A 57671-nucleotide genomic window follows, 5' to 3' on the forward strand; every position below is an offset into this window, starting at 1 on the left:
CCCGCCCTCCTATGTCGGAGGGCGGGCGCCGTCGTCGGTCCCGCCTGGCCGGGCCCTCTCGATGAGGGCCCGGCCGAGGGCCCGCGCTCAGCGGGCGCGGCTCACTTGGCGGCGCTGGGGTGCGTCATATCCATGGGCACCACCCAGGCGTCGAACTCCTCGGCGGTGACGAAGCCGAGCTCGAGGGCGGACTCGCGCAACGACAGGCCCTTGCGGTGCGCGTTCTTGGCGATCTTGGAGGCCTTGTCGTAGCCGATGTGGCGGTTGAGGGCCGTGACCTGCATGAGGTTCGTGGCGAGGTTCGCCTCGATCTTGGGCAGGTTGGGCTCGATGCCGTAGGCGCAGTTGGTGTCGAAGGAGACGCAGGCGTCGCCGAGCAGGCGGATGGACTCCAGGACATTCCAGGCCATGACGGGCTTGAAAACATTGAGCTGGAAATTGCCCTGGGATCCAGCGAAGCCGACGGCGGCATCGTTGCCGAAGACCTGCACGGCGACCATGGTCATGGCCTCGCACTGGGTGGGGTTGACCTTGCCGGGCATGATCGAGCTTCCGGGCTCGTTCTCGGGGATGAGCAGCTCACCGATGCCGTTGCGCGGGCCGGAGGCGTACCAGCGCACGTCGTTGGCGATCTTCATGAGGGCATCGGCGAGCACGCGAAGCGCCCCGGAGACCAGGACGAGGGCGTCGTGCGCGCCCAGGGCCGCGAAGAGGTTGGCGGCCTGGGTGAACTCGATGCCGGTCTCCTCGCTGATCTTCGCGGCGCAGAGCCGGCCGAAGTCGGGGTGGGCGTTGAGACCGGTGCCGACGGCGGTGCCGCCGATGGCGAGCTCGCGAGCGCGGGAGTCGGCGTAACGGATGCCGTCGAGTGCGAAGTCGATCTGGTCGACCCACCCGGAGATGACCTGGCCCAGGGTGATGGGGGTGGCGTCCTGGAGGTGGGTGCGGCCCACCATGACAACGTCCTTGTATTCCTCGGACTTCTTGGCCAGGGTGTCGCGCAGCTGGGCGACGCGCGGGTACATGGCCGCCAGCTCGCTGACCACGGCGATGTGCATGGCCGTGGGGAAGGTGTCGTTGGAGGACTGTCCGCGGTTGACGTGGTCATTGGGGTGAACGGGGGTTTTGGAGCCCATCTGCCCACCGGCCAGCTCGATGGCGCGGTTGGAGATGACCTCGTTGGAGTTCATGTTGGACTGGGTGCCCGAGCCGGTCTGGAAGACGACGAGCGGGAAGTGGTCGTCGAGCTTGCCGGCGATGACCTCATCCCCGGCGGCGGCGATGAGGTCGGCGATGTCCTGGGGGAGCTCGCCGAGCTCGGCATTGGCCAGGGCGGCTGACTTCTTGAGCACGCCGAGGGCGCGGACCATGGGCCGGCCCCATACGAAGGTGTTGCGGCCGATGTCGAAGTTGTGCAGGGAGCGCTCGGTCTGGGCGCCCCAGTAGCGGTCGGAGGCGACCTCGATGGTCCCCATGGAGTCGGACTCTGTGCGCGTCGTCGCGCCGGACTTCTCAGTTGTCATGGTCCCAAGGCTAGCGAAAAGCGGGCCCACGCACCCGCGGACTCACGTCCCGCAGCACCGGGAGATCGCCGGCTCCCACTCGGAGCCCCAGGGACCGCACCGGAGAAATACCCGGCCAGCGCCCATAGGGCACCTGGCCGCGCGGCGGCTGCCTCAGGCCACGATATGAGGCCCGGCCCGAGGTGGGCCGCACCGACTGGTGCCGCTCCCACCGAATAGCGCCTTCGCCACCGAGTGGTGCTGTGTGCACCCACTGGTGCGTCCTGCCCGCACCTGTGGGTGCACACGGCACCGGTCAGCACCGCCCCGTGCGGAATGCACCGCCGATAGCCCGTGGGTGCCGGCGGCGTACGTGCCGGGCATGCGGGAGGCCCCGGCACCTGCTGGTGCCGGGGCCTCCGGTCTCGTAGCGGGGACAGGATTCGAACCTGCGACCTCCGGGTCGGGTGACGTGCGCAGGGTGTCGTAGTCCGGATGAGACGATCTGATCGAATATCTCGTGCAGCGGCTCGAAGTCCTGCCGCTCGGATGACACCTGGCTCGCCTGGTCATCGGTTGCGCTGTGCACCTCGCGCCAGTCGAGCTGCCGACCGGCAGCGCGACCGATCATCAACACCGGGAGGAAGAACTGGGCTCCCTCTACATTCTTGCGAATGTCGACCGTGCGCAACTCCCTCACCCAATCGTAGACGTCCTGGAATAGGTAACTGCGGCGCGCTGACGTGGGCGGCGTCGTAGGCGCGCACCATGATCAAGGTGTCGGTGTAGAGCGGCTTCTGCCGTATTCGGTCAGGTTCTCCACGTCCTCACGATTCGGCTTCCAACCCTCATGGCGCAGCGCAGGGCGGAGCCAGGCGACGGCGTGGGCTGCCCACGGCCCCGACACGGGTCCCACTATCCACATGTGTGTGTGTCGCCGTCGGCCCCCGCGATGGCCGGTGGCCTCCACAGGTGAGCAGGGGGGCGAACCGCTCCGTCTGGCGGTCTCTTCGATAGGATGGCCGGGTCTTCTCCGGTACCTCCTCCCGGAACAACGTGTCCTTGACCGGGGAGGGAGGGACTAGGGAGGAGGTGAGGGCCGTGGCCAAGCTGCAAGGCAGACACGTCGAAACCCGCGAGGACAAGGGAACGGCCCGGCAGGTGAGCGACATAGTTAACAGCATCGCTCGCCTGGTCCGGGCCGTCGGTGTCCTTGTGGAGGCCCTCGGTCGTTGGTTCGACTGAGCCATCGGCCTCGGGGACCCATCCGGGAAGCGACCGGGTGGGTCCCCATCATTATCGGCCCGCGGGCATCACAGCTCAATAGCAGGGCAGTGATATGCACCACTGGCAAGTGCACCCCGGGTGCTCTCAGCGCCGTCGCCGTCATCATCGGCGCCTGGCACTCCTAGGCCCCTGGGCGGCGGCCCCCGGAGCCCCCGGCATGTCATCGGCGGCACCCCCGGAACCGGCCAGACCGGACCGTTCACCGGTCGCCGCCTCACGGCTTCATCGGACCCCGATCGTCCAGGGCCCGCCAGTCCGGCAACGCGCCCACGCGCAGTCCCGGTCATCGGCGTACTCGCTGAGGACCAGCAGCACGATCCGCTCCACCGGCCGCAACCCGCGCACCTCGTGCACGGCCCAATGAGGCCCAATGAGATGCTCGGAAACTCATCGGCGCAAACCCCGATTCATGTCGTACCCAACAGAGATAATCGGCTGGTGGAGGCGGGGAAGAGCCCGGCAATGCCCCTCCCCGCCACAGCCGGCGCCCCTTCCGGTGGCGCGCCGGCCAGCAGGAGCAGACACACCACGCCCAACGCCCGCGGAGAGCCCGCCGCGCCCCACGAAAGGACAACCGCCATGCACACCAAGCCCCTCGTTCCGGTCATCGCGGCCATCACCGCACTTCTCGCCGCCGGATGCGGCGCCAGCGAGCCAACCTCGACCAGCACACCCCTGCCCGCTGCCGACCAGACCGCTGCCAGCAACGCTCCATCCACCACTGCCTCCAATGACATCGACAACCAGGGCCAAATGGCCACCGCGCCATCGGCGAGCGCTGGGGCGGAGTCAGTTTGTGGGTTGGCGCCGGGCGATCTGTCGGTGCCCACGGGCGCTTTGGGTGCCGGGACGACCACTGCGGGCAGGGGGTTGAAGGTCCCGTTCTTGGACGGGGTCGGGCCGAGCACGGCCTCCCCGCTGGGGGTGTCCTCGTGCTACGCGCACTCCCCCAGGGGGGCGGTGCTGAGCGCGGGCGGCTTCATGGTGTGGTTCTCCTCCAAGCAGCAACTGCTGGACGTGATTCACGACCGCATGGAGGCCGGCCCCGACAGGAACCGCCTGGCCACTCAGGCCTCCCAGACGTGGGGAGGTGAGATCGGCGCGCCTCTGCAGATCAAGGGCTACAAGGCGACTCTGCGCTCGCCCGACGAGGTCGTGGTCACCCTGGCTGTCGTCCAGGCGGGCGACTCCCGCCTGGTGTCCTGGCCGCTGACCATGGTCTGGTCCGAGGGCGACTGGAGGGTGCGGGTGCCCAACAACGAGGCCTGGGGCGAGGAAGCCATCGCCTCCCTGGAGGCCGCAGGCATGAGCCCATGGGCGTAAACCAGCAGCCCCACGACCCCGCGCGACGAGGCGCACCCCCTCACAGCAACCGCACTCCCCGCAGCCATCACCGCTCACCCCCACCAGAGGGCGACAGAACCGACGGCGGCGCCAGCGGAGTCGGAGCCCCCGGCCACGACAACATCACCTGACCAGGGGGCGCCACCTCCGCCGGTGAACCCACCGACAACGCCACGAGCGGTCGCAGGAGGGCCTCAATGTGTGTGACCTCCGGAAGAGTCTCCGCCCACCCTCGACGTACTGGGTAGAGGGAACCCGTTCTCCACGAGCCCAACGCATCAACATCGCGTAGCTCACCCCGGGCAGCAGCGCCGCTGCCTAACGACCAGTGAGCATGTCACTCACCTCAGGTCCGTTAGTGAGACGTTCATCTGGTGCATATGAGACATGAACTCACAACCACTTGACTCCGCGATGAGCTTCGACGCTGCTGTCGGCGCCGCGGTCAACCAGTACCTGCTCACCAACAACCTGACCCGCGCCCAGGTCGGCCCGTTCCTCGGCGTCGCCGGGTCGAATATCAGCCAGCGACTCCGAGGCCGGATCAGCTGGCCTGCAGAGGATGTCTTCAAGCTCGCCCAGGCCTTTGGCGTCACCGTCGACGACCTGATGCCCTCACAGATGGCAACCGATGAGGGTGTCACGTGGGTGCCGGCGGCGTACGTGCCGGGCATGCGGGAGGCCCCGGCACCTGCTGGTGCCGGGGCCTCCGGTCTCGTAGCGGGGACAGGATTCGAACCTGCGACCTCCGGGTTATGAGCCCGGCGAGCTACCGAACTGCTCCACCCCGCGTCGGCGAGTGAAATTCTAGCCCGGGCCCGCGCCCGTCTTCAAGCCGCCAGAGCGTGCCCTTCCTCACCAGGAGCGCGGCCGAGCCGGAGGCCGGACCTCCGGCAGCACCGGACCGCAAGCGGCGCGCGGGGTTGGCCGGCCGGCCAACCCCGCGGCCCCTACTTGCTGTTCAGCTTCCCCTGGGCGTCGACGGCCCGGGAGATCGCCGCGTCGAGGCGCTTCTGCGCGTCGCCGTAGGCCGTCCAGTCGCCGGCCTTGAGCGCCTTGTCCGCATCGCTCATCGCCGTCTGCGCGTCAGCGAGGGCGCTCTGCAGATCCGTCGCCGGGTCGCCGGTCGAGCCGCTCGTGGAGGCGCTGGGGGCGGGAGAGGCGGGCGCCGTCGTCGCCGGGGCGCTCGGAACGGCCGTCGGCGCGGAGCCGGCCGCCGCTGAAGGATCCACGGCCGGAGCGCCCGCATCCGTCCCACCGGAGTCGATGGGCGCCGTCGAGGTGCCGTTGGCGGCGGCGGCATCGCCGTTGACCTCCTCCTGGCCCGTCTTGGCCCCGGAATCGCCGCCGAAGACCTGATCGAGCGCGCCGGACAGGTTGTCCGCGAAGCCCACCTTGTCCCCGAAGGAGACCAGCACCTTGCGCAGCAGCGGGTACTGCGTGCCCGAGGACGACTGGACGTACACCGGCTGGACGTACAGCAGGCCTCCTCCCACTGGGAGGGTCAAGAGGTTCCCCTTGATCACCTGGGAGCCCTGCTGGGACAGCAGGTTGAGCACCGTCGAGGCCTCGTTGTAGGAGTTGAAGTTGCCCTGGACCTGACCGGGACCCGGGATATTCGAGGATCTGGGCAGCTCGAGGACGCGTATCTTGCCGTAATTCGGATTGCGCACCCCCGCCTGGCCGGAGGAGGTCTCGGAGTCCACCGCCATGAAGGCCGTGAGCACCGTGCGCCCGGGGAAGATGAAGACGCTGGACAGGGAGAAGCTCGCCGCGTCCTGGTCCGGCATCTTCAGGCTCAAGTAGTAAGGGTCCTGCGGGGACTCGCCCTGCCTGTTCGGGTCGGCGTCCCGGGTCGGGTCGTCGGGGACCTGCCAGAAGTCGCCGCCGGAGTAGAAGCTGGCCGGGTCCTGCACGTGGTACTTCGCCATGATGGAGCGCTGCACCTTGAACAGGTCCTCCGGGTAGCGCATATGCGCCATGAGGTCGGCGCTCATCCGGCTCATCGGCGTGATCGTTCCGGGGAACACCTTGGACCAGGCCTTGAGGATCGGGTCGTCCTGGTCCCATTCGAACAGGTGCACCGAGCCGTCGTAGGCGTCGACGACCGCCTTGACGGAGTTGCGCACGTAGTTCGACTCCTCGGGCGCTCTCACCAGGTCGTTCGAGCCGGTGGCCGCCGTGAGGGAGGCGTGCTGGGAGTACGGGTAGTTGTTCGTCGTCGTGTAGCCGTCGAGGATCCACAGGACGCGCTTGGGGGTGGAGGGGTCGTCGTCATCATCCACGACGGCCGGATAGGGGTTGCCGTCCAGCGTGAGCCAGGGGGCGACCTTCGCGACGCGCTCGGCGGGGTCGCGATCGTAGAGGATCTGGGAGCCGTCCCGGACCTCCTTGGAGAACAGGAGGTTCATCTCCTGGAATTTCACCGCGTACAGCAACCGGTTCCAGTAGTTCGACACGTTCGGGCCGCCGTTGCCGGCGAAGGTCGAGTTCACCTGGCCGTTGGGGGCGGTGTCGTCGGGGTAGTCGAGCTCGCTGGGGCTGCCGCCGTCGTCCCCGCCGACGATCGAGTACTTGGGCGAGGACTGGCCGAAGTAGATGCGCGGCTCGTAGGCGCCCAGATCCCCCTGGGAGGGGATGCCGCCCTCCCAGAACGCCGGGCTGCCGTCGGAGGCCACCGTGTTGCCGTAGGCGGTGACGACGCCGTAGCCATGGGTGTACACGGTGTGGTCATTGATCCAGGTCCGCTGATCCCGCCCGACGCCGTTGAGGTTGAGCTCGCGCACCGCGATGACCGTGTCCCGGCTGCGGCCGTTGATCTGGTAGCGGTCCACGTTCAGGCGGGGCTGGAAAGAGTAGTACTGCTTGTTCTGCTGGACCTGGCGGAAGGTCGGCGAGATCTGGCCCGGGTCGAGCAGGCGGATCGACGCCGTCGACTCCGCGTCCTCCAGCAGCTGGCCCGGCTCCGCCGTGGTCTTGGCGTCATAGGCGGACAGGCTGGCGTCCCCCAGCCCGTAGGCGGCCAGCGTGGCGTTGATATTGCGGCCGATGTACTCCGACTCCTCGCGCTGCGCGTTGGGCTCGACGACGAAGCGCTGGATGACCACGGGGTAGCCGGTCCCGATGACCAGGGCCGAGGCGACCATGACGACGACGCCGATGATGGGAAGCCGCCACGAGCTGGAGCGGATCGAGGCGATGAACAGCACCGCGATGACGACGGCGATGGCGGCCAGGATCGCCTGGGCGGGCAGGACCGCGTTGACGTCGGTGTAGGCGGCGCCGTCGAACCTGGAGTTCGAGGAGTGCAGCGAGGTGTAGCGGGTCAACCAGTAGCGCGCGCCCAGCAGGAGGCTGAAGGCCGCCATGAAACCGGTGAGGTGGATGCGCGCGGCGCGGGTGACGTGCTGGGCGCGCGCCACCGCGATCCCACCGTAGAGGTAGTGGACGGCCACGCTCGCCAGGCCCGCGAAGATGACCACGCGGATGAGGAAGCCGACCACTGTGGTGAGCACCGGCAGGATGAAGACGTAGAAGGAGATGTCCATGCCGAACTGCGGGTCGGTCGCCCCGAAGGGCTCGGCGTTGAGGGCCAGGAGGAACTGCTGCCACTTGGGCGCGAGCTCCCCGGCCGCGCCGGCCAGCGCCAGGGCCGCGGGGATGAGCCAGGCCAGACGCCGGCGGAAGGGCTCGACGAGCGTGCGGTAGGCCTCCAGATTGCGAGTGGCCTCGTCGGTGGGGACCTCGATCTCGCGGGCGCGGTAGGCCGCGGTCATCGCGCCGCCGATGGCCAGGAACATGATGGCGAACCCGACGACGAACAGCGCCCCGGCGCTGGCCCAATGGGTCCAGAAGATCCGCTGGTAGCCCACCTGGTTGAACCAGAGGACCTCCGTCCACCAGTGCGAGAGGACGCCGATGAGCGCCGCCGCTCCGGCCAGGATGCCGATCGTCAGGGAGAGCGGTCCCGGGCGCCGGGAGGGGCCTGCGCCGCTGGAGGGCCGGTGGGCGCGGCCGCCGTCGTGCCCACCACTGCCATGAGAGCCGCCGGAGCCGCGGCCTCCACTGCGGGAGTCCCCGCCTCCGCCGTCCGCCGGGCCGGGGTCATGGGCCTTGAGGGCATCGCCGAGGTGACGCAGGAAAGCGGCGTCCCCCTCGAAGAACATCCCCGAGCGGACGCGGTCCTCCTTGCTGGGCTCGTCAGCGGAGCCCGCCGAGCCCCCGGATTTCCTCGGCCCCTTCACCCCCTCCGGTTCCTCGGCGCCCTCAGACGGGGTCCGGGGCGCATCCTCGGGCCGGTCGGGATCTGGCTGCTCGATGGGATCGTCGTCGGACCTGTTGTTCACGATCACGCTCCGTCGCTGGTGCCGCGCGACCCTCGCGCGGGCTGGGTCGGCGCCGAGGCGCCCGGTCCCCATGGTCCCATAGGCGCGAGACGGCGATCAAAGCGGGACGCGCCGGTCGGCGCCGGGATCGGCCGGAGGAATGGTTGCGAGGGTGCGAGGATAGGCGCATGACGCAGTCGACCGCCCCTGGGGAGAACCCGTCCGTCACCGGGACCGCGCGCCGCCTCGCGCTCGGCTCGCCGCGCCACGTCGCCCTGGCCGACGCCGTCATGGAGCTCGAGGAGCACATGGCGAAGCGGGGCTGGGACGCTCCCGTGGCGGTCTTCGCATTGGTGCGCACCTCGACGGCCCTCCAGGCCGATCCCTCCCTGGCCGACCTCCTGGACCCCGGCGCCGTGGAGGCGGCCGGGGAAAACCCGGAGTCGCTCATGATCGTTGAGCAGGAGGACCTGCCGCCCTCGTCCACGCTGGAGGACCTGCTCACCCAGCTCGCCTGGCCGATGAGCGTCGACGGTGTGGCCGTGTCCGCTGAGCGCATCATCCTGCCGGCGGAGGCGGAGGCGGAGGCCGCCGCGATCGAGGACGAGGCCGAGCAGCTGGCCTACCTGGAGAGCCGGACGGATCGCGAGGAGGTGCGCGTCGTGGTCGGGGCGCTGCGCTCCAATGAGGCGTGGTGCGCGGTGCGCGCCCGCTCCCAGGACTCCCCCGCCATGGTCGCCCAGGGCCCCGACCTGGTGCCAGGGCTGGCGGAGGCCCTGCGGGCCACCTTCATCTGAGCCTCGTCCGGGCGCCGGGCGCCGGGGCTCAGTCCTCCCCGCCGGGGGCGCCGGGACCATCCGAGTCGGGGCTCTCGTCCCGCTTCCCGCGCCCGCCCTGATCGGCCCTGTCCGCCTCTCGGGCGGCGTCGGTGTAGCCCAGGGTGCCGTCGAGCAGCGAGGCGAGATCGGCGTCCATGTCCTTGTCCGCCTGCCGCATCGTCAGGAAGTCCTCGGGGTGGGCGAGCTCGGAGGCGGTGGGCATGACATCGGGGTGCTGCCAGAAGGCGTCGCGCTCGGCATCGCCGGCCTGCGAGCCGATGCGCCGCCACAGCTCGGCTGCCTCACGGGCGAGCCGGGGGCGGAACTCCAGGCCGATGAGCTGGGCGAAGACCTGCTCAGCGGGGCCGCCGGCGGCGCGACGGCGCCGCATCATCTCGGCCAGCGCCATGCCTCGCGGCAGATGCGGGGCGATCGCCCGCTCGGTGACCACCTGCACCCAACCCTCGATGAGGGCCAGGAGGGTCTCGAGGCGGCCGAGGGCCTCGAGCTGCTCGGGACTGGACTGCGGGGAGAACATCCCCCCGGCCAGGGCCGCCTGGATCGCCTCGGGGTCATGCAGATCCACCTGCGCCACGGCTGCCTCGACGGCGTCTGTGTCGATGGCGATGCCGCGGGCGTAGGCCTCAACGGCGCTCATGACCTGCCCGCGCAGCCAGGGGACATGCGCGTAGAGGCGCGCGGTGGCGGCCTCCCGCACGGCGAAGAACATCCGCACCTCCTCCTCGTCCTCCTCCAGCTCGGCGGCGAAGGCGCTGATATTGGCGGGTAGGAGGGCGGTGCCGGGCTCACGGGTCAGCGGCAGGCCGACCTCGGTGGAGGCGACGGCCTCCTGCGCGAGCCGCCCGATGGCGTGGCCGAGCTGCATGCCGAAGGCGGCGCCGGCCATGGTGCGCATGATCGCCTCCAGGGCGCCGACCTGTTTGGCGGCCTCATCCACCGCCTCGCCCATGTCCCGCATCTGGTGGGTGAGGGCCTCGAAGAGGGCGCGAGTGGCGGCCTGGGCGACGGGCGCGCAGACGTCCTTCCACACGGGCATGGTCTGAGTGACCCAGGCCTCTCGGCTCCAGGCCTCGCGCCCGCCGGGGGCCGGCATGAGCTCGGTAGCGGTGTCCAGCCAGAGATCGGCGACGGTCAGGGCCCGGCGGATGGCCTGGGCCTGCGCGGCCGTGACGGTGGGGTCGCCTGCCCCCTCACGCGCCTGCTGGAGGGCGAGGTCACGGCCCATGGTCCAGTTGACGGGCTGGGATGAGGAGGCGGCGAACATCTGGGACAGCTGCGCGCGCATCGCCATCGCCTGCCCGGGGCTCATGCGCGCGAGCTCTTCCATCCCGCCCATCGAGGCGAGCTGCTCGGGGGCGATGCCGGAGGATCGCAGGGCGGCGACGGCGTCGCGCGCGGTCTGCGGCCCGAGGATCGCGGAGAGGAGCTCCTCAAGGGTCTCGAAGGGGTCCTCGCTCATGGGGTTCCTCCCTGGCGGTGGTGACTGGCTGGCGTCGAGGCGGTGCCGTAAGACGGGCGCCGAGGGAGCGCCCGCCGGGCACAGGATGATCGTGCCATGGGCGCCTGCGCGCCGGGTGCGCGCTTCGCCGGCAGCGCGATGACGCGAGGGGCGGGTGGGCGCGGCGCTGCCCCGTGGGTCATGATGGGGCCCGTGACCGAGCATCCTGTCCCGGCGCTCCCAGCCCCCGGCGCGCCCGCCAACGCACCGACCGCCGTAGCCCCGGACGCGGGGGCCGCCCCTGAGGCCGCCGCCGGGGGCCGCCCGCGCATCGCCCACCCGTGGCGCTGGCTCCTGGCCTGGGTGGCTTTGGGGATCCTGGCCTTCATCGCGGCGGCGACGATCCCCGTCCCGAAGGTCATCGAGAGCCCGGGACGGACCTGGAACGTGCTCGGCACCGTTCAGTCCGAGGGCCAGTCCACCGACCTCATCAGCGTCTCGGGCGCCGAGACCTATCACGCGCAGGGAGCGCTGCGGATGACCACGGTGGCGGTCTCCGGCTGCCCGGGTTACCCGGTGACCGCGCTGGACGTCATCCACGCCTGGTTCGACTCCGATGAGGTCGTGCTCGACCGCGACCAGGTCTGCCCCGAAAGCGTCACCGCCGAGCAGCAGCACAAGGTGGAGCAGGCCCAGATGACGAGCTCGCAGGACGCGGCGGTGACCGCCGCGCTCATGGAGACCGGGTTGGCGGACTCCATGGTCCTCACCGTGCGGGGGACCACGCAGGAGCGGGGCGACGGCGTGTTCAAGGCCGGGGATGTCATCCGCACGATCACGCCCGCGGGCGGGCAGACGACGACCCTGACCACCTACGCCCAGCTCCAGGAGCTCATGACCACCATCGTGCCGGGCGCCCAGGTCCAGGTCGTGGTGAGCCGCGACGGGCGGGACATCACCCTGGCGATGACGACCCTCGCCCCGGGCCGGGACTCGGGCCGTGAGGGCTCGCTCCTGGGCGTCATGCTCGATGTGCGCGCGAAGTCGGATGTCAACGCGACCTTCTCCCTGTCGGACGTGGGCGGGCCGAGCGCCGGCTCGATGTTCGCCCTCGGCATCGTCGACAAGATCACCCCGGGGGATCTCACCGGCGGCAAGGACATCGCCGGCACGGGGACGATCTCCTCCGATGGCACGATCGGGCCGATCGGCGGCATCGCTCAGAAGATGGCGGGCGCTTCCAACGCCGGGTCGCGCTATTTCCTCGCCCCCGCGAGCAACTGCGGGGACGTCCTGGGCCATGAGCCCGAGGGCATGGAGGTCTACGCGGTGTCCAATCTGCATGAGGCGGTGCGGGCCGTCGAGGGCATCGCCGCCGACGACGCCTCGTCCCTCACCACCTGCCAAGCGGTCGCCTCCCGCTAACCCCCCTCGGATCGAGACCGGTCGAAAAACGCGCCGAGACCGGGCCCCGTCCACAGGCACCCGACGCGCGCTCCCGCGCGCCGGGCTGTGGTTCACGAGTGGGTCAGGGGCTCTCCGAAGACCCGGTGCTCAGCGGGGTCCCAGGCGACCGCGGCGTCGAAAACTGTTCTCGGCCTGCAGAGGCGGGCGGTTTTCCACAGATCCGCCCGCGCCCCTGGCACGACGCCGTCTGAGGTGCCAGGCTGATCCCGGCCGCCCCGCTACCGGCTCACCGGTCCCCCGTTCCCATGTTCCCACGGCGGCCGTGAGGAGAGCGTCATATGCGCCTGCGCGGAGCATCCCCCGTCCTGTGGCGGGGCCCAGGAGAGTGCCAGATCGGGGCCGAGGCGGGCAACGCCGTCGTCCTCAAGGGGATTAGCGCGGCGGAGCAGCGGCTCATCGACCGCCTCGACGAGGGCGTCGACCGGGTCTCGCTGTCCCGCTCAGCGCGCCTGGTCGACCTGCCCCTGCGCCGCGCCCGCGAGCTCGTGGGCAGGCTGCGCGAGGCCGGGATGCTGCGCGAGGAGCCGCTCCCGGGCGAGGGGCGCGAGGCCGACGACCTCCTGTACTGGGAGCGCCTGCGCTCCCCCGGCGGCGCCTCGGCGCGCGCCCACCGCCTGGGCGAGGCCCGCTTGGCGGTCCTGGGGCGCCTCGACGGCGGGGCGCCGAGGATGATCGCCCGTGAAGCCATCGCCTTCCTCGCCGAGGCCGGGGTGGGCACGGTCCTGGCCGAGGATCAGGCCTTCGACGCCGCTGTCGCTCAGTCCTTCCCGACGACGGCGCGACGGGCTCCGCTGCGCACGACTCCCGACCTCATGCTCACCGTGGAGCCGCATCTCATCGATCCGGTCCGGGCGCGGAGCCTGGCACGGGCCGACGCCCCGCATCTGCCGGTGGTGGTGCGGGAGGTGAGCGTGCGAGTCGGCCCGCTCCTGGAGCCGGGCCGGGCCCTGTGCGCGGCCTGCCTCGATCTGCATGAGCGGGACGCCGACCCGCGTTGGCCGGCGGTGGCCACGCAGGAGCGCGGTCTGCCCGCGCCGCGCATCGAACGGCTTCTGGCGCATCAGGCGTCGGGGCTCGTGGCGAGGACGGTCCTGGAGGTTCTGGCCGATGGGCCGGGGGCGTGGGCGGGCCGCAGCCTGGAGATCTCCGGGGCCGAGCCCCTGGGGCTGGAGCGGCGGTGGCAGCCGCATCCGGAGTGCGCCTGCGCGGCGCTGGAATCGCAATAGGCCGGGCGGTGCCCTAACCGGTCTGCTCGCGAACGATGGCGAGGACGGCCTCGGAGTAGGCCTCTATCTTGACCGGGCCCACGCCGCGGATGAGGGCGAGCTGCTGACGGGTGCCTGGTTTGACGACGGCGATGGACCGCAGCGTCGTATCCGTGAAGACCGTGTAGGCCGGCACGGAGCGCCCCTTGGCCTCCTCGGCCCGCCAGGCGCGCAGGGTCTCGAACAGGGCGATGGTGGCGGGATCGTTCTCCTGCTCGAAGAGGGCGGCGGCCTCCTTGGCGCGCTCGCGCGGCGAGGAGCCGCCGCCCCGACGTCGCGCCCCGCTTCCCGCGGTGTCGGCGTCGGTGGGCCAGATGCCATCGAGGAAGCGGGAGTGGCGGCGGGAGGCGCGGCCCCCGGGATGACGGGCGCGGGCGTAGGAGATGAGGAGGTGCTCGCGGGCGCGGGTGACACCCACGTAGAGCAGGCGCCGCTCCTCCTCCAGGGCGGCGGTCCCCTCGGCCAGGGAGATCGGCAGGAGCCCCTCGCAGGTGCCGATGAGGAGCACCGCTTCCCATTCCAGGCCCTTGGCGGCGTGGAGGGAGGACAGGGTGACGCCGTCGACCGTGGGGGCGTTCTGCGCCTCGGCGCGCTCGGTGAGCTCGGCGATGAGGGTGTCGAGGCTGGAGCCGGGGCGGGGGGCGAGCTCATCCGCGAGGGAGATGATGGCGTTGAGGGAGTCCCAGCGCTCGCGCTGGGCGCCGCGGGCGGCGGGGGGCTGCTCGGCCCAGCCCTCGCGGGCGAGAATCTCCCGGGCGTCGCGGGCGACGTCCCCGGTGAGGATGGCGGCCTCGGTGCGGGCGGCGCCGCGCAGCAGCACCATGGCGCGCTTGACCTCGTCGCGCTCGAAGAACCGCTCTCCGCCGCGCACGAGGTATCCGATGCCCGCGGAGGCCAGCGCCTGCTCAACGGCCTCGGACTGGGAGTTGGTGCGGTAGAGGACGGCGATCTCGGACAGGGGCACGCCGGTGGCGGTGAGCCGCCCCACCTGCTCGACGACGCCCGCGGCCTCGGCGGTGTCATCCGCGTAGGAGTCGAAGCGGACGGCGGGGCCGCTGGGGCGCTGGGCGACGAGCTCGACGGCTCCGGCGGGCAGGCGCAGTGCCCCTCCCCCGCGCCGTGAGCGGGCGAGCACCCGGTTGGCCAGGGAGACGACCTGCGGAGTGGAGCGGTAGTCGCGATTGAGGCGGATGACGCGGGCGCCGTCGTACCGGGAGGCGAAACCGGTGAGGAAGTCCGGGGTGGCGCCGGCGAAGGAGTAGATGGTCTGGGAGACATCCCCGACGACGCACAGCTGGCGGCGCCGTCCGAGCCACAGGTCCAGCAGGCGCTGCTGGATCGGGGAGACGTCCTGGTACTCGTCGACCACGAAGTGCTTGTACTGGCTTCTCACTCGGGCGGCGATGTCCTCGCGCTCGGCGAGGATGCCGGCGAGGATGAGCAGGACGTCCTCGAAGTCGATGACACCGCGCTCGCTCTTGGCCTCCTCGTAGAGGTGGAGGACGGAGGCGATGGTGCCGGCGTCGAGCCCGGCGGCGCTGCGCCCGCGCGCGGTGGCGGCCTGGGCGTAGTCCTCGGGGAGGGTGTTGGTGACCTTGGCCCATTCGATCTCCGCGGCGAGGTCTCGGATGAGGGCGCGGTCCGTTCCCAAACCGAGGCGGGAGGTGGCGACGGCGATGAGGGGGGCCTTGCCGGGCTGGAGGGGGAGGATCTGCCCGCCGATGGCGCTGGGCCAGAAGTAGCGGAGCTGGCTGAGGGCGGCGGAGTGGAAGGTGCGGGCCTGGGCTCCCTCGATGCCCAGCGCGCGCAGGCGGCCGCGCAGCTCGCCCGCGGCCTTCTTGGTGAAGGTGAGGGCGAGGAGCTGATGGGGGTGGTAGGCGCCGACGGCGACGCCGTGCGCGATGCGGTAGGTGATGGCGCGAGTCTTGCCGGTGCCGGCGCCGGCGAGCACGCATAGGGCGCCCTCCAGGTGCTCGGCGACAGCGCGCTGATCGGGGTCGAGGGCGTCGAGCAGCTGGGCGGGGCTCAGCGGCCGCCCGGCCCGGGTGGGGCCGAGGACGTCGGGGGTCGGGCTGGGCTTGCTCATCGGGGACAGCCTGCCACGACCCGCTGACGCATTCCGACGGCGCTTATCGCGATCCTCCCGCAGCTCACGGTCGCTGCGGCACAACCGCCTCGGGACGGCCCTCGGCATTGCGCGCGGGCGTCTCGGGGAGCTCCCCGCCGTACCAGTCCTCGATGAGCAGGCGGGCGATGGAGGTGGGGCCGGGAAGGATGACCTTCCCGGCGGCCACGGCCTGCGCCAGCTCCGCGCGGGACAGGGTGACGGCGTCGGTGACCTCCTCGTCGTCGGGGCGCGCGGGCCCCTCGCCGGGGGCGAGGCGGGCGCGGTAGCCGAGCATGAGGGAGCGGGGGAAGGGCCAGGGCTGGGTGGCGACGTGCTCGACCGCCTCGACCCGCAGCCCGATCTCCTCGGCGACCTCCCTGGCGACGGCGGCCTCGGCGGACTCCCCCGCCTCGACGAATCCGGCGACGGTGGAGTAGCGCAGGGGCGGCCAGGCGGCGCCGTGGACGAGGACGATGCGGTCGCGCTCATCGGTGACCGCCATGATGACGGCGGGGTCGGTGCGGGGGAAGGAGGTGGCCCCGCAGCCGCCGGGGCGCGGGCAGCGGCGGGCCCAGCCGGCCTCGCAGGGCTCGGTGCGGGCCCCGCAGGCGGCGCAGTGGGGGGCGGAGGCGTGCCAGGCAGACAGGGCGACGGCGGCGGTGGCGAGCCCGGCGTCGTGGGTGTCGAGGGCGGCGCCGACGGCGCGCAGCGCGGAGAGCGGGTTGGCCGCGAGGATCCGCTCGAGGTCGGCGCGGGGCCGCCGGGTTCCCTCGGCTTCCTGGGGATCGGTGGCAGTGGTGGCGGGGGCGCCGTCGGGAATGACGGCGGCGATCCAGCTGGCGCCCTCGGCATCCTGGCCCGGCCCTCCCGTTCTCCCCTCACTTGCAGCGCCACCGTGTGGGGAGCGGCCGAGGTAGATGAGGAGAAGCCCGCTCAGGTCCGCATCGGTGGCGCGCAGATCGGCCAGGCGCAGGTTCCCCGGCGCGGGCTCGAAGGGTGTGAGTCCGTCCAGGGGCAGGTCGGGGCGGATGGCGGGGGCCGCGAGCGCCACGCGCCCCCGGGCGTCGGCCAGGAGCAGCCGGGTGGCGGGATCGGCGGCGAGGCGCTCCAGGAGCCCCGGTTCGCTGCGGCGCGCGGTGTCCCGGTCGGTCTCATGAGGCGCGGTGGGACGGAGTGCGCTGGGTCTGGAGGACATGGGCCCACCATGCTCCCTTCCCCGCTCGTCTGCCCAACGGGTCCCAGCAGTTGGGGCGCCGCGCCGTCGATGGGTGCGGGTCTGGGCGGTCTTGGCCCCGGGGGATCCGACGACGGCGCAGAGGGCGATGCCTGCCCGCCAGCGCCTCGTGCCTCAGCGAGGGTTGGCGCATGGTATCGCGTCGGCCGGGAGCGTCCCCATCGGGCGATCCTCTAGGGTTCCTCCATGCGGACCTACCTCGATCATGCGGCGACAGCACCGACGCGCCCCGAGGTTTCCGAGCAGGTGGCGCGGGATATGGCTGAGATGGTCGGCGGCCTGGCGGGGGCGAATCCGGCGGCGCTGCACGGCTCGGGCCGTGAGGCGGCGGGGCGCCTGGCCGAGGCGCGGGGCCGGATCGCGGCGGCCCTGGGGGTGGACGCGCACGAGGTGATCCTGACCTCTGGTGGGACGGAGTCCGATGGGCTCGTCGTGGCGGGGCGGGCCTTGGCGGTCCCGGGTGGGGTGCTGGCGGTCTCGGCGGTGGAGCACCCGGCGGTGCTGGACTCGGCGAGGGCGGCGCAGGCGCGATTGGGGGCGCGCCTGCGGATTCTGGGGGTCGACAGCGCGGGGCTGGTGCGGCCGGAGACCGCGGCCGCGGTGGTGCGGGAGGCGCGCGAAGCACGGGAGGCCCCGGCGGATGGGGGCGCGGCCCGCCTCGAGGACGGGGGCGCGCCGGGGCCCGTGGCGCTGGTGAGCGTCATGGCGGCGAACAACGAGACGGGGGCCGTGCAGGATCTGGCGGGGATCGTCGCGGCGGTGCGGGAGGCGAGTGGCGCGCCGCGCCCGGGACGGGCGGGATACGTGCCGGTGCATTGCGATGCGGTGGCGGCTGTGGGAAGGGCTCCGCTGGATGTTCACGGCTGGGGTCTGGACGCGGTGAGCATCTCCGGGCACAAGCTGGGCGCGCCGGTGGGCGTGGGGGCGCTGGTGGCCCGGCGCGATCTGGAGCTGGTGGCGCCGATGGGCGGGGGGCGCCAGGAGCGGGGCCTGCGCTCAGGCACGCAGGACGTGGTGGGCGCCCGCGCGCTCGCATTGGCTCTTGAGCTGGCGGTGGCCGAGCGGGAGGCGGAGGCGGCGCGTCTGGAGGGGCTGCGGGCCCGTCTGCTGGCGGGGGCGCTGGCGATCCCGGGGGCGCATGCGACCCTGCCGGAAGCAGCGCCGCATCTGCCCGGGACGGCTCATCTGTGGTTCGAGGCGGTGAGCGCGGAGGCGCTGCTCATGGCCCTGGACATGGCGGGCATCGACGCCTCGGCGGGGTCCGCCTGCCATGCGGGGGTGAGCGGCCCGAGCCATGTGCTGCTGGCGATGGGCCTGGGCGAGGAGGCGGCGCGGGGGACGCTGCGCTGCACGATGGGCGCGGGCACGTCTCCCGACGACGTCGAGCGCCTCCTGGCGGCCCTGCCCCGGGCGGTGGGGACGGCGCGGCGGGCGCATCGGGCCGGAGGTCTTCCGCGCGACACCTGATGTAGCCACATTTGCAGCCATGACGGTTGTTCCGGTCTTCCCCTGACCTTCCGCGATACGAAGAACCGATGCCCCTGAGGCCGTAGTGACCCCCGGGGCATCGGTCAACCTCCCTGCTAGCGCAGGGTTCACACTTCAAGCGCCCCGCATACCGGGTCATCCTCGCTGACGCGAGGTCGTGAACGAGTGACGCCCTATGCTATTCTCAAGCCTATGAGGGAGTCAAGTACCCCTCATACATTATCGAGGAGGTGAAAGATGAACATCAGGCACCGCCAGCCCCAGCCGGAGCATAGGAGTCCGCACTCCCGCTCCGACTGGGTGAAGCTGGCACTGGCCATCATGGAGCTGATCAGCATGCTGAGCGACATTCTCCACTGAAGATGGCACGCTTCACTGGGTGTGGGAGCAGTAGGAGCTGCTCCCACACCCAGCGTAGCTGAACTCGAGGCGGTAACACCCTGTCTTCGCGACGGTTCGGCAACGACGACGCCGAGACCACCGAACGAACCCATTCGCGTCAGTGCTTCGTTCTAGTCTGTTCCCGTCTCCAAGGAAGGAGCCCCCATGCCCCTGTCACCTGCCGCCCAGCGCGTGTGGGCGAAGTCCGGGTATGACCCGGAGCGTCGGCGCTGGCTGCCCCTCTGGCTCCACTTCCTCGACTCCGCCGCCGTGGCGGGGCACTTGGCTCGCACGTGGATCGCCCCCACGATCTGCGATCTTCTGGAGAGGGAGTTCTCGGACTCGGCCTCGGGTCTGGCGCCCGCTGACGAGTTCCGTCTCCTCGTCTCGTGGCTGGCGGGCATCCACGACATCGGCAAGTGCACGCCAGCGTTCTCCATGCAGGTCCGGGGCCTCGATGACCGGATGAAGGAAGCCGGCCTCACCCACGCGACGATCGACCCTCGTGAGCGCCGCAAGGTTCCCCACGCGCTGGCGGGTCAGTACATCCTTGAGGGCTGGCTCACCGGCACGCTCGGGTGGACGGGCGCAAGCGCCCAGGCGCTGTCCTCGGTCGTCGGCGCCCACCACGGCATCCCGGCGAGCACGTCCATGCTCAACGACCTGGCCGGCCGGGGGCCGCTCCTGGGCGATGAGCGGTGGACCGCCGTGCAGCACGAGCTGCTCGACCTCGTCACGTCACGTACGGGCGCCGCGCCGTACCTGGAGCACTGGTCCTCACGCCGGTGGTCCCAGCCCTTCCTTGTCGAAATGTCCGGGCTCGTCATCGTCGCCGACTGGATCGCCTCCTGCGAGGACTACTTCCCCCTGCTCCACCTCGACGACGAGGGCCTGACCTGGCTGGAGCCCGAGGCCCACACAGAACGGGCCTCGCAAGGCATCCAGCGACTGGAGATCCCCGCACCCTGGCGTCCACGCGATGACGGGCACTGCCCCGACGATCTCCTCGCGTCGAGATTCTCTCTTCCGGAGGGCTGCCAGGCCACCGACGTGCAGGCGAAGGCGGTTGAGGCCGCCCGCACCATGGCCCTGCCCGGCATGCTCGTCATCCAGGAGTCCACCGGAGGCGGCAAGACGGAGGCCGCGCAGCTGGCCGCCGAGGTATTGGCGGCGAGAACGGGACGATCCGGGGTCCTGTTCGCCCTGCCCACCCAGGCGACGACGGACGCGATGTTCGCCCGGGAGCTGGACTGGCTGGAGCACATCGAGGAGTCCTACGCGGCCGCTGGCGCGCCGTCCACCTTCGCGGTGTCGCTCCAGCACGGCCGGGCTCGTCTCAACCGTGAGGCAGGCCGGTTGCGTCGCAGGGGCTGGGAGATCCACGACCGTCTTCTCAGCGGCCTGGGTGGGGACGACCCTCATGCTCCCGGACCCCGCCCGTCCGACGTCGGCCGCGACGAGCACGAGGCGACAACCCCGACGGCCCAGGAGCGCCGTCGTGCGGACCTGGCGATCCTGGCGTGGTTCAGCGGGCGCAAGAAGTCCATGCTCTCCGACTTCGTCGTCACGACCGTGGACCACCTGCTCTTCGGCGCCATGCGCGCTCCCCACCTTGCGCTGCGGCACCTGGGGTTGTCCCGCAAGGTCGTCATCGTTGACGAGGTGCACTCCTACTCCACGTACATGAACGTCTACCTGGACCGGGCGCTGACGTGGCTCGCTTCCTACGGAGTCCCGGTCATCCTCCTGTCAGCGACGCTGTCGCAGGCGCGCAGCGCCCAGATGGCCGACGCCTACCGCCGCGGCCTGGACCTCATGGCGGGCCGGAAGCCACCGAAGACACCCGCACCCGAGCCCGTCAGCACACCCTTCCCTTGCCTCGTCAGCGTGGACGCCACGGGAACCCGGGTGGAGGCGGTCTCCTCCTCAGGACGCTCCAGCAAGGTCCACGTGCGACGGCTGGGAAGGGAACCAGGCCTGGCGCAGCTGCTGGGTGAGGCGCTGGCCGACGGCGGCTGCGCGCTCGTGGTCCGCAACACCGTGCGCCGGGCTCAGGAGACCTACGAGGAGCTGCGTGAGGTCTTCGGGCAGGAGGTGAGCCTCACCCACGCCCGCTTCACCATCGCCGACCGTCAGGCCAAGGACGCCGACCTGCTGCATCGCTTCGGACCTCCCCGGTCTGGGCCGCAGCGTCCGCACCGGGCGATCGTCGTCGCCACTCAGGTGGTGGAGCAGTCCCTGGACGTCGACTTCGACCTGCTCGTCACCGACCTGGCCCCCATCGACCTCATCCTCCAGCGCATGGGCCGTCTCCACCGGCACGATCGGCCACGGCCCTCGCGCTTGACGGTGCCGACGTGCTATGTCGACTGGCTTCCCTCTCTCACCAGCTCCGATCCGGGCATCGAGCCTGGTGCGAAGGCGATCTACGGCGAGCAGGACATGCTCCTGAGCGCTGCTGCCCTCGGCCGGGTCGTGGAGGGGGCGGGCACGGTGCGCACGCCGCAGGACGTCCACCAGCTCATCGAGGCCGTGTACGGGGCCGGTGCGCAGGTCCCTCCGACCTGGGGCGAGGCCCTTGATCGGGCACGTGCGGCCGCCGACCAGGAGGCCTTAGACAAGCACAGGGCAGCCAAGGGCTACCTTCTGTCTGAGCCTGACCGGGCGGGAGCACGGACGGACCTCGTCGACTGGCTCCACACTCCGGCCAGCGACAGCGAGGAGACGGCACGCGCCCAGGTACGCGACGGTGAGGACTCCCTGGAGGTCATCCTCATCACCAGCCGACGGGTCGGAGGCCAGGAAGAACTGAGGACCCTGCCCTCTTCTACCGGAAAGCCGGGCGCCATCCTCCCGATAGACCGGGCTCCCGACCGCGACGTCGTACGCACGATGCTCATGTCCTCAGTCCGCCTTCCTGCTGGGCTGACGAAGGGCCGCCGGATGGACCAGGCCATCGACGAGCTCGAACAGATCGGGATTCGTGTCGCACGTGCCTGGCAGGATGACCGTGACCTGAGGGGGCAGCTGGTCCTGCCCCTGACGGACGGCCGCGCACAGCTGCTCGGCACGACCCTGGAGTACGACTCGTCCACTGGGCTCAAGGAGGTCCGCGAACCATGACAGTTACCTTCAATCTTCTGGACGAGCCCTGGATCAAGGTGACCCGCCTCGACGGCTCCTCCGACGAGGTATCGCTCCTCTCCGTCTTCCAGCAGGCTGAGGAGATTGCCGCCATCCACGGGGAGATCGCCACTCAGGACGTGGCGATCCTGCGTCTGCTCCTGGCGATCTGTCACCGCACCATGGGCGGCCCTGAGGACCTGGACACCTGGGAGGAGTACTGGGACGAGCCGGCGCGACTGGGCAGGGACGCCGTCGCCTACCTGGAACGGCACCGGGACCGCTTCGACCTGCGTCACCCGGACAGGCCGTTCTTCCAGGTTGCTGGGATCCACGCTGCATCCGGCAAGATCTCTGCGCTCACGTCCCTGATCGCTGACGTCCCCAACGGGGAACCCTTCTTCACCACCCGTATCGCCGAGGGACTTGAGCGGATGACCTGGGCGGAGGCGGCACGGTGGCTCATCCACGTTCACGCCTTCGACCCCTCCGGAATCCGATCTGGGGCGGTCGGTGACCCTGCGGTCAAAGGAGGGAAGGGATACCCGATCGGCCCGGGATGGGCGGGACAGATCGGAACGGTCTTCATCTCCGGTGACACCTTGGCGCGAACCCTGCTTCTCAACACGGTCGTGACCGAGGAGGTCCCTGACCTTGAGGGTGTCGATCCCGAGCAGGACATCGCTCCCTGGGAGCGGGATCCGGACGGCCCGGCAGGGTCATCCTCGGCACAACCAACCGGTCCGGTCTCCTGCTACACGTGGCAGGCCCGTCGCGTCCTCCTGCACGGGGACGAGGGCTCCATCATCGGGCTGTTCCTGGGCAACGGGGACAAAGCCACCCCCCAGAACCGGTACTCGGTTGAGCCGATGACCGCGTGGCGCTACTCCGAGCCCCAGACCAAGAAGCTCGGCGGGACGGTGTTCATGCCACGCAAGCTGCCGACCGACCGCGCCTTCTGGCGGGGGCTGTCGACCGTGGTCGCCCAACTGAGCCCATCGGTGAGAGTCAAGGGGGCCGGTGAGATCACCCGGTACCGGGCACCCGCCGTCGTCGTCTTCTACCAGCGGCTGATGCGCAACGGGGTGGCACCGCGAACCGGTCTCATCCCTCTGCACGCGGTCGGTATGGAGTACGGGGCGCAGGAAGCTGTTGTCTCCGAGCTCGTCAGCGACACCCTGTCGCTGCCGGCGGGCCTGCTGGATCCCGAGAACGTGCGCATGATCGCCATCGTCCATGACGTCATGGAGCAGACTGAGCAGGTGGTCGCTCACGTGCGCAACCTCGCTTCCAACCTGGACCGTGCCCGTGGAGGCAGTCCGGATACTGCGACAGCGGCACGCGAACGCGCCAGTGCAGCCTTCTATCGGGTCATTGACGCGGAGTTTCCCCGCTGGCTGGCCTCACTCGACGGCGCTGTCCCGGAGACCGCCCGCAACCAATGGCGCGAGTGGCTGCGGCGCGAGGCCTGGAGGCAGCAGGAGATCCTCACGGCGGCAGTCCCGAGCACTGCCTTCGCGGGCCGTGGTGAGGGCTCCAGCCGTATGGACGTCAGCCGTGCCCTGTTCTTCTTCAACCGCGCCCTCAGTACATCGCTACCTCACCCCGACCATGAGGACTCCCCCGTCAACGACGGAGAAAGGACACGAGCATGACCGCCTCACAGACCACCAGCCCCTCAGACGCAGCGAGGGCGGCGCCGACGTCCAACAGACAACCGCGGCGGCTCGGCGTCGCGGGGAGAACCGTCGACCAGCGTCTCGCAGGTCCCCACGGGCTTCAGAGCCGGCACCTTCAGCGCAACGAGTCCGCCGCTCGCGGCCAGCTCGCCGCCCTGCGCAAGGCCTCAAGTCAGGCCCCGGGTGAGAGTCCCGAGGTCTGGAGCCTCACCGAGGTGGTTGTCCCCGAGCACGCCGGGGACGCCCCTACCTGGGAGGAGATCGCTGTGCACACGGCGATGACGCTCTACGCCGTCCACCAGCAGTCGCGGACCGAGCCCATGTTCTCACCGGGCCGAGGACTGGGCCGTGCCGCCCGCGCCCTGGTCGGGATCGGGGAGGAGGAGAACCCCTCCACCAGAGCACGTTTCAACGCCCTGGTCACCTCCACGACTATCACCGAGCTGCAGCACCACCTCAGGGGCTTCATCTCCCAGCTGCGAGCACAGAGCATTCCGCTCGATCACGCCATGCTCGCCGACGACCTCGTCGCCTTCCAACGACCGGATGGCGCCACGACCGTCCGCCTGCGCTGGGCCCGTCAGTTCGCGTCCCCGCACACGTCTGAGGATCCCAGCCGGACCTCAGCCCCTTCCACCACCTCGTCCCCCACATCATCTACTCCGGAGAACTGACATGAGCACTTTCGTCGACATCCACGTCATCCAGTCCGTCCCGCCGAGCTGCGTCAACCGCGACGACTCCGGCTCACCCAAGTCCGCCGTCTACGGAGGGGTCAGGCGCTTGCGGGTCTCCAGCCAGTCCTGGAAGCGGGCGACTCGGCTGCACTTCATCGATCATCTCGACGCCTCCGACCTGGGCACTCGTACCAAGCGCGTCGTCAAGGTCCTTGCCGAGGCCATTACATCCCAGGCCCCGGATCTGGAAGATCGGGCCATTGCTCTGGCGGAGGATGTGTTCAAGGCCGCCAAGATCAAGCTCACAGCCCCGCGGGGCAACAAGCAGGGCGCTCCTCAGGAGTCCGGCTACCTCCTGTTCCTCTCCCGCAGCCAGGTGGATCGGCTCGCCGACCTCGCCATCGCCGCAGAGCGTGGTGGCACCAGCCTGGAAGCCAAGGAAGTCAAGAAGATCTTCAAGGAGGAGCACGCTGTCGACGTCTCGCTCTTCGGCAGGATGGTTGCCGACGACGCTGATCTCAACGTCGACGCCGCCTGCCAAGTGGCGCACGCGATCTCAACCCACGCTGCGGAGAACGAGTATGACTTCTTCACGGCTGTTGACGACGAGAAGAACCGCTCCGAGGAGGAGGACGCGGGCGCCGGCATGATGGGCACCGTAGAGTTCGCGTCGGCCACCATGTACCGCTACGCGACGGTCAACATCGACCTGCTGAAAATGAATCTCGGGGACGGACAGGCAGCCCTGCACGCACTGGAGGCCTTCGTCTCCGGCTTCTGCCTGTCGATGCCCACCGGTAAGCAGAACACCTTCGCCAATCGCACTCTTCCGGAGATGATCATGGTCACCGTGCGCGAGGATCAGCCGGTCTCCCTGGTGGGCGCCTTCGAGAGGGCCGTTCCCGCGAATGTGGGCGACGGGTACCTTGGTCGCTCCATCCAGGCCCTGGCCCAGTACGCGACCAGTATCGAGAGCGCGTACGGGATGAGGCCGGCTGCAAGTTTTGTCGTCTCCCTCATCGACTCCGACGCCGTGGCCTCGCTTGGCGAGCGGCTCGCCTTCACTGACCTGCCGGCGCGGGTCAGCCAGGTGCTGGCTTCCCGCGTCCTCGACGAGGAGAATGCCTGATGAGCGTCCTTCTCCTGCGACTCGCAGGGCCGATGCAGGCATGGGGGGTGACTTCACGATTCACGGTGAGAGATACTGAGCCCGCGCCGACGAAGAGCGGGGTCATCGGCATGCTGGCCGCCGCAGTCGGGCGACGCCGCACTGACCCCATCGAGGACCTGCTATCGCTCAGCTTCGGTGTGCGCAAGGACCAGCCCGGCAGCGTCATCCGGGACTTCCACACCGCCCGCACTCTGGACGGCAAGACCCCCATGCCGCTGTCCAACCGGTACTATATCGCCGACGCCGTCTTCCTGGCCGGCATCGAGGGGGACCACTCGCTTCTGGAGGGGCTCAACGAGGCACTCCGCCGCCCCGTCTTCCCCCTGTACCTGGGACGCAGATCGTGCCCGCCGACGCAACCGGTGTCGCTGGGACTGCGCCCGGCCCCGCTGCTCGCAGCGCTTCAGGACGAGCCCTGGCAGGCCTCACAGTGGTTTCAGACCCGGAGGCACGGTGCGTTCAAGGCGGAGGTTCTCATCGACCAGGATGCGGTTCCGGTCACGGAACGCCGCTCGGCCTACGCAAGCCGCGACGTTCCGCACTCCTTCGACCCTCGACGCCGCGACTACGGGTTCAGGCAGGTCGAGCGCCAGTGGGTGGAGGTCGGCAACGCCCACCCTGATTCTCACGACCCCATGGCCGAACTGGAGGAGGCGCAGGAATGTTCTTGACGAAGATCGAGCTGGATCCTGGGCGGAGACTCGCACGCAAGTATCTTGGATCACCGCAGGCGATGCATGCTGCCGTCATGAAGGCCGCAACCCCCTTGGAAAGCACTTCCATCAAAACTCGGGGACGTATTCTCTGGCGCGTGGACCGGGGGGCTTTCGGCGTCGCCCTTTATGTTGCCTCCCCCACGGAGCCGGCCATGGCTCAACTTATCGCGGAGGCAGCCCCAGCCGGAGCAGACGCTCTCACTCGTGACTACGAACCTTTCCTCTTCCACCTGACGGCAGGACAAGTCTGGGCGTTTCGCCTCGCGGCGAATCCATCGCATGCGGCACCGCAAGGACCTGGCCTCCGCGGCAAGGTCTATGGACATGTGACGGTGGCGCAGCAGCGCCAGTGGCTCCTCAACAGGGCCGCTAATCATGGCTTCGAGCCTCTTTCCGCAAGTGGCGACGATGGGGACGATTCAGTGACAGTGGTTCACAGAGAGCGTCCTGAGTTCTGGAGAAATGATCCTCACGCGAATCGTCGCGCACGCGTGACGATTAATCGAACTGTCTACGAAGGACTTCTGAGAGTGACCGACGCCGACAAGTTGCGGACGACACTGGTGTCCGGAATCGGACGCTCGAAGGCATATGGCTGCGGGCTCATGACGCTCGTCCGGCCTCACAGGAGCTGATCATGGCAAGGATGCTGCCCGTGCCCGTCACGGCGCTCCCTCGCGTTCAGGACCGGATGTCCTTCCTTTATTTGGAGCACTGCGTGGTCCATCGGGAGGATGGCGCCCTTACAGCTCGCAATGATCAGGGCACCATTCGAGTTCCAGCGGCTTCTCTGGTGGCTGTCCTTCTCGGCCCGGGAACTTCGGTGAGCCATCAGGCGATGAGTCTTCTGGGCGAGTGCGGGACCACAGCCGTGTGGGTTGGGGAGCGCGGCGTGCGGTACTACGCGCACGGGCGTTCCTTGGCCACCTCCACACGGCTCCTTGTTGAGCAGGCAGCACGCGTCTCCTCGCCCCAGAAACGCTTGCAAGTCGCACGGCAGATGTATTGCTGGCGTTTCGAGGGTGAGAACGTCAGTGGTTTGACGATGCAGCAACTGCGTGGGCGTGAGGGTGCTCGCGTTCGCGAGGTCTACAGGGACAACTCCCGCCGCACCGGTGTGCCGTGGACGAGGCGGGATTATCGACCTGACGATTTCGAAGCCTCCGATCCCATCAATCAGGCGCTGTCCGCCGCGCATGCCGCCCTGTACGGAGTGGTGCACGCGGTGATCGTGTCGCTCGGATGCTCGCCCGGGCTCGGCTTCATTCACACCGGGCATGAGCGTTCATTCGTCTACGACGTCGCCGACCTTTACAAGGCAGAGACGACAATACCGATCGCTTTCAACGTCATCGCGGAAAGAATGGAGGATATCACGGGCACAACCCGACGCAGGGTGCGGGACCGGATCTTCGAGCTGAAAGTGATTGAGCGCGCGGTCCGTGATATCCACACAATGCTCGGCACTGAGGAGACAGAGGACCTGGCCATCAACGTGGTCTCCTTGTGGGACTACCAGAAGAAGGCCGTCTCCGGCGGGGCGAACTACGCCGCGATCGGAGTAGAGGAGGCAGGTGGATGGTAGTTCTGGTTCTCACCGCCGCTCCCGCGCAGTTGCGCGGCTCGCTCACGCGCTGGTTGATGGAGGTCTCCCCCGGAGTGTTCGTCGGGCATCTCGCCGCCCGAGTGCGCGAGCAACTATGGGACCTGGTCAGGGCGTATATCGGTGACGGTCGCGCACTCCTCATTTGGTCCACGCGGTCGGAGCAACATTTCTCTGTGGCCTCGCTCGGCCACGATCGGGAACCTGCGGATTTCGAGGGCTGCCTAGTGATGCGGACCCCGTACCGAGCAATCGAAGGATCGCAGGTGACCCCCGGAGCCGCGAGGCCGGCGAAGGAGTCGTGGTCCATTGCCGCTCGTCGACGCCGCTACAGGAACTCGGCGGAACGGGCTCTAGGTGGGGAGTGAAGGCAAAAGGTTTCAGATAGATTACAATGCCGTTGGGGTCTCAAGGATTGCCAAGTGTGCACCCCGCGTATGCGGGGATGATCCGCGCCGCCTTCTTAATGCCTGGCGCCTTGATCAGTGCACCCCGCGTATGCGGGGATGATCCTTCACCGCGAAGTTATTCAGGCGGGTCTTGAGGGTGCACCCCGCGTATGCGGGGATGATCCGCATTCATTGACGCCGAGGGGCAGCCGTCAACGGTGCACCCCGCGTATGCGGGGATGATCCGCTGATTGATAAGCCTACCTAATTCAAGTTTCCGTGCACCCCGCGTATGCGGGGATGATCCGGAGATTGTCCGCGAGCCAGCCGAGCAAATGCTGTGCACCCCGCGTATGCGGGGATGATCCCCTTGGTGTCGACCGTCAGATTCGCTAGGGTCGGTGCACCCCGCGTATGCGGGGATGATCCGGAGCCCCCCATGGTCACCCACGCATGGATCGCGTGCACCCCGCGTATGCGGGGATGATCCGAACTGCTGGTCAACCAGGGTGACACGCTTCTCGTGCACCCCGCGTATGCGGGGATGATCCGGCCCACTCGCTATCATCGGCCGCACCCGAGACGTGCACCCCGCGTATGCGGGGATGATCCGGAGCCATTTCCTGAGGCTGCTGGGGTCGGCGGGTGCACCCCGCGTATGCGGGGATGATCCCCTCATGCGCTACCTCATCGAGCGCTGCCCCCCGTGCACCCCGCGTATGCGGGGATGATCCCTCGAAGTCGTGGTCATCTGCTCGGATGAGGGTGTGCACCCCGCGTATGCGGGGATGATCCGCGCTCCGTGCGGCTCTCACGGACACGCCCCTCGTGCACCCCGCGTATGCGGGGATGATCCGCGCGCGGGGACGTGTGCCGGGTCCGCTACAGGGTGCACCCCGCGTATGCGGGGATGATCCGGGTACCGAGGTGACCGTCACCGGCCGCCCCCGGTGCACCCCGCGTATGCGGGGATGATCCGGTTTTGCCGGAGCGGATGGCGCCGTCGAGGATGTGCACCCCGCGTATGCGGGGATGATCCGCAAAAAAACGCGAATTCACCGGCCTCTGGTACGTGCACCCCGCGTATGCGGGGATGATCCCGGCACCGTGGACATGGCAGCCTGGCGATCCATGTGCACCCCGCGTATGCGGGGATGATCCCTCGAAATCGGGGTCATCTGCTCGGATGAGGGTGTGCACCCCGCGTATGCGGGGATGATCCACAGGGGGCAGGCGTCCACGATGATCACGGGGGCGTGCACCCCGCGTATGCGGGGATGATCCCGTCCCCAGTTTCGCCCACAGGGCTTCGGAGGCGTGCACCCCGCGTATGCGGGGATGATCCGCGGACTGGCGGGCCACGTGGCGCAACTGGATCGTGCACCCCGCGTATGCGGGGATGATCCCTATCTCTGCCGCCTCGATGGCGACAGCTCAGCGTGCACCCCGCGTATGCGGGGATGATCCTCGCACATCACGCCCAACCCTCCTCATCTTCCAGTGCACCCCGCGTATGCGGGGATGATCCGGACGCGGCCGTCCCCGGCGGCGGCAACAGCCTGTGCACCCCGCGTATGCGGGGATGATCCGGTTGCGGAGGCTCAGGAGACACCAGGATCCCCGTGCACCCCGCGTATGCGGGGATGATCCGTCTTGGGTGCTCGATTGGCTCTGGTAGGCGATGTGCACCCCGCGTATGCGGGGATGATCCCCTTACCGATCGGCTCGGCCCCGTCGGCATCACGTGCACCCCGCGTATGCGGGGATGATCCTGGCGACGTCGCGCCTGGCTCGGGCGGCGGTGAGTGCACCCCGCGTATGCGGGGATGATCCTGCGGGCACGGGCCATGCTGCGGCCGTGTGCGCGTGCACCCCGCGTATGCGGGGATGATCCCCCATACAAGGTGATCCGCAATCCGCACGCCGCGTGCACCCCGCGTATGCGGGGATGATCCGCCGGAGTTCTGGACGAGCGACGACATCGCCGCGTGCACCCCGCGTATGCGGGGATGATCCCCAGGGGAGTCTGGTGTCGCCACTGCCACCCATAGTGCACCCCGCGTATGCGGGGATGATCCTGCGCGGGCAGCTTGCCGGGGGACGACGCCGTTGTGCACCCCGCGTATGCGGGGATGATCCGGAGGACTGACCCATGGCAGACGCCGCGACCACGTGCACCCCGCGTATGCGGGGATGATCCCCCGAGCGTGATCGGCTCGGTCGACGTGATGACGTGCACCCCGCGTATGCGGGGATGATCCTTACGGTAGGGGACGCCGTGCGTCGCAAACGACGTGCACCCCGCGTATGCGGGGATGATCCCGTCAGCACTCAGATCGTTGGGGGCGCCGGCGGGTGCACCCCGCGTATGCGGGGATGATCCGATTCCGGCGGATACGACCACGGAGAAGCGTGTGTGCACCCCGCGTATGCGGGGATGATCCGATCCCTGACGCGGGGCAGGTCTGCTCCCACCCGTGCACCCCGCGTATGCGGGGATGATCCTGGCCGACAACCCCGCCCTATCCCAAGAATACGGTGCACCCCGCGTATGCGGGGATGATCCTGGTCCCGGCGCCCATGGGACGGGCGCCCCGAACGTGCACCCCGCGTATGCGGGGATGATCCTTGTTGCGGACGCGCACCCCAGCCTGCACATCAGGTGCACCCCGCGTATGCGGGGATGATCCCATCACCGCAGAAGCCGCCGCGCTGGATGTGGAGTGCACCCCGCGTATGCGGGGATGATCCGAACTGCTGGTCAACCAGGGTGACACGCTTCTCGTGCACCCCGCGTATGCGGGGATGATCCCCAAGGGATCCGGGTGTCTCCCGAGCCGCCGTGGTGCACCCCGCGTATGCGGGGATGATCCCGGGATCTCGGGATACGCTGAGGGCGGCCAGTGGTGCACCCCGTGTATGCGGGGATGATCCCAAAGTCCCGCCGTCCGCTGCCGTCCTCGGTCCGTGCACCCCGTGTATGCGGGGATGATCCGGTCACCCCGTAGCGCTTCAGACTCTTCTCCAAGTGCACCCCGTGTATGCGGGGATGATCCGGAGAACTGCATCGCCTGCCAGATGACCGAGCGGCGCACCCCGTGTATGCGGGGATGATCCGTGGTCAGTTCTCCGTACGACGCCAGAAGCGTGGTGTACCCCGTGTATGCGGGGATGATCCCCTCGACCGCCAGATCGAGGCGCTCGGGGCCCTGCGCACCCCGCGTATGCGGGGATAATCCCGAGCCAGAGCACGAGCGACACCTTAGCGGCCCGGACGCCTGGACTCATATATGGATGCGTGGTGGTCAACTGACGGCAGCCATGTCAATGACCAGGTTGACCTCCAGCGCACGAACGATGCGCCGGAGCATGAGAACTGAAATAACCCGGCCGCCGTTCTCGACGGCGAAGATGACTGACTGCCAGGAGCCTATGCAGTCGACCAACTCGGCCTGGGTCAGTCCGGCGCGCAAGCCGTGTGGACGCACCCGGCGAGCTGGAGGCGGATCCCCTCTTCGGCCTGGGTAACGTCAGAACAGGCCCGTTCGTCGGGACACGGCAGCCAGAGCCCCGAACTCGACCAGCCCCTGAGCAGTATCACCCTCATAATCACTCCGCCTCCCCTCTAGCTTACTTTTCCCTCGCCCTGCCGCCTGGGCCGTCGGCTCGACCCCACCTGGGCTCGGCGGTGAAGCCGGGTCCAGCGACACCGGATCCGTCGGCGAGCTCGATGAGGCTGATGATGAGCAGTGCCGCCCCGATCAGGACCACGCCGCTCCCGATGATCGCGGCGAGACGGGATGCCCGGCCTCGGTGCGGATCACAGGACGGTGCCGGCCAACCGTCAGGCACCGACGGATGGGCGGTGACGGCAGGTAATGCTCACGTCGTGGACAGGCGGTAGCGCAGGGACCATAATGTGGAACCCGACCTGGCTGCGACCGAATGGGTCCCCGGGGGCAATGGCTCATATGGATCATTTGCCGAGGGCATCCGTTAGGACACCGATGGTCCGGATCAGGTGGGCGTTGGAGTTAAGTGCTGCGCCTACCTGCCTGACACTTCCTCCTCCCGGCGGCCCCGCGCGCTGATCTCTCAGCTTGGGCACGGCCGCCACCTCACTTCCCCGATCCCTTCCTCCTTCCGAGCTGGGACGGGACTGCTCCAGAGGAGCCGCCGTACGGTGGTACCACAACCTTACGCAGCAGCGCACCCCAACCAAACTACCCCGAGGAGCACCATGCGCGTCCTGGCCGCCCTGTCCGGCGGTGTCGACTCCGCCGTCGCCGCCGCACGCGCCATCGATGCCGGGCACGACGTCGTCGGCATCCACATGGCGCTGTCCCGCGACCGGGAGGCCACCCGCTCCGGCTCACGCGGCTGCTGCTCCATCGAGGATGCCTCCGACGCCCGCTGGGCCGCCGACATCCTCGGCATCCCCTTCTACACCTGGGACCTGTCCGACGAGTTCGAGGAGCGCGTCGTCACTGACTTCCTTGCCGAATACCGCGCCGGCCGCACTCCCAACCCCTGCGTGCGCTGCAACGAACGCATCAAATTCGACGCCCTCCTCGAGCGCGCCCTCGCCCTCGGCTTCGACGCCGTCGCCACCGGCCACTACGCGCGCCTGAGCGGCGGCGCCAGCGCCGGCCGCCCAGGCGACGCCGCCGGCCTGACCCTCTCGCGCGCCGCGGACACCGCCAAGGACCAGTCCTACGTCCTGGCCGTCTCCGGCCGCGAAGCCCTGGCCCACGCGCTCTTCCCCCTGGGCGACGCCCCCAGCAAGGCCGCCGTGCGCGCCGAGGCCGCCCAGCGGGGCCTGCCCGTGGCCGACAAGCCCGACTCCTACGACATCTGCTTCGTCGCCGACGGCGACACCCGCGGCTTCCTCACCCGCGCCCTGGGCTCCTCCCCGGGCCGAATGGTCACGCCCGACGGCGAGGTGCTGGGCGAGCATTCCGGCTATTTCGGCTTCACAGTCGGCCAGCGCAAGGGCCTGGGGCTCACCCGCCCCGCCCCCGACGGTCGGCCCCGCTACGTCCTGGAGACCCGCCCAGCCACCAATGAGGTCGTCGTCGGCCCCGCCGCGCTCCTCCAGCGCAGGAGCCTCGACGCCGATGGCCTCATCCTCCTGGCCGACCCCGAGCCGTTGGGGCCGAGCGAGGGCACGGGCGCTGATTCAGGTGCCGCCCCCGGGCCGCTCGGATGGGCCGACGCCCACGTGCAGGTGCGCGCCCACGGACGTCCCATTCGGGCACGCGTCACTGCGGACGCCGAGGCCGCATCCCTCCACGTCGAGCTCGGCGAGCCTCTGCGCGGGGTTGCCGCCGGGCAGTCCGTCGTCGTCTACGGCGGGCCCGACAGCCGGCGCGTCCTCGCCCACGCCACCGTCGCCTGAAGCGCCAGAGGTCCCGATCCAATATCCATCGGCAGCCCGGCGTTCCGCGCTTCGCCCCCGAGATACCGTCTCACCCCAGCATTGCGGCTTCGCCCTCCAGATACCGTCTCGCCCCGCCCCTGCGCCCTCATCCTCGCAGTTTGAGGGCGCAGGAGCGGGCCGAGACGGTATCCCCAGGGCGAGACGGTCACGCGAAGCCAAGAGGGCTAGAAGAAGAGCGGAATGGATGGAGAGGGCAGGATACTCGTACGAGTCCCTCCAGTCTCCAGGCCAGCGGTGCATGCGATGACGGCGACGGGGCTCATCCGCTGATTCCTCCTCCGAGTTCTCCGGTACGAGCACGCTCACCTCACGCAGGTCCTCCATGCGCATGCCGCGTCTTGAGCTGCTTGACATCCCGGAGGAACCTGGACGTCATATCGGCGCGCAGCATCGGGTTCAGATCCCGAGATCGGCGAAGACCTCATCAGGCCCGCCGAAGCGCACCCCGCCAGAATCGAGGATCCGCTCCGACTCCGCCGGGGCCTCGTGCGAATCCTCGTTGGGCGCCGGGCGGCCGAGCCTGAGAGGGATCACGTTGTCCCTGATAATTCCGCAGGTAGAAGGTGCGAGTGACCGATGACAGATCGAAGCCGGAGTCCTCCGCGATCCGGAAGGCTCGGCGCTTGGCCTCCTCATCCGCGCGGTCAGTCACCGATGAACCGCCCATCGCCGTCCCGCCCTCTCCGCACCAATCCCATGCCTGACGGAGTTCGTAAGACATGAGTGCGCCGTCGCCTTACGTGTGTGTCAAGCAGTGACTGACCACGCGGGGCGAGGAGCGCAAAGCGAGTCGGCTCGCTCGTCGGCCGGGCCTGACCCGCCTCCGCGGGCGCACCGGCTCGGCAAGCAGCCCCGCCGGTGCGCCCCGCAGCCGGGACCGGCTCAGCCCCTCAGACGCGCCAACTCGGCCACCATCTGCGGGACCACCTCGCCCACATCCCCGACGACGCCGAAGTCCGCCATCTCGAAGATCGGGGCCTCGGAGTCGTCGCAGACCGCCACGATGGCTTGCGCGCCCTGGATGCCGGAGGTGTGGTGCACGGCGCCGGAGACGCCCAGGCCGATGTACAGGCGCGGGGAGACGCTCACACCGGTCTGGCCCACCTGGGCGCTGCGCTCGATCCAGCCCTCATCGCAGGCCACGCGCGTGGCGCCGACGGCGGCGCCCAGCGGCTCGGCCAATGAGCGGACCAGGTCGAAATCGCCGTCGACCCCACGCCCACCGACCACGACGGTGCGGGCCTCGGTGAGCTCGGGCCCGGCCGCGGCGGCGGAGCGCTCCGACTCCACGAGCTCGACGGCCACGGACTCGGCCGCGGGGGCGACCTCGAGGACCTCGGGGGTGAGCTCGGCGATACCGTCGGCAACGGCCTCGTAGGCACCGGGCCTCACGGCGATCACGGGGGCGGGACCGCCAAGGGCGAGCTCGGAGGTGGTGGACCAGGAGCCGGATAGGACCAGCTTGGCACCGGTAAGGGCGTCGCCGCCCTCAGCCAGGCGCAGGTCGGCCAGGTCGCTGGAGGCGGCCGAGCCGAGCAGGACGGCGGCGCGCCCGGCGATCTCCTTGCCGCGGTAGTCACTGGTCACGAGCACGGCGGCGGCACCAGTGGCCTGCGCGCCGGCAGCCACGGCGTCTGCGGCGCATCCGGCCAGGGCGGGAACGGCGGCGGCCAGCAGCCGGGTCGCGCCCGCGGTGGCCAGGGCGGGACCGACGGCGCTGGCCGCGGCGGCGTCGCCGAGCACGAGGGCGATCGCCTGGGGGCCGAGCGACCTGGCCGCGGCGAGCAGCTCCAGAGCGGCACCTGTGGGATGGCCGGCGTCGTCGAGGTCGGCCAGGACGAGGATGGGGGTGTCAAGCGCGTGGGACATGCGGGATCTCCTTGGGTCTTATGGGCGGCGGGCGCGCACCAGACGTCTAACGGGCGGGCCTCGGATGAGCCCCAAACCAGTCTCAGACGAGCTTCAGACGAGTTTGGACTCGACGAGCCAGGCGGCGAGCTCTCGCCCGGCGTCCCCGGCGTCGGTGCGGATGACGCCGGCCTCGCGGGCCGGCCTCGCCTGGGCGGCCGCCACGCTGACAACCGGATCGCCCAGGCCCCCCAGCCCGAGATCGTCCAACGACAGCACGTCGACGGGCTTCTTCTTCGCCGCGCGCATGGCGGCGAAGTTCGGGTAGCGGGGCTCGTTGGCCTGGTCGGTCACGGAGACGAGGGCGGGCAACGGCGCACGCAGGGTCTCGCGCAGCGTGCCGGTGGTCCGCTGGATCGTCACGGCCCCGGCGGCGATCTCCAGCTCGGTGGCCAGGGTGAGCGCGGGCACGCCCATGGCCGCGGCGAGCGCCCCGGGGAGCATGGAGGTCATGCCGTCCAAGGAGGCCATGCCGGTGACGACGAGGTCGACGCCGCCGATGCGCCCGATGGCGGCCGCGAGCACTCGCGCGGTGGTGACGACGTCGGCCCCGGCGAGCTCGTCATCAGCGATGACGAGGCCGGAGTCGGCCCCCATCTGGAGGGCGCGGCGCACGCCGTCCTCGGAGTCCTCCGGGCCCATGGTCAGGGCGATCACCTCACCCCCGGCGTCCTCAGCGAGGGCGACGGCCGCCTCGACGGCGTTCTCATCGAGCTCGTTGATGACGTCCTCCTCACCGCGCACGAGGCGGCCCTCCTCGATGCGGCGCTCGGACTGCACGTCAGGAACGTGTTTGATGCAGACGACGATTTTCATGCGTCCAAGGTTGCCATAAAGCGGGGTGTGACCGCCCGCTCAGTCCAGTGATCCTTCTATCAGCTCTAGGCGCGACCCGGGCACTTGGTCCCGATCGGCGCGCACGCAACAATGGCGCCCATGTCCGAATCGGCCCAACTCGCCCCTGCGCCACTAGCGCCGGCACGCGCACTCGAGCGCACCCGCTTGGGCGCCACCCCCCGGGGAGATGGGACGGACTTCGTGGTCGTGGCCCCTCGCGCCTCAGCGGTGGACTTGTGCCTCGTCGAGGTCGACGACGCCGGGGTCGTCCTCTCCGAGCGCCGCATCGGCATGCACGGCCCGCAGCAGGGCGCCTGGGACGCGCATGTGCCCGACGTCGGCGCCGGGCAGCGCTACGGGTACCGGGTCCACGGGCTCTGGAACCCCTCCGAAGCGCTCCTGCACAACCCGCGCAAGATGCTCCTCGATCCCTACGCGCGCCTGATCAGCGGATCGACCACGCTCTCGCCGGAGATCTACGCCCACACGGTGGAGGACGACCTCTCCCCCGCCCTCATCCCCTTCGCCCCCTCTCAGTTGGACTCGCTGGGGAGCACGGCGCTGGGCGTGGTCACAGGCGAACCCCGTTTCCCCGTGGTCCCCGGCCCGCGCGTGCCCACCGAGCGCACGGTCATCTACGAGACCCATGTCAAGGGCATGACACTGGGGATGCCCGGCGTGCCCGAGCCCCTGCGCGGCACCTACGCCGGACTCGCCCACCCGGCGACCATCGAGTACTTGCGCGGCCTCGGGGTGACGACGATCGAGCTCCTGCCGATCCACGCGGCCTTCTCCGAGCCGTTCCTCCAGCAGCGGGGGCGGCGCAATTACTGGGGCTACTCGACGCTGTCGTTCTTCGCCCCCGAGCCGTCCTACGCGACGGCCGCCGCCCAGGCCGCCGGCCCCGAGGCGGTTCTCGATGAGTTGCGCGGCATGGTCTCGATCCTCCATGAGGCGGGCCTCGAGGTCATCATGGACGTGGTCTACAACCACACCTGCGAGGGCGGCATGGACGGGCCGTCGCTGTCCCTGCGGGGATTGGACAACCTGGAGTACTACCTGCACGCCCCGCACCGGCCGGCCGCCTACGGGGATGTCACCGGCACGGGCAACAGCATCGACTTCCGCTCCCCCCGGGCGGTCCAGCTGGTGCTGGACTCGCTGCGCTACTGGGCGACCGACGTCGGGGTCGACGGCTTCCGCTTCGACCTCGCGGTGACCCTGGGCCGCCACGGCGCCGAGTTCACCCCCCGCCACCCGCTCCTGGCGGCAATGGGCTCCGATCCCGTCCTCAAGCGGGTCAAGCTCATCTCCGAGCCCTGGGACGTGGGCCCGGGGGGCTGGCGCACCGGCGAGTTCCCGGAGCCCTTCAAGGACTGGAACGACCGCTACCGCGGCGCGGTGCGCTCCTTCTGGCTGGCCGATGCCTCGGAGCTGTCCAAGGGGCGCCACGGCTCGGACCTGAGGGACCTGGCCACGCGCCTGTCCGGCTCGGTGGACCTGTTCGGCCACGGGGAGTACCCGGGTGGCCGGGGCCCGCTGGCGAGCGTCAACTTCATCACCGCCCATGACGGTTTCACGCTGAGGGACCTGACCTGCTTCGACCACAAGCAGAACCTGGCCAACGGCGAGGACAACCGCGATGGCACGGATGACAACCGCTCCTGGAACCACGGCTGGGAGGGGCCCGTGGCCGAGGGAATGGATGGCGGGCCGATCGAGGTCCTGCGGCGCCGATCCGCGCGCAACCTGCTGGGCACGCTGCTCATCAGCGCGGGCACCCCGATGATCCTGGGCGGGGACGAGATGGGCCGCACCCAGGGCGGCAACAACAACTCCTACTGCCAGGACTCCGAAATCTCCTGGTACGACTGGGATCTGGAGATCTGGCAGCGCGATCTCATCTCCATCACGCGCTTCCTCGTCCGCCTGCGCGACACGCACCCGGTGCTGCGCCCGGATCGCTTCGCCGTCGGAGCGCCCGCCCTCATCGACGGCGAGCCGGACACGATCCCGGACCTGTCCTGGTTCAGGGCCGACGGCGAGCACATGAGCCACTGGGACTGGCACGACCCGGGCTGCCGGACCGTGCAGATGCTCCGCTCGGGCGCCCCTTGGGGCGACGACGACCTCCTCGTCGTCATCAACGGCACCCTGGAGGAGCAGGAGGTCGTCCTGCCGGAGGCCCACGGCCGCGACTGGCATCTCGTGTGGGACTCCACATGGGCGGTCCCCCGCCCGTGCACCTCGGCGTTCGCGCTGGCCCGCCGGGCACGGCGGGCCCCGGCGCCCGTGCCGGTCTCCACCGTCGGGAGCGCCCAGGGCCCTGTCTGCCGGCAGGACCGCCCCGGGGACACCACGACGATGGAAGTACTCTCCATGCGCATCTACCTCTCCGGCGAGCCTCTCGCCCAGGAGCCGGAGCGCTCCCGCTAGCCGGTCCCCCTCCAGAACCTCCCGCCGGAGCGGTGAGGAGCCGCTCGCGGTTTTCGCCGTCGTCACTCCCCTGTCCGACGGCGGCTGTCTCTCCGTGCACACCCACACCCCGCCGTCGCCCTCGCAGCGCCCGCTCCCCTGAGCTCGGGCGGGCCCGGCGGGCAGGGGCGCGACGTCCTGCGAGGCCCCTCGCCTAGGATGTGCGCCATGACGTCCTCCCCCGCATCCGACACCGCCTCGGCCGCCCAGGCCCCCTCTGCCGCCGAGGAGGCCCTGGCCGGCGCCGTCGACGACGCCTCGCTCGCCCGCTCCATCGCGCGCAGCCGCGAGATCGAGGCGGACATGCCCCTCAACCCCGGCCGCTACCGGATGCTCACCGGCGTGCGCCCCACCGGCAACATGCATCTGGGTCACTACTTCGGGACGATGCGGAGCTGGGCGCCGATTCAGGACATGGGCATCGACACCTGGATCCTCGTGGCCGACTACCAGGTCATCACCGACCGCGACGGCGTGGGCCCCATCCGCGAGCGCGTCCTGTCGCTCACGGCGGACGCGCTGAGCGTGGGGGTGGACCCGGAGCGCTCGACGATCTTCGCCCACTCGGCGGTGCCCGCCGCCAACCAGCTCATGCTCCCCTTCCTGTCCCTGGTCACCGAGTCCGAGCTGCACCGCAATCCCACGGTCAAGGCCGAGCTGGAGGCCACGGCCGGGCGCGCCATGAGCGGCCTGCTGCTGACCTACCCGGTCCACCAGGCGGCGGACATCCTGTTCTGCCAGGCGAATCTCGTGCCCGTGGGCAAGGATCAGCTGCCCCACCTGGAGCAGGCGCGCCTCATCGCCCAGCGCTTCGACAAGCGCTACGGCCGGGCGGAGAAGTCCCGCCCGGTGTTCCGCCGCCCCGAGGCGCTGCTCGGCGAGGCCCCGCTGCTGCTGGGACTGGACGGGGAGAAGATGAGCAAGTCGCGGGGCAACACGATCGAGCTGCGCATGAGCGCCGATGAGACCGCCAAGGCCCTGAGGAAGGCCAAGACGGACTCCGACCGCGTCATCACCTATGACCCCGCGGGCCGCCCGGAGGTGTCCAACCTGCTCATGCTCGCCTCCCTGTGCGGGGCGGGCGCCCCGGAGGAGATCGCCGAGCGCATCGGCGATGGCGGCGCGGGCGCCCTCAAGCGGCTCACCACCGAGGCGGTCAACGAGTACTTCGCGCCGATCCGCGCGCGCCGCCAGGAGCTGGTCGCCGACGAGGACCACCTCCTGGCGGTCCTGGCCTCGGGCAACGCACGGGCCAACGAGGTCGCGGACGAGACCCTGCGGGCGGTGCGCGCCGCCATGCGCATGGACTACTGACGCGGCTGGGGAGGCCCGGAGCCCGCCTGCCCGCGATCGTCGAGGGGCGCGCCCGGAGCTCCTCCGTTCGGGGTGCCGGATGCGCGCCGGGCCCGTAGTCTTGTCCTGTGATCCGACACACCACCGCCCCGCGTCCTGCCCGCCCCCTCGTCGGCCGGATCCCGGTCACCGAGGTCTTCCCCGTGGTCGAGGATGGCCACTGGCCCGCCAAGGCGGTGCCCGGTGAGGTCATTCCCATCCGAGCGACCGTCTTCCGGGAGGGGCATGACCGCTTCGCGGCGACCGCCGTGCTCATCCGTCCCGACGGCACCGACGGGCCCAGCGCCCGGATGCGGCTCATCGCCCCCGGCCTGGACCGCTACGAGGCCCGCCTGGCCCCGGACGCCCCGGGCGACTGGTCCTTCCGCGTCGAGGGATGGTCGGATCCCTACGCCACCTGGGCGCATGACGCCGGGGTCAAGGTGCCTGCGGGCGTCGACGTCGAGCTCATGCTCGAGGAGGGCGCGCGCCTCATGGAGCGCGCCCAGACGGTGCCCGGTCGGGGCCAGGCCGACGCCGCCGTGCTGGGAGCCGCCGCGGCCGTCCTGCGCGATACCTCCCGCTCGGCCGTCGAGCGCCTGGAGGCGGGGCTGGCCGACGCCGTCGTCGGCGTCCTCGACCGCCTGCCGCTGCGGGACCTCGTCTCCCCCTCACGCGCCTACCCCCTGCAGGTGGACCGCGCCCGCGCCCTGGCCGGCTCCTGGTACGAGATCTTCCCCAGGTCGCTGGGCGCCTACTGCGACGAGCACGGCCACTGGCACTCCGGCACGCTGCGCACCGCCGCCGAGAACCTGGACCGCATCGCGGCGATGGGCTTCGACGTCCTCTACCTCACCCCCATCTCCCCGATCGGCACCACCAACCGCAAGGGCCGCAACAACACCCTCAATGCGCGGCCGGGCGACCCGGGCTCGCCCTATGGCATCGGCTCGGCCGACGGCGGGCATGACGCCATCCACCCGGACCTGGGCACCTTCGAGGACTTCGATGCCTTCGTGGCCCGCTCCCGCGAGCTCGGCATGGAGGTGGCCCTGGACCTTGCTCTCCAGTGCTCCCCGGACCACCCGTGGGTGGCCGAGCACCCCGAGTGGTTCACGGTCCTGGCCGACGGCTCCATCGCCTACGCGGAGAACCCGCCCAAGAAGTACCAGGACATCTACCCCCTCAACTTCGACAATGACCCCGAGGGCATTTACGACGCCATCAAGGGGGTCGTCGACACCTGGATCGCCCACGGCGTGACGATCTTCCGCGTGGACAACCCCCACACCAAGCCCCTGGACTTCTGGCAGCGCCTCATCAGCGAGGTGCGCGAGACCCACCCCGAGGTTCTCTTCCTCGCCGAGGCCTTCACCCGCCCGGCGATGATGCGCACCCTGGGCAAGATCGGCTTCCACCAGTCCTACACGTACTTCGCGTGGCGCAACACCCGCGAGGAGCTGACCGACTACCTCGTGGAGCTGTCCCAGGAGACCGCGCACGTGCTGCGCCCGGCCTTCTGGCCCACGACGCACGACATCCTCACCCCGTTCATGACCCACGGGGGCGTGCCCGCCTTCAAGCTGCGCGCCGTGCTCGCCGCCACTCTGTCCCCCACCTGGGGCATCTACTCGGGCTACGAGCTGGCCGAATCCGTTCCGCGCCCCGGCTACGAGGAACAGATCGACAACGAGAAGTACGAGTACAAACCGCGCGACTTCGCCGCAGCCCGCGGCAACGGCATCGAGGATCTCCTCACCCGGCTCAACGCGATCCGCGCCTCCCACCCCGCGCTCGGCCAGTTGCGGGACATCTGGTTCCACGACACCGGCAACGACCAGATCATCGCCTACTCCAAGCGGGCGCGCCTCGCACAGGCCCCGGCGGAGCCCGAGGGCGCGCAGGGCGAGGATGACGTCGTGCTCACCGTGGTCAACCTCGACCCGCACAACGCGCAGGTCGGCCAGTTGAGCCTCAACCTGGTCCAGCTGGGGCTGCCCGAGGACGCCGACGGCTCGCGGCCCTGCCTGGCGGTCACCGATGAGCTCACCGGGCAGGACTACGAGTGGTCCGACTCGAACTACATCCGCCTCGACCCGCACTCGGGCCAGGTCGCGCACGTCATGCGGGTGCGAGCCCTGTGAGCGCTCCCAGCCCCCTGCCCCCCGAGGCACTGCCCGTCGGCGCGAGCACGCGCCCCCTGGCGACCATGGAGCCCCCGGCGAGCACCGGCCCGACCCCGATGACGGCACCCGTGCCCGCCCCTGGGGCCGCGCCGATGACAGTGGTCCCGCCCGTTCCGGGCGTGCCGGTGCTGCCCGAGCAGCCGCGCCCCGGCCTGGACGCCGACCCCGACTGGTTCCGCACAGCAGTGTTCTACGAGGCCCTCCTGCGCTCCTTCGCGGATTCCGACGGCGACGGCGTCGGGGACATCCCCGGCCTCATCACCCGACTGGACTACTTGGCATGGCTGGGCGTGGACTGCATCTGGATCCCGCCCTTCTACCCCTCCCCCATGCGCGACGGCGGCTACGACATCTCCGACTACACCGCCATCGACCCGCGCTACGGCACCATGGAGGACTTCCGCGAGCTGGTCCACCAGGCGCACCAGCGCGGTATGAGGATCGTCATCGACATGGTCCTCAACCACACCTCGGACGCCCACCCCTGGTTCCAGGCCTCCAGGAGCGATCCCGAGGGGCCCTACGGGGACTTCTACGTGTGGCGCGACGACGACTCCGGGTACCCGGACACGCGCATCATCTTCGTGGACACGGAGGAGTCGAACTGGGCCTACGACGTCGAGCGCGGCCAGTTCTACTGGCACCGCTTCTTCTCCCACCAGCCCGACCTCAACTACGACAACCCCGCCGTGGTGGAGGCCGTGCACGACGTCGTGCGCTTCTGGGCCCGCACAGGAGTGGACGGGTTCCGCCTCGACGCGATCCCCTATCTCGCCGAGGCCGAGGGCACCAACTGCGAGAACCTCCCCGCCACGCACTCGATCATCGCGGGCATCCGGGCGATGCTCGACCGCGAGTTCCCCGGAACCATCACCATCGCCGAGGCCAACCAGTGGCCCCACGAAGTCGTGGAGTACTTCGGCACCGCCGAGGCCCCCGAGTGCACCATGTGCTTCCACTTCCCCGTGATGCCGCGCATCTACTACGCCCTGCGCGCAGGCTCGGCCGAGGCGATCCGCTGGGTGCTCGAGCGCACCCCTGACATCCCCTCCCACGGCCAGTGGGGCACCTTCCTGCGCAACCACGACGAGCTCACCCTCGAGATGGTCACCGAGGAGGAGCGCGCACGCATGTACGCCTGGTACGCGCCCGAGGAGCGGATGCGCGCCAACATCGGCATCCGGCGCCGCCTGTCCCCCCTCCTGGACGCCTCCCGCGCGGAGACCGAGCTCGCCCTGGCCCTCCTGCTGAGCCTGCCGGGCAGCCCCTGCCTCTACTACGGCGACGAGATCGGCATGGGGGAGAACATCTGGCTGGAGGACCGCGACGCCGTGCGCACCCCCATGCAGTGGGACGACTCCCCCAACATGGGCTTCTCCGCGGTGGTGGACCCCGGCGCCCTCACCCTCCCGGTGATCCAGACGCCCGGCTACGCGCACCTGACCGTGTCCACCGAGATGGGCAGGCCCGACTCCCTCCTCCACTTCACCCGGCGCATCCTGCACCTGCGCCGTGCCCACCCGGTGCTGGGCCGCGGCAGCTTCGCCCTGCGAGAGGCCTCCGACCCCGCGGTCCTGGCGCACACACGCGGCCAGGACGGAGCGCCGGGCGACGAGGACGGCGCCATCCTCATCTGCGTGGCCAACCTGGCCGCCGCCCCACGGGCGGTGAGCATCAGCGTCCCCGAGCTCGCCGGCCGGGGCACGCGGGACATCTTCGGCGGGACCCCCTTCCCGCCCATTGGGGCCGATGGCGCCCTGCGCCTGACTCTCGGCGGCCTGGGCTACTACTGGCTCGAGGTCCTGCCCCGCCAGGGCGACCGCGAGGGCGGCGGGGGTCGCGACGACCGCGGCGATCATGAGGATGGAAAGGGCGCCGACCCGAGGCCGGGACACGGCAATGGAACAGGAGAATCGCGATGAGCGATGCCCGCCCCGCGCAGTGGCCCTCGGATGACGACCTCCTGGGGGCGCTGCTGCCCTGGATGCTGGCGCGCCGCTGGTTCCCCCTCAAGGGCGGCGCCACGCCGTCGGTGCTGCGGCTGGCCCACAGCGTCGATCTGGCGCCCGGCGCGCGCGACCTCATCATCGCCGCGCCGCGAGGCGATGCCGGCGGCCGTTCCGCCGAGGTGCTCATCCATGTGCCACTCGTGCTGGGCGAGCCCGAGGATCTGGCGCGCTGCACCGTCAACGGCGGCGCCCCCGGGGCCGCGGGCCTGCTCATGACCGATTCCCAGGGCCGCGAGCTGGCTCTCATCGATGGCGCCCACCACCCCGCCTTCTGGCGGGCCTGGGCCGAGGCCGCCGCAGCGGCGGGGACCGTGCTCGACTCCGAGGGCGCCGCCGCGATCGCCCAGCGCGCCGAGCGGCTGCGCGTGACCACCGGCGAGCAGTCGAACACGAGCGTCATCATGCCCGCGCCCGCCTCCCCCGAGCAGGCGGGTGGTGCGGAGGACGCCTCCACCGGCGACCTCATCGTCAAGCTCTTCCGCGTGCTCGCCCCCGGCCGCAACCCGGACGTGGAGGTCCCCGTGGCCCTCGCGCGCGACGGCTGGGACCGCGTGCGCATGCCCGTGGCCTGGTCCGTCGTCGCGGCTCCCGGGCCTGACACGGCGGGCGCCCCCTCGATGGACACGGCCGTGGCCTGCGCCTTCATCCCCAGGGCCGACGACGGCTTCGAGCTGTTCTGCTCGCTGGCCGCCGACGACGGCTCCGGGCCCGCCCGCGAGCGCGCCCTGGCCCTGGCGGCGGACCTGGGGGCGACCACCGCGCAGATGCACGCCCATCTGCGCGCTTCATTGGGCGAGGTGCCCCCGCAGGCGCCGGAGGCGCTGGCCCGCACTCTGCGCGAGCGGGCCGACTGGGCCATGCGGGAGGTCCCGGCCCTGACCGAGGAGGTCCCCGGTCTGGGCGCCGCCGTCGACGCCCTCCTGGCCGAGTTGGCCTCCCTGCCCGTTCTCGAGCCCGCCTGCCGGGTCCACGGCGACTACCACCTGGGCCAGGTGCTCCATGAGATCGGCGGCGCTGAGCGCTGGTACGTCCTGGATTTCGAGGGGGAGCCGCTGCGCCCCCTGGCCGAGCGCTCCCGCCCTGACCAGCCGGCGCGGGACGTGGCCGGGATGCTGCGCTCCTTCGACTACGCCTGGGCGGTCGGCGGGGCGAGCGGCACCGCCGGCGCGCGGGGTTCCAGCGGTGATGGCGGCACCGCCGGCAGTGACTGGCTCGCGGCCGTCCGCGCGGCCTTCCTGAACGGCTACCGCGCCGAGAGCGCCGTCGTGCCCGGGGATGGGGCCGGCGCGGAGGAGGACCGGCGGCAGTCCGTCCTCCTGGCCGCCCTCGAACTCGACAAAGCTCTGTACGAGGCCGTGTACGAGGCCCGCAACCGCCCGGACTGGATGGCGATCCCGCTGCGGGGCCTGGCCGGCATCGTCGCTGCTCGCAGCGCTGATGAAAGCGCCTCCCGCAGCCCGGCGGGAGCCTGATCACCCCCATCCGCCTCCCCGCTCCCTCATCCGACGCAACCAGGGTCCGCATTTCCTCGCATCAGCCCGCCCCACCATGGAAGAATCACGATCATGACCGATGCCACACCCTCAGGGTCCCCCTCGCAGTCCCCCATCCCCAATGCCGAGACCGGCTCCCCCTCCCCTGTTGAGGTCGAGCCCTGGATCCTCGCGGATGTCGCCTACGCGCGCTACCACAACCCGCATGAGGTCCTCGGCGCCCACGTCGGCGCCGACGGCATCACCGTGCGCACCGTGCGCCACCTCGCCGACTCCGTCTCCGTGGTCACCTCCGCGGGCGAGTTCCCCGCAACACACGAGCAGGATGGAGTCTGGGTCGCCGTCGTCCCCGGGGACTCGGTCCCGGACTACCGCATCGACGTCACCTACGGCGAGGAGACCTCCCGGGTCGACGACCCGTACCGCTTCCTGCCCACCCTGGGCGAGATGGATACCTACCTCATCTCCGAGGGCCGTCATGAGGAGCTGTGGGAGGTGCTCGGCGCCCATATCAAGCACTACGAGGGCCCCATGGGCGGCGTCGACGGCACCGCCTTCGCCGTATGGGCCCCCAATGCGCGGGCCGTGCGCGTCGTCGGTGACTTCAACTACTGGGACGGCACCGCCTCGGCCATGCGCTCACTGGGGTCCTCCGGCGTGTGGGAGCTGTTCATCCCGGGCGTCGGGGTGGGAGCGCGCTACAAGTTCGAGATCTGCTTCGCCGACGGCTCCTGGCATCAGAAGGCGGACCCGATGGCCCGCGCCACCGAGGTCCCCCCGGCCACCGCCTCCGTGGTCACCACCGCCGTCCACGAATGGGGCGACGAGGAGTGGATGGAGCGCCGCCGCACCGCCGACCCGCACTCGGGACCCATGAGCATCTACGAAGTCCATATCGGCTCGTGGCGCCAGGGCCTGGGCTACCGGGGCCTGGCCGACCAGCTCGTCGCCTACGTCAAGGAAGCCGGCTTCACCCACGTGGAGTTCATGCCCGTGGCCGAGCACCCCTTCGGCGGCTCCTGGGGATACCAGGTCTCCGGCTACTACGCGCCCACCGCGCGCTTCGGCACCCCCGACGACTTCCGCTACCTCGTCGACGCGCTTCACCAGGCCGGCATCGGCGTCATCCTCGACTGGGTGCCGGCGCACTTCCCCAAGGACGAGTGGGCCCTGGCCCACTTCGATGGCACAGCCCTGTACGAGGACCCGGACCCCCGCCGCGGCGAGCACCCCGACTGGGGAACCTACGTGTTCAACTTCGGGCGCAACGAGGTCCGCAACTTCCTCGTGGCCAACGCCCTGTACTGGCTCAGCGAGTTCCACGTGGACGGGCTGCGCGTGGACGCTGTCGCCTCCATGCTCTACCTGGACTACTCGCGCCAGGACGGCCAGTGGGCCCCCAACCAGTTCGGCGGGCGGGAGAACCTGGAAGCCATCAGCTTCCTCCAGGAGGCCACCGCCACCGCCTACCGGAAGAATCCCGGCATCATCATGGCGGCCGAGGAATCCACCGCCTGGCCGGGCGTCACCGCCCCCACGAACCACGGCGGCCTGGGCTTCGGGCTCAAGTGGAACATGGGCTGGATGAACGACACCCTGCACTACCTGCAGGAGCTGCCGATCAACCGTCGCTACCACCACGGCGAGCTGACCTTCTCCCTCGTCTACGCCTTCTCCGAGCAGTTCATCCTGCCGCTGAGCCATGACGAGGTCGTCCATGGCAAGGGGTCGCTGCTCTCCCGAATGCCCGGCGACGCCTGGCAGGAGCTCGCAGGCCTGCGGGCCCTGTACGCCTACCAGTGGTCGCACCCCGGCAAGCAACTGCTGTTCATGGGCCAGGAGATCGGCCAGGGCGCCGAGTGGAACGCGGACAACTCCCTGGACTGGTGGCTTCTGGACGACCCGGGCCACGCCGGCCTGCTGCGCCTGGTGACCGACCTCAACCACTTCTACACCTCCTCCCCGGCCATGTGGGCCGATGACTTCTCCCACCGCGGCTTCGAGTGGATTGAGGCCGGCGACGGCGATCACAACGTCATCTCCTACCTGCGCAAGGGCACTGGCCCCGACGGAGCCAGCGATCTGGTGGTCTGCATCGTCAACTTCGCCGGCACCCCGCACGAGGGCTACCGGGTGGGCCTGCCCTTCGCCGGAGGCTGGGACGAGATCATCAACACCGACTCCGAGATCTATGGCGGATCCGGAGTGGGCAACCTCGGCCATGTCGAGGCCGAGGAGCTGCCGTGGAACGGCCGCCCAGCCTCAGTGCGCCTGCGGATCCCCCCGATGGGGGCCGTCTTCCTGCGCCCGGCCCGCGGCTGAGCGAGTCGCGCCCATCGTCAGAGGCCCCCGGGAGGGGATCATGCGGCGCCGCGCCAGGGGCGGGCCCATGCGGGCCCGCCCCTGGCGCGGCGGCCGCGATGATCAGGCCGATCGTATGGCCTCCCGGCCCCGGGAACTCCGTAGCCCCCTGGTACGGGACACGGCTGCGTGTACGATCTGAGCGAGTTCTGCAACCAACTTGCAGCCATCCCAATTCATGTCCGACAAGGGAAGAACTATGACGAAGAACCTGATGGCGACGGTTCCCTCTCAAATCCGCGCCGTCTCCGGTCATCCGGCTGACGCCTCCACCCCGATGGAGGTCTGGCAGGGCCTGTCCGCCGCCGTCGTCGACGCCATCGCGGACGACTGGTACGCCACCACCCGCGCCTACCGGGCGGGGCGGATGGAGCACTACTTCTCCGCGGAGTTCCTCATGGGGCGGGCGCTGCTCAACAACCTGACCAACCTCGGGCTGGTCGACGAGGCCCGCGAGGCCGTCGGCGCCTTCGGCCAGGACCTGTCCGAGATCCTCGAGCAGGAGCCCGACGCCGCGCTGGGCAACGGGGGCCTGGGCCGCCTGGCCGCCTGCTTCCTCGACTCCTGCGCCACCCTCGACCTGCCCGTGGCCGGCTACGGCATCCTCTACCGCTACGGCTTGTTCAAGCAGCTCTTCTCCGACGGCTTCCAGACCGAGCACCCCGACCCGTGGATGGAGGAGGGCTACCCCTTCATCATCCGCCGCGAGGAGTGCGCCCGCATCGTGCGCTACAACGATCTCACCGTGCGCGCCGTGCCCTACGACATGCCGATCACCGGTTACGGCACGAGGAACGTGGGCACCCTGCGCCTGTGGAGGGCCGAGTCGATCGAGGAGTTCGACTATGAGGCCTTCAACTCCCAGCGCTTCACCGACGCGATCGTCGAGCGCGAGCGCACCGCGGACATCTCCCGCGTCCTCTATCCCAATGACACCACCTACGAGGGCAAGGTGCTGCGGGTGCGCCAGCAGTACTTCTTCTGCTCGGCCTCCCTGCAGGAGATCGTCGACAACTACGTCGCCCACCATGGCGCGGACCTGTCCGGCTTCGCCGAGTTCAACTCCATTCAGCTCAACGACACCCACCCGGTGCTCGCCATCCCCGAACTCATGCGCATCCTGCTCGATGAGCACCACCTGGGCTGGGAGGAGGCCTGGGAGGTCGTCTCGACGACCTTCGCCTACACCAACCACACGGTGCTCGCTGAGGCCCTGGAGACCTGGGAGATCTCCATCTTCGAGAAGCTCTTCCCTCGCATCATGGAGATCGTGCGCGAGATCGACCGCCGCTTCCGCTCCGACCTCGCCACCCGCGGCATCGACCCGGCGACCATCGACTACATCGCCCCGATCTCCGGTGGCCGCATCCACATGGCCTGGATCGCCTGCTACGCCTCCTACTCCATCAACGGCGTCGCCGCCCTGCACACCGAGATCCTCAAGCGCGACACCCTCAAGGAGTGGTACGCGATCTGGCCCGAGCGCTTCAACAACAAGACCAACGGCGTCACCCCGCGCCGTTGGCTGCGCCAGTGCAACCCGCGCCTATCCGCTCTCCTGGACGAGGTCACCGGCTCGGACGCCTGGGTCCGCGACCTGTCGGCCCTGCAGGACTTCGACGGCGCCGCCACCGATGCCGTCCTCGACCGTCTGGCCGAGGTCAAGCGCGCCAACAAGGCCGACTTCGCCGACTGGATCAAGGCGCGCGAGGGCATCGAGATCGACCCCGACGCGATCTTCGACGTGCAGATCAAGCGCCTGCACGAGTACAAGCGCCAGCTGCTCAACGCCTTCTACATCCTCGACCTGTACTTCCGGATGAAGGAGGACCCCACGCTCGCGGTCCCTCCGCGCGTCTTCATCTTCGGAGCGAAGGCCGCCCCCGGATACATCCGCGCCAAGGGCATCATCAAGCTCATCAACACCATCGGCGAGCTCATCAACAACGACCCGGTGGTCTCCAAGACCCTCAAGGTCGTGTTCGTCCACAACTACAACGTCTCCCCCGCCGAGCACATCATCCCGGCCGCCGACGTCTCCGAGCAGATCTCGATGGCCGGCAAGGAGGCCTCGGGCACGTCCAACATGAAGTTCATGATGAACGGCGCCCTCACCCTGGGCACGCTCGACGGAGCGAACGTGGAGATCCTCGACGCCGTCGGCCCCCAGAACGCCTACATCTTCGGCGCCACCGAGGACGAGCTGCCCGCGCTGCGCGAGAGCTACGACCCGGCTTGGCACTACGAGAACGTCCCGGGCCTCAAGCGGGTCCTCGACGCCCTCATCGACGGCACCCTGGATGACAACGGCTCCGGCTGGTTCGCGGACCTGCGCCGCTCGATCTTCGAGGCCACCTACGAGCCGGCCGACGTCTACTACGTCCTGGGCGACTTCGCGGCCTACCGCGAGGCCAAGGACCGCATGGCCGCCGACTACGCCGACCAGCGCGCCTGGCAGCGCCGCGCCTGGATCAACATCACCCGCTCAGGCCGCTTCTCCTCGGACCGCACCATCAGCGACTACGCGAAGGTCTGGGGCATCAGCCCCACGCCCATCGCCTGAGGCCGAGCGCGGGAGGCCCGCCACCCCGAGGGGCGCCTGAGGGGCGGCGGGCCTCCCGCTGCATACCGGCGGACAGTCGAGTCCGTGTCAGTAGAGAATCGTCGCGAGGCGTCGGCGGGCGACCTGGACCTCGGGGGCACTGGCACCGATGATCTCGAAGAGCTCCAGGAGACGCAGGCGAGCGGTCTCGCGCTCATCGCCGCCGTGACGGGCGACGGCGTCGAGCGCCCGGGCGAGGCAGTCCTCGGCATCCCCCACGGCGAGCGCAGCGTCGGCCCCCGCCAGAGCGGCGTCGAGATCCTCCGGGGCGGCGTCGGCGGCGGCGAGCAGCGCGGCGGGGTCCTGGCCGTCCATGCGCGCGAGCATCCGAATCTGAGCGCGGGCGGTCTTGAGGTCGGCGTCGGCGGGGCTGTTGGCGATGGCGTGGTCGTAGACGGCCTCGGCGCTGGCCCAGTCCCCCTTCTCGATGGCCTCGCGGGCCTGGCGCTCGACCTCGGTCTCCACGGGCCCCTCGGGATCGTCCTCGGCCGAGGCGCCCGGCGCGAGGCGTCCCGTCACGCCGTTGGCGGCGGCGACCTGGAGGAGCTGGTCGAGCAGAGCGCGGGTCTGCTCCTCACCGGCGGCTCCCTGGGCCAGGGGCACGGGCTGGCCGGCGAGGAGGGCGACGCAGGCGGGGATCGCCTGCACTCCGAGGGCCTGGGCGGCCTCCGGCGCCGCGTCGACGTCGAGGCGGGCGAGCTCGAAGCGGCCCGCGTACTCTTCGGCCAGGCGGCCCAGCATCGTCACGGCCTGGGCGGCGGCCTCGCTGCGAGGGCTGTGGCAGATGATGACGACGGGAACCTGCGAGGAGATCGCCACGATATCGCCCAGGGTCTGGGCGTCGATGTCGACGATCAGGGGGGCGGGAATGCCCCCGGCCTGATCGCTTGACGGGGCCTGCGCCGCAGCGGAGGCGCCCGGCTCGGGACTCGCAGTGGGGCGCGGGGCGAGGGAGGACAGATCAACGGCGCCGAACATGCTCATAGGCGGCCTTCCTGAATCGGGCCCGCTGTTCGCGGGCAGGTACTGGTCAATGGGCGTGCCCGGGGCGGCGCCATGCGCGCGCCCCGGGCATCGGGATGGGGGTCAGGCGGGAGCCGTTGAATCATCCCTGGTCACGGACGCGAGGACCACGGATCCGCCCAGCGCGGCGGGAGCCTCCGAGCTCCCCTCGGCGGGGATCGAGAAGGCGATCATCGCGTCGTAGGTAGCAGTGACAGTGCCGCGGACCGCGTCATCGCCTCCCAGCATCTTGCCGAGCGTCGGCCCGGCCTGGAAGCCGGCGTCCTTGACGGTGCGCTTGAACTGCGTGGTGTAGCCGAGGGTGGTCATGACGATGGCCCCGCCGTCGGCGGTCCGCAGGCCGCGGAAGCCATCGGTGCCCGCCGTCGCCGTGACCGTGACCGTGCCCGCGGCGGAGACCTGGTCGTTGATGGACCGATCCGTAGCGACCTGCGCGCGGATGCGGTCCTGGTCATTGACGAATGTGGTCGCGTTGGCGCCCGAGGGGTTGTTGAGGGCATCGACGTAGGCGGCCAGGACGTCGGCGGGGGTGAAGACGAGCCCGGTGGAGTCCGCGACGATGGCCTCCGTCCCGGCTGCGGCGGTCGGGGTCCCGGGCACGCGCGCGCCGGGGAAGAGCTGCCCCCAGGCCCACAGCTCGAAGTTGTCCCTGGCGTCCTCCTGCGACAGCACGATGATCCAGGGCGCCTTGGCCGCCTCGGGCTGCTGGGACACGACGACGGCGGTGCGCGGGAAGCCCTCGGCCAGGCCGGCGGCGCCAGCCGCGGAGTCAAGGACGATCTGGCTGATTCGCGTGTCGTCCCCCAGGGCCGAGGCCAGGGCGTACTGCTCCACGCGGCCACGGGCGGCGGGCCCCATCAGGTAGCCGTTGAGGGAGTCGGCGGTGCGGGCAGTGTCCGCCTGGACCAGGCCCGCCTTGATGCGCTCCAGGATGGAGGTCAGGCGCTCGGAGTCGAGCGCCGAATAGGCCTTGGGCGTGCCCGTGGCGGCCACGGGCGTGGTGGTGACTTCCTGCCCGCAGGCGGCGAGCGTCGCGGCGACGGCCGAGGCGGTCACGCCCCCGAGGAAGGAACGGCGCGTGGTCATCAGATGGTCTCCTTGTCGTCCCGGGCACCACCGGCGCCCTGGCCGTCCGTGCTCCTGCCGAGTCCGAGCTCGCCCAGGTCCTCCGTGGAGGGACCCGATGAGCCGGCCCTGTAAGCGGGCAGATCAACAGGCGGGGACGCGGGCAGTGCTTCCGAGGCGCTCGAGCCCCGCGGGTCGTCCACCTGGAAGTAGGGCGCGGAGCCCGGGATCATCGAGGGCGCCGGGCGCAGCGCCTGGGCGCCATCGCCCTCACGGGAGGCGGTTCCGAAGTAATCCACGGGCTCGGCGAGGCCGGCTCCCGATCCCCGATCGCCTTCGCGCGCGCCGTCGTAGGGCCGCAGGGCAGGGGCCTGGTCATCACCGGTGGCCGTTGGGGCGGGGTCGAGCGGGCGCAGGGATGCCGTCGTGCTCTCCCAGGGGCGGTCGGCGGGACTATCCCACGAGCCCTCGCTGGAACTCTCCCATGAGCGCTCGGGGACGCCCTCCCAGGGGCGGTCATACGCCGTCATCCCATCGCCCTGGTCCGGGCGCGAGTCGCCCCGGCCCGCCCCATCGAGGGCGCCCGCCGCGCCGCTGCTGGGGGGCGTCGAGGCGGACATGCCGGCGTAGGGATCGTATGAGGTCGCGCCGATGCTCGTATCCGCGCTCGCCGCCCCGGCGCCCTGAGCGGTGAGGGCCTCGGAGGACGAGGGGATCGAGGGGACCTCAACGCCACCGACGTAGACGCGGCCGGTGCGCGGGTCCACCCATTCCTCGCCCTGTCGCTCGGCGCGCTCCTTGTCCCGCTTCTCCCGGCGGGTCAACGGGCGGTCCGGGTCCTCGATGCTGGGCACCGCGGCGGTCGACACGCCATCGGCGGCATCGAGGCGGGCCTGCCGCTCGGCCGCGCGGTTGCGGCGCTCAGCCTCCGCCCGGCGGTTCTGGAAGTCGAGAAGCAGGCCGAACACCCCGATGAGGATGAGCAGGCCGCCCAGGATCAGGCTGGGCATGAACCACCACGTGGACACCGTCCGCTCCCACGACAGGGACACCGACGGCGCGGGACCCGAGCCGTCCGTGGCAACGAGCGCGACCATGTCCGAGGAGCTGACGTTGACGACGGCCGATACCGAGCCCGTGCCGTCGGCCTTGTTGCTCCACAGGTCCGAGGATGTGGGGTCGGCATTGGAGGGCGTCGCCGCGGAGCAGGCCCCCGAGGAGTCGCAGGCCTCCGTCACGGGCGAGGCCTGGAGGGTCTTCTCATCCGTGAGGCCGGTGACCGAGAGGTACGGGTCCTGGGCGAGCCAGGCCTTGGCGTCCGCCTCGTGGCCGACGGCGATGACGACAGGCGAGGCGCCGTCGGCGGCGGTGGCCTTGATTGTCACCGATGAGTCGACCAGGTTGAGCACACCGGGAGCGGTGACGACGTAGTTCTGCTCGGGCGACGCGGGAAGGGTGGCTTCGATGGTCGAACTGGGACGCCACACTGTGGCGAAGCAGACGGCCAGAGCGATGACGATCAGGCCGGCAGCGGCGACGATCGCGCTCAAGAGTCGTCGATTCACGACGCTGAACTCCTCGGACTCGGCTTTTGGTCCCCCGCGTCCCGGGCGTGACGCCGGGCGGAACGGGGCATTGATGCCCAGAATCCCATGCCGGCGCACCGGATTCCCACCATCCTGGGGAACATCACACAACGCTGCGCCCTGAGCGGACGACCATCGGAAACCCTGGGAGTGATCTGAGAGCAATCGCAGAGTAATCTGGAAACCCTAAGGGATTCCGAGGTCGCGACCGAGCCGCCCGGAGCCCTACCCTTGTCCCTGAGCCGGGGCACCGCCCCACATATAAGGATGGAGACACCGTGTCCGACGAGACCCATGAGTTCGCCGTGACGATGCGCGGCTACGATCGCGCGCAGGTCGAGCAGCGCATCGAGTCCCTGGTGCGGCAGCTGGCCGATGCGCGCCGCGAGGTCGCCAATCTCGACCAACGAGCGATGACGCTCAGCGGTGAGCTGGCCGATGCGCGCCGTCGTCTGCGCGAGGCCGACAAGCCGACTTACGCCGGCCTCGGATCGCGCATCGAGCAGCTGCTGCGCAGCGCCGAGGAGCAATCCGCCACCGTGATGTCCAAGGCCAATGCCGAGGCCGAGGCCCTGCTCTCCCGCACCCGTACCAATGCCAAGCGCCTGCAGGAGCGCAGTTCCTCCGAGGCCGCCACTCTTGTCGCGGACGCCCGCCGCGAGGCCAGCGAGCTCACCAGCCGTTCCCAGGCGGAAGCGGCGACAACGCTCGCCAACGCCCAGGCCCGGGCCGACGAGATGGTGGCCGCAGCCGAGCGCACCGCCGCCAAGGCGACCACGGACGCGCAGACCGCCGCCACCGAGGCCCGTAGCTCGGCCGAGCGCGAGGCCTCCCTCGTCATCGCCCAGGCGAACAAGCAGGCCACGGAGACCACCGTCGCCGCCGATCAGCAGGCCGCCGCCACCCGTGATGAGGCGGAGGCAGCCGCCGAGGAGCTGCGCCGGACCTCCACGGAGGAGTCCGAGGCACTACTGACCTCCTCGCGCGAGGAAGCGCATCTGACCGTGGAGAAGGCCCGCACAGAGGCGGAGTCCCTCGTTCGCAACGCCAAGGCCGAGGCGGAGTCCCTCGTTCGCAACGCCAAGGCCGAGGCGGAGGCGGCCCGTTCCGAGGTGGCCGAGCTTCGCCAGCAGGCGGCCCTGGAGATCGCCGAGCAGCACGAGGCCGCCGCGACCGAGGACTCCAAGGCCCACCAGGAGACCCAGGAGTCGATCCGCCAGATGGTCGAGGAGGCCCAGGCCCAGACCGCTCAGGCGGAGGCGAGTCTCCAGGAGGCCCTCGATCGCGCGGAGAAGGTGCGCGCTCGCACCGACGCCGAGGCCCGCACCCGCTACGAGGAGGCCACGAACAAGGCCGACGAGATCGTGCGCGAGGCGCGCGACCAGGCTGAGCAGCTCCTCGAGGACGCCCGCGCCGACGCCGAGGCCCAGACCTCGGCGGTGCACCGCCAGATCGAAGAGCTGGAGCGCCAGCGCGACTCGATCGCCGCCTACCTGGAGGACATGCGCGGAATCCTCGGCGACTCCGCGCTCCCTCACGCGCCCGCCCCGGTGATCAGCGGCACCGGCACCGCTCAGACGGCGCAGTCCCCCCAGGACGCTGAGGGCGAGGAGGCCGACGCCGGGCCCGCGGCCGAGACGTCCGCCAAGCAGTCCTCCGAGGAGGGCGCCAAGAAGGTCACGGCGAAGAAGAAGTCCTGATCCGCCTCGTGGCGCCCGCGCCGAACGGGCGCCACGAACATCACCGACGCCATTGTCACGTCGCGCCGTGGGGCTCCTGAGTCGTCAGGGGCCCCACGCGCGCGCCAGGAGATCGAGCGCCCTCTCACGGCTCACCCCGAGGTCGCGCAGCGCGTGGGCGCAGCGCAGGGCCTCGTGCTCGGCGGCGGTCCCAGAAGGATCGATGACGAAGGTGCCCTGCCGTCCCCTCCCCTCGATGATGCCCTCGAGCTCCAGCTCGCGGTAGGCCTTGGCCACGGTGTTGACGGCGACGTCGATCTCGGCCGCCAGGGCGCGCGTCGTCGGGAGCCTGGTTCCGGCGGGGAGACGGCCGAAGGCGATGTCGCGGCGCACGGCATCGCAGATCTGCTCGAAGACGGGCGCCGCTGATCCCGAGTCGAGACGGATGCGCAGTCGGGCTGGTTCGGACATGCTTCCAGTGTGCGCTATCCGACAGTCTCTGGTGGCCTCATTGACGACTCGCTTTAGGCTTGGGTTATGCCCGGCATCCAGCCATCCCCCGACCACGACGTCCCGGCCCCGGCGCACGCGGATCCCCCAGCGGCGGCGCCGGAGGATCCCGAGGAGGCCGACTGGGCCTCGCAGCGCCGCGAGGCCGCTGCCCGCAGGGCCCGGATGCTCCGGGCCGCCCGCTCAGCCGAGACCGCCCGGGCGGAGCGTATCGTGCGGGCCTTCCTCGGCGTCGCCTCCGCAGAGGGCCTGGAGCCGGTGGCGCTGAGGGCCAAGGGCTATGGCGGCGGCACCGCGCGCACTCCGCTGAGGGGCTGGTACTTGCGCGCCGATAGGACTGTGGCGATCGACGTCGAGGGGCGCTTCTACATCCTCACCCGCCAACTGGGGCTGAGGGACAGACTGCTCGGCGTCTCCCCGAGCCCGGATCCCGTGCCCCTGACGATCGGGGAGGGCGGGCGCGACGGCGATATCGTGCCACTGCGATTCGCCCTGGACCGTCTGCTGCCCGGCTGGGAGGAGCGCTCGGACGCTCCCCTCGTCTGAGGCTGGTCCGCGCGCCTGCCCCGGATCAGGAGCGCTGCGCGGCACGGACCCGCGGCTACCAGAGGCGGCGCTCCCAGCAGGAGGTGTGCCAGTGCCGGCGCTCCTCCAACCCGCGGTCCGCCCCGAAGAGCGACTCATTGGACCAGGCCACCACATGCGGGGTGCCGGGAACGATGCGCCGATGGCAACCCGGACAGGTGTAGTCCTTGGCGCCGCCGCGCACATGTCGGACGGTGAACTCCGCTCCCCCCGGTCCGGTCTGGCTGCGCGGCACGGAGGCGAGGCGCCCCACGTCGAGGGGGATGTGCCCGGCCCCGTAGGGCCGCTTGGAGCTGCGGCGTGCCATGTCCCTGATTCCAGCACAGCGCCGCGCCGCGTTCCAAGGCGGCCGGGCGCGGTCGGATGCCGTCCGCGCCCGGCCCCCTCATCGTCTCGCCGAGGGATGAGGGGGCCGGCCCGAGCGCCGTCAGGGTTCCTGACGACTGAGCTCTCAGATGAGGTTCATCGAGGCGACGGCCTCCTTCTCGGAGGCGAGCTCGGCGGCGGAGGCGTCGATCCTGGCGCGGGAGAACTCGTCGATCTCG

The 57671-nt window shown here is 70.3% G+C and carries 38 protein-coding genes, 1 tRNA gene and 1 CRISPR repeat array (1 of these 40 running past the window's edge); of the genes, 24 read left to right on the plus strand and 15 right to left on the minus strand.

Features of this window, described 5'->3' with window-relative positions; translation table 11 throughout:
- Window positions 1–101: 101 nt before the first annotated feature.
- On the minus strand, window positions 102–1523 hold the full coding sequence (fumC, locus tag B1H50_RS00005; protein WP_080461765.1) for a class II fumarate hydratase: 1422 nt from the start codon (window positions 1521–1523) through the stop codon (window positions 102–104).
- 1845 nt (window positions 1524–3368) lie between these two features.
- Between fumC and B1H50_RS09480 the strand changes: the two genes are divergently transcribed.
- A complete protein-coding gene (locus tag B1H50_RS09480) occupies window positions 3369–4112 on the plus strand; it encodes a hypothetical protein (RefSeq protein WP_095532440.1) in 744 nt (247 codons plus the stop codon).
- 435 nt (window positions 4113–4547) lie between these two features.
- Window positions 4548–4892, plus strand: coding sequence for a helix-turn-helix domain-containing protein (locus B1H50_RS10115; protein WP_416171278.1), 345 nt, complete (start codon window positions 4548–4550; stop codon window positions 4890–4892).
- Here the strand turns inward: B1H50_RS10115 and B1H50_RS00035 are convergent.
- Window positions 4852–4925 (minus strand) — tRNA-Met (locus tag B1H50_RS00035). The genes B1H50_RS10115 and B1H50_RS00035 overlap by 41 nt on opposite strands.
- Before the next feature lie 158 nt (window positions 4926–5083).
- Window positions 5084–8479: a UPF0182 family membrane protein gene (locus tag B1H50_RS00040; protein ID WP_080461770.1), complete on the minus strand. Its 3396-nt coding sequence runs from the start codon at window positions 8477–8479 to the stop codon at window positions 5084–5086.
- 167 nt (window positions 8480–8646) lie between these two features.
- Here B1H50_RS00040 and B1H50_RS00045 point away from each other — a divergent pair, with 167 nt between their 5' ends.
- Window positions 8647–9255, plus strand: coding sequence for a PPA1309 family protein (locus tag B1H50_RS00045; protein WP_080461771.1), 609 nt, complete (start codon window positions 8647–8649; stop codon window positions 9253–9255).
- 28 nt (window positions 9256–9283) lie between these two features.
- Here B1H50_RS00045 and B1H50_RS00050 read toward each other — a convergent pair whose 3' ends face one another.
- Window positions 9284–10756 carry a zinc-dependent metalloprotease gene (locus tag B1H50_RS00050; protein WP_080461772.1) on the minus strand — a complete coding sequence of 491 codons (1473 nt, stop codon included), beginning with the start codon at window positions 10754–10756 and terminating at the stop codon, window positions 9284–9286.
- A 183-nt stretch (window positions 10757–10939) separates the two neighbouring features.
- On the opposite strand from B1H50_RS00050, the gene B1H50_RS00055 reads away from it, so the two are divergent.
- Window positions 10940–12160: a YlbL family protein gene (locus tag B1H50_RS00055; protein WP_233129471.1), complete on the plus strand. Its 1221-nt coding sequence runs from the start codon at window positions 10940–10942 to the stop codon at window positions 12158–12160.
- Window positions 12161–12480: 320 nt separating this feature from the next.
- The gene (locus B1H50_RS00060; RefSeq protein ID WP_080461773.1) at window positions 12481–13428 is read left to right on the plus strand and encodes a hypothetical protein; all 948 of its coding nucleotides are present in this window, start codon (window positions 12481–12483) and stop codon (window positions 13426–13428) included.
- Window positions 13429–13441: 13 nt separating this feature from the next.
- On the opposite strand, the gene B1H50_RS00065 is transcribed toward B1H50_RS00060, so the two are convergent.
- Together B1H50_RS00065 and nudC are read right to left on the minus strand one after the other, a co-directional pair.
- A complete protein-coding gene (locus B1H50_RS00065; protein ID WP_080461774.1) occupies window positions 13442–15553 on the minus strand; it encodes an ATP-dependent DNA helicase UvrD2 in 2112 nt (703 codons plus the stop codon).
- 64 nt (window positions 15554–15617) lie between these two features.
- Entirely contained in the window at window positions 15618–16769 is a 1152-nt protein-coding gene (gene nudC, locus B1H50_RS00070) for an NAD(+) diphosphatase (RefSeq protein ID WP_080461775.1), read from the minus strand.
- A gap of 225 nt (window positions 16770–16994) precedes the next feature.
- On the opposite strand from nudC, the gene B1H50_RS00075 reads away from it, so the two are divergent.
- From B1H50_RS00075 to mnmA, 10 genes are all read left to right on the plus strand, one after another.
- Window positions 16995–18275, plus strand: a complete 1281-nt coding sequence (locus B1H50_RS00075) for a cysteine desulfurase family protein (RefSeq protein ID WP_080461776.1) — start codon at window positions 16995–16997, stop codon at window positions 18273–18275.
- 567 nt (window positions 18276–18842) lie between these two features.
- Window positions 18843–21800, plus strand: a complete 2958-nt coding sequence (locus B1H50_RS00080; protein ID WP_080461777.1) for a CRISPR-associated helicase/endonuclease Cas3 — start codon at window positions 18843–18845, stop codon at window positions 21798–21800.
- Window positions 21797–23455 (plus strand): type I-E CRISPR-associated protein Cse1/CasA, encoded by a 1659-nt coding sequence (gene casA, locus B1H50_RS00085; RefSeq protein WP_080461778.1) that lies wholly within the window; start codon window positions 21797–21799, stop codon window positions 23453–23455. Before B1H50_RS00080 ends, casA begins: the two co-directional genes overlap by 4 nt.
- On the plus strand, window positions 23452–24153 hold the full coding sequence (casB, locus tag B1H50_RS00090) for a type I-E CRISPR-associated protein Cse2/CasB (RefSeq protein ID WP_080461779.1): 702 nt from the start codon (window positions 23452–23454) through the stop codon (window positions 24151–24153). The genes casA and casB overlap by 4 nt, the downstream gene beginning before the upstream one ends.
- Window position 24154: 1 nt before the next feature.
- Entirely contained in the window at window positions 24155–25285 is a 1131-nt protein-coding gene (cas7e, locus tag B1H50_RS00095; protein ID WP_080461780.1) for a type I-E CRISPR-associated protein Cas7/Cse4/CasC, read from the plus strand.
- Window positions 25285–25998 carry a type I-E CRISPR-associated protein Cas5/CasD gene (gene cas5e, locus B1H50_RS00100; RefSeq protein ID WP_080461781.1) on the plus strand — a complete coding sequence of 238 codons (714 nt, stop codon included), beginning with the start codon at window positions 25285–25287 and terminating at the stop codon, window positions 25996–25998. Before cas7e ends, cas5e begins: the two co-directional genes overlap by 1 nt.
- Entirely contained in the window at window positions 25989–26678 is a 690-nt protein-coding gene (gene cas6e / locus B1H50_RS00105; protein WP_080461782.1) for a type I-E CRISPR-associated protein Cas6/Cse3/CasE, read from the plus strand. The genes cas5e and cas6e overlap by 10 nt, the downstream gene beginning before the upstream one ends.
- Window positions 26679–26680: 2 nt before the next feature.
- The gene (cas1e, locus tag B1H50_RS00110) at window positions 26681–27628 is read left to right on the plus strand and encodes a type I-E CRISPR-associated endonuclease Cas1e (RefSeq protein ID WP_080461783.1); all 948 of its coding nucleotides are present in this window, start codon (window positions 26681–26683) and stop codon (window positions 27626–27628) included.
- Window positions 27622–28014, plus strand: coding sequence for a type I-E CRISPR-associated endoribonuclease Cas2e (cas2e, locus tag B1H50_RS00115; protein WP_080461784.1), 393 nt, complete (start codon window positions 27622–27624; stop codon window positions 28012–28014). The genes cas1e and cas2e overlap by 7 nt, the downstream gene beginning before the upstream one ends.
- A 56-nt stretch (window positions 28015–28070) precedes the next feature.
- Window positions 28071–31274: direct repeats of the CRISPR family, unit length 28 nt; unit sequence GTGCACCCCGCGTATGCGGGGATGATCC.
- Window positions 31275–32275: 1001 nt separating this feature from the next.
- A complete protein-coding gene (gene mnmA, locus B1H50_RS00125; protein ID WP_080461785.1) occupies window positions 32276–33433 on the plus strand; it encodes a tRNA 2-thiouridine(34) synthase MnmA in 1158 nt (385 codons plus the stop codon).
- Between the two features lie 438 nt (window positions 33434–33871).
- Here the strand turns inward: mnmA and B1H50_RS09670 are convergent, their stop codons facing one another.
- The 3 genes from B1H50_RS09670 to B1H50_RS00135 form a co-directional block, all read right to left on the minus strand.
- A complete protein-coding gene (locus B1H50_RS09670; protein WP_158082808.1) occupies window positions 33872–34009 on the minus strand; it encodes a hypothetical protein in 138 nt (45 codons plus the stop codon).
- Between the two features lie 348 nt (window positions 34010–34357).
- Entirely contained in the window at window positions 34358–35344 is a 987-nt protein-coding gene (locus B1H50_RS00130; protein WP_080461786.1) for an electron transfer flavoprotein subunit alpha/FixB family protein, read from the minus strand.
- A gap of 93 nt (window positions 35345–35437) precedes the next feature.
- Complete coding sequence (locus tag B1H50_RS00135) at window positions 35438–36199, minus strand: electron transfer flavoprotein subunit beta/FixA family protein (protein WP_080461787.1); 762 nt, start codon at window positions 36197–36199, stop codon at window positions 35438–35440.
- Window positions 36200–36319: 120 nt separating this feature from the next.
- Between B1H50_RS00135 and glgX the strand changes: the two genes are divergently transcribed.
- From glgX to B1H50_RS00170, 7 genes are all read left to right on the plus strand, one after another.
- Entirely contained in the window at window positions 36320–38656 is a 2337-nt protein-coding gene (gene glgX, locus B1H50_RS00140) for a glycogen debranching protein GlgX (RefSeq protein WP_080461788.1), read from the plus strand.
- Window positions 38657–38863: 207 nt separating this feature from the next.
- Entirely contained in the window at window positions 38864–40009 is a 1146-nt protein-coding gene (gene trpS, locus B1H50_RS00145) for a tryptophan--tRNA ligase (protein WP_080461789.1), read from the plus strand.
- Window positions 40010–40116: 107 nt separating this feature from the next.
- Window positions 40117–42171: an alpha-1,4-glucan--maltose-1-phosphate maltosyltransferase gene (locus B1H50_RS00150; protein ID WP_080461790.1), complete on the plus strand. Its 2055-nt coding sequence runs from the start codon at window positions 40117–40119 to the stop codon at window positions 42169–42171.
- Window positions 42172–42269: 98 nt separating this feature from the next.
- Entirely contained in the window at window positions 42270–44135 is a 1866-nt protein-coding gene (gene treS / locus B1H50_RS00155; protein WP_373284815.1) for a maltose alpha-D-glucosyltransferase, read from the plus strand.
- On the plus strand, window positions 44132–45694 hold the full coding sequence (locus tag B1H50_RS00160; RefSeq protein ID WP_080461792.1) for a phosphotransferase: 1563 nt from the start codon (window positions 44132–44134) through the stop codon (window positions 45692–45694). The genes treS and B1H50_RS00160 overlap by 4 nt, the downstream gene beginning before the upstream one ends.
- A 93-nt stretch (window positions 45695–45787) precedes the next feature.
- Window positions 45788–48037 carry a 1,4-alpha-glucan branching protein GlgB gene (glgB, locus tag B1H50_RS00165; protein ID WP_229657888.1) on the plus strand — a complete coding sequence of 750 codons (2250 nt, stop codon included), beginning with the start codon at window positions 45788–45790 and terminating at the stop codon, window positions 48035–48037.
- Between the two features lie 238 nt (window positions 48038–48275).
- The gene (locus B1H50_RS00170; RefSeq protein ID WP_080461793.1) at window positions 48276–50639 is read left to right on the plus strand and encodes a glycogen/starch/alpha-glucan phosphorylase; all 2364 of its coding nucleotides are present in this window, start codon (window positions 48276–48278) and stop codon (window positions 50637–50639) included.
- An 87-nt stretch (window positions 50640–50726) separates the two neighbouring features.
- Here B1H50_RS00170 and B1H50_RS00175 read toward each other — a convergent pair whose 3' ends face one another.
- From B1H50_RS00175 to B1H50_RS00185, 3 genes are all read right to left on the minus strand, one after another.
- The gene (locus B1H50_RS00175) at window positions 50727–51662 is read right to left on the minus strand and encodes a tetratricopeptide repeat protein (RefSeq protein ID WP_188640686.1); all 936 of its coding nucleotides are present in this window, start codon (window positions 51660–51662) and stop codon (window positions 50727–50729) included.
- Window positions 51663–51764: 102 nt separating this feature from the next.
- Entirely contained in the window at window positions 51765–52787 is a 1023-nt protein-coding gene (locus tag B1H50_RS00180) for a twin-arginine translocation signal domain-containing protein (protein ID WP_080461794.1), read from the minus strand.
- Window positions 52787–54331, minus strand: a complete 1545-nt coding sequence (locus tag B1H50_RS00185; protein WP_125898898.1) for a hypothetical protein — start codon at window positions 54329–54331, stop codon at window positions 52787–52789. Before B1H50_RS00185 ends, B1H50_RS00180 begins: the two co-directional genes overlap by 1 nt.
- A 299-nt stretch (window positions 54332–54630) precedes the next feature.
- Between B1H50_RS00185 and B1H50_RS00190 the strand changes: the two genes are divergently transcribed.
- Window positions 54631–56052 (plus strand): DivIVA domain-containing protein, encoded by a 1422-nt coding sequence (locus tag B1H50_RS00190; RefSeq protein WP_080461796.1) that lies wholly within the window; start codon window positions 54631–54633, stop codon window positions 56050–56052.
- Between the two features lie 84 nt (window positions 56053–56136).
- On the opposite strand, the gene B1H50_RS00195 is transcribed toward B1H50_RS00190, so the two are convergent.
- On the minus strand, window positions 56137–56502 hold the full coding sequence (locus tag B1H50_RS00195) for a GntR family transcriptional regulator (protein WP_080461797.1): 366 nt from the start codon (window positions 56500–56502) through the stop codon (window positions 56137–56139).
- Between the two features lie 66 nt (window positions 56503–56568).
- Between B1H50_RS00195 and B1H50_RS00200 the strand changes: the two genes are divergently transcribed.
- On the plus strand, window positions 56569–57087 hold the full coding sequence (locus B1H50_RS00200) for a hypothetical protein (protein WP_080461798.1): 519 nt from the start codon (window positions 56569–56571) through the stop codon (window positions 57085–57087).
- Between the two features lie 55 nt (window positions 57088–57142).
- Here the strand turns inward: B1H50_RS00200 and B1H50_RS00205 are convergent, their stop codons facing one another.
- Both B1H50_RS00205 and B1H50_RS00210 read right to left on the minus strand, forming a co-directional pair.
- Window positions 57143–57433, minus strand: coding sequence for a hypothetical protein (locus B1H50_RS00205; protein WP_080461799.1), 291 nt, complete (start codon window positions 57431–57433; stop codon window positions 57143–57145).
- 144 nt (window positions 57434–57577) lie between these two features.
- Window positions 57578–57671 carry the end of a malate dehydrogenase gene (locus tag B1H50_RS00210; protein WP_080461800.1) on the minus strand. It continues 896 nt past the right edge of the window, so 94 of the gene's 990 nt are visible here — the last part of the coding sequence; the start codon falls outside the window, past its right edge; it ends in the stop codon at window positions 57578–57580.

Source organism: Actinomyces gaoshouyii, from assembly GCF_002072175.1.
GTDB lineage: Bacteria > Actinomycetota > Actinomycetes > Actinomycetales > Actinomycetaceae > Actinomyces > Actinomyces gaoshouyii.

Coding starts and splice junctions, on each gene's coding strand:
- fumC (WP_080461765.1), bottom strand. CDS start 1,523: ATGACAACTGAGAAGTCCGGCGCGACGACGCGCACAGAGTCCGACTCC.
- B1H50_RS09480 (WP_095532440.1), top strand. CDS start 3,369: ATGCACACCAAGCCCCTCGTTCCGGTCATCGCGGCCATCACCGCACTT.
- B1H50_RS10115 (WP_416171278.1), top strand. CDS start 4,548: ATGAGCTTCGACGCTGCTGTCGGCGCCGCGGTCAACCAGTACCTGCTC.
- B1H50_RS00045 (WP_080461771.1), top strand. CDS start 8,647: ATGACGCAGTCGACCGCCCCTGGGGAGAACCCGTCCGTCACCGGGACC.
- B1H50_RS00050 (WP_080461772.1), bottom strand. CDS start 10,756: ATGAGCGAGGACCCCTTCGAGACCCTTGAGGAGCTCCTCTCCGCGATC.
- B1H50_RS00055 (WP_233129471.1), top strand. CDS start 10,940: ATGGGGCCCGTGACCGAGCATCCTGTCCCGGCGCTCCCAGCCCCCGGC.
- B1H50_RS00060 (WP_080461773.1), top strand. CDS start 12,481: ATGCGCCTGCGCGGAGCATCCCCCGTCCTGTGGCGGGGCCCAGGAGAG.
- B1H50_RS00065 (WP_080461774.1), bottom strand. CDS start 15,553: ATGAGCAAGCCCAGCCCGACCCCCGACGTCCTCGGCCCCACCCGGGCC.
- nudC (WP_080461775.1), bottom strand. CDS start 16,769: ATGTCCTCCAGACCCAGCGCACTCCGTCCCACCGCGCCTCATGAGACC.
- B1H50_RS00075 (WP_080461776.1), top strand. CDS start 16,995: ATGCGGACCTACCTCGATCATGCGGCGACAGCACCGACGCGCCCCGAG.
- B1H50_RS00080 (WP_080461777.1), top strand. CDS start 18,843: ATGCCCCTGTCACCTGCCGCCCAGCGCGTGTGGGCGAAGTCCGGGTAT.
- casA (WP_080461778.1), top strand. CDS start 21,797: ATGACAGTTACCTTCAATCTTCTGGACGAGCCCTGGATCAAGGTGACC.
- casB (WP_080461779.1), top strand. CDS start 23,452: ATGACCGCCTCACAGACCACCAGCCCCTCAGACGCAGCGAGGGCGGCG.
- cas7e (WP_080461780.1), top strand. CDS start 24,155: ATGAGCACTTTCGTCGACATCCACGTCATCCAGTCCGTCCCGCCGAGC.
- cas5e (WP_080461781.1), top strand. CDS start 25,285: ATGAGCGTCCTTCTCCTGCGACTCGCAGGGCCGATGCAGGCATGGGGG.
- cas6e (WP_080461782.1), top strand. CDS start 25,989: ATGTTCTTGACGAAGATCGAGCTGGATCCTGGGCGGAGACTCGCACGC.
- cas1e (WP_080461783.1), top strand. CDS start 26,681: ATGGCAAGGATGCTGCCCGTGCCCGTCACGGCGCTCCCTCGCGTTCAG.
- cas2e (WP_080461784.1), top strand. CDS start 27,622: ATGGTAGTTCTGGTTCTCACCGCCGCTCCCGCGCAGTTGCGCGGCTCG.
- mnmA (WP_080461785.1), top strand. CDS start 32,276: ATGCGCGTCCTGGCCGCCCTGTCCGGCGGTGTCGACTCCGCCGTCGCC.
- B1H50_RS00130 (WP_080461786.1), bottom strand. CDS start 35,344: ATGTCCCACGCGCTTGACACCCCCATCCTCGTCCTGGCCGACCTCGAC.
- B1H50_RS00135 (WP_080461787.1), bottom strand. CDS start 36,199: ATGAAAATCGTCGTCTGCATCAAACACGTTCCTGACGTGCAGTCCGAG.
- glgX (WP_080461788.1), top strand. CDS start 36,320: ATGTCCGAATCGGCCCAACTCGCCCCTGCGCCACTAGCGCCGGCACGC.
- trpS (WP_080461789.1), top strand. CDS start 38,864: ATGACGTCCTCCCCCGCATCCGACACCGCCTCGGCCGCCCAGGCCCCC.
- treS (WP_373284815.1), top strand. CDS start 42,270: ATGACGGCACCCGTGCCCGCCCCTGGGGCCGCGCCGATGACAGTGGTC.
- B1H50_RS00160 (WP_080461792.1), top strand. CDS start 44,132: ATGAGCGATGCCCGCCCCGCGCAGTGGCCCTCGGATGACGACCTCCTG.
- glgB (WP_229657888.1), top strand. CDS start 45,788: ATGACCGATGCCACACCCTCAGGGTCCCCCTCGCAGTCCCCCATCCCC.
- B1H50_RS00170 (WP_080461793.1), top strand. CDS start 48,276: ATGACGAAGAACCTGATGGCGACGGTTCCCTCTCAAATCCGCGCCGTC.
- B1H50_RS00175 (WP_188640686.1), bottom strand. CDS start 51,662: ATGAGCATGTTCGGCGCCGTTGATCTGTCCTCCCTCGCCCCGCGCCCC.
- B1H50_RS00180 (WP_080461794.1), bottom strand. CDS start 52,787: ATGACCACGCGCCGTTCCTTCCTCGGGGGCGTGACCGCCTCGGCCGTC.
- B1H50_RS00195 (WP_080461797.1), bottom strand. CDS start 56,502: ATGTCCGAACCAGCCCGACTGCGCATCCGTCTCGACTCGGGATCAGCG.
- B1H50_RS00200 (WP_080461798.1), top strand. CDS start 56,569: ATGCCCGGCATCCAGCCATCCCCCGACCACGACGTCCCGGCCCCGGCG.
- B1H50_RS00205 (WP_080461799.1), bottom strand. CDS start 57,433: ATGGCACGCCGCAGCTCCAAGCGGCCCTACGGGGCCGGGCACATCCCC.